The organism is Mesorhizobium sp. Primo-A, from assembly GCF_003997175.1.
In the GTDB taxonomy this organism is placed as follows: Bacteria; Pseudomonadota; Alphaproteobacteria; order Rhizobiales; family Rhizobiaceae; genus Mesorhizobium; species Mesorhizobium ciceri.
The window spans coordinates 24,332-80,269 of the sequence record NZ_RZTG01000017.1 but is presented as its reverse complement, the minus strand read 5'-3'; the positions used below and the strand labels follow the sequence as shown (position 1 = coordinate 80,269).

Below are 55,938 nucleotides of genomic sequence, written 5' to 3'. Positions count from 1 at the left end.
ATTGCCCGAGGATGCCGCAGGCATGAACCTGATGCTGCACGCGCTGGTCGATGGCGAGCTTGACGCCGCCGCGGCCATAGCCGTTGAGCGGCGCATAGCCGCCGACCCCAAGCTGGCGGCCGAACATGCCCGCGTCATGGCCTTGCAAGGGGCTGTGGCCGGACTTCCGAAGCCGCAAGTCAGCGACGCCTTCAGCGCGCGCATCGCAGCCATGGCTGCTGCCGGCAATGTCGAGGTACTGCGCCCCAAATCGCCGACGGCACCAGCGAAGGCAAATCGAACGGGGTGGTCGGCGCGCAACTTCGGCTCATTCGATTGGCGCGCCATGGCGGCGTCTATCATGCTCAGCGCGGTGCTGGCCAGCGGTGCAACGCAATGGGCGATCCAGCCTGGCGTAGCCGATGGCTTTGCCGCAGGGGTAGCCAGCGGCCACCAGCGCAGCCTGTTGGCGATGAGCCCGGTGGATATCGTCTCGTCGGACCGACACACGGTGAAGCCCTGGCTCGACGCAAGGCTCGGTCTTTCGCCGCCGGCGCCGGACATGGCCAAGGACGGATTTGCACTCATCGGTGGCAGGGTCGAGGTCATCGGCGGCCGGGCGGTGCCGGCACTGGTCTATCGCCACCGCGAGCATCTGATCACCCTTGTCGCCGAGCCTCAAAAAGCCGGAGCTGTGACCGACCCTGTCGATCTCTCTGAGGGCGGTTTTTCGCTGGTGCAGTGGAGCGACGGCGCCTTCTCCTACTGGGCGATTTCCGACATGGAGCGGCCGGAGCTGGACGATTTCGTAGCGCGCTTCCGCGCCGCCACCGTGACCGGCTGATAGCCGACCGCCCAAACCTTTTCAGCCAATATCAAGTGCGACGTCACCGCTGGCTCGGCTACTTCGCGGTCAGACAGACCCACGGCACCAGCATGGTGCCGACCTCGGACGTGCGCGTGCAGCGTCGGCTGGCCCAGTTCCCGACAGCCGCCGTCCCTGATTTTGGGACCTCCAAAAGAATTTCGCGCCACCCGGGAATAAAGGGATGTCTTGGCGAGTCTTGTTGTTAGCGGGGCCAATTTCCCGGCACGCAACCAAGAAACGAAACAAGGATCTACCAAAATGACCAAGCTCGCTCTCAGCGTGGCTGCCATGCTGCTTGCCTCAAGCGCTGCCTTTGCCGGCAGCGACCATGGCGCCACCAACTCCAACCAGCCGGCCACCAGCGTCGACACCAACGCTACTGCTTCCATTCCCTCCACGCCGCGTCAGGACAGCGTCGACTCCAAGGTGACGACCGGGCCGAGCCAGGGGTCGGTTCAGGACATCATCAACCGGCACAACAACGACGGACTCTGGGGCCGCTGAACGCGCCTCGACCTCCAAACAACAACTTCTCTCAATCCTCAAGATCAGGAACTGTTTCAATGAAAAAGATCGTCCTTACCGCTGCCGCCATCCTCGTTGCCAGTGGCACGGCCTTCGCCGGCAGCGACCACTACGGCTCGAACACTTCCCGCCAGCCGGTCGCCAGCCATTCGGCTTCAAAAATCGACACCTCGCACACCAGCTCGATCCGAGAGGTCAAGAAGATCCATGGTGGTGCCGATGCCAGCGTGCCGGCGCAGTACGGCCAAGGCATCTGGGGCAACTGAGTTTCATCCGGTCAGGACCGATAGGTTCGGCAATCAGGACGGAGGGCCACGCTTGGCTTTCCGCCACCCCCACCTCTTAACACAGGAGATCATCATGTTTAACATGACACGTCGCACGTTGCTTGGGTCCGCAACTGCCGCTGCCGCATTCGGCCTCGCCGGCAGGTTGGAATTCACCCGTCCTGCCTTCGCCGAAACAGCAGTCGAGCCGGCCGTTGGCTTCTACAAATACATGGTCGGCGATATCGAGATCACCGCCATCTATGACGGCATCTGGCGCAAGCCGCACGACCCAGCTTTCATCAAGGATGTCTCCGTCGAGGACACCAAGGCAGCCCTTGCCAAGGCCGGCCTGACGACAGACTTCATGCCTATCCCGCTCACCGTCGTCGTCCTCAAGATGAACGGCAAGGTGATTATGATGGATGCCGGTTCGGGCGTCGGCCAATGGCAAACCAATGCCACCCATCTGCCGGCCAACATGGCCGCCGCTGGCATCGACTACAAGACTATCGACACCATCATGATCTCGCATTTCCATCCCGACCACGTCTGGGGCCTGATGGAAAAGGGGACCAGCGCGCCTGTGTTCCCCAATGCCGAGCTCATCGTCAACGCCACGGAATACAAGTGGTGGACCGACCCCGGCCGACTGGCAAAGCTGCCCGAAGGGCGCAAGCCGGCGGGCAAGCGCATCGCCGAAAACTTCCCGAAATGGAAGAACTGGAAGCTGGTCGAGGACGGCGCCGAAGTGGCGCCTGGCATGCAGATCATCGCCGCGCCCGGTCATACGCCAGGCCATTCGGTCTACCTCGCAAACTCCGGCAAGGAGCAGATCATGATTTCGGCAGACACAATGTATGTGCCGGCACTACTGGCGCCGCATCCGGACTGGCAAGGCACCTACGACCAGGATGGGCCGACGGCCATTACCACGCGCCACAAACTGATCGATCGCGTGATTGCCGACAACATCCGCATCTCCGGTTCGCACTTCCCGTTCCCGGGCACCGGCACCTTCGTCAAGGACGGCAACGCCTACGGCTTCACCCCCGTGCAAATTTAAGCGCGGCAATCCCAAAGCGAGAAAGACAATGGAACCTTCCCTCTTCAACAGGCACAACCTGTTCGGGCTGCTCGGCGCCGTTGCCGTGCTGACTGCCGTTCCGGTCGCCGTCACCGGGCCGGCCTATGCCGTGGACAACATTGAAGGCGACGACGCGCCCGACCTCACCGCAGTAAAAGCCAAGATCGATGCCAAGGACTATAAGGGTGCATTGGCCGATCTTCGTGACCTGGCGCAGGACACGCAGCAGGCCGACGTCTACAATCTGCTCGGCTTCACGCTGCGCAAGACCGGCGATTACACGACGGCACTGACCTACTACACCAAGGCGCTCGAACTGAAGCCGGACCACAAGGCGGCGCGCGAATATCTCGGCGAACTCTATGTCGAGACCGGCGACATGGCCAAAGCTAGGGAGCAGCTGGCATCGCTGACCCAGCTCTGCCCGGCAGGCTGCGAGGAACGCGCAGACCTGCAGAAGGCCATCGACACCAAAGTGACCCAATGAAGCCAGGCGGGCGCCGTCGTGCGGCGCCTGCCCTCTTTCCTATCTGGAGCCAATCGTGACAACGACACAAATCGCCTTGAAACTACATCTCACCGACTTGACCCTGCTGACGGGTCGCCTGCTGCTCTCATTGCTCTTCGTGCATGAAGGCGTTGAGCTGGCGATCCATTTCGACGGTGCCGCAAAAGCCATGGCCGCCCTCGGCGTCAGCCTGCCGCTTCTGATGGCCACCATAGCGCTGCAGCTGGGAGCCGGTCTTTCGATCGGCCTGGGCCTGCTGACGCGTCTGGGCGCGGTCGCGCTCGGACTGTTCTGTTTGGCAACAGCAGCCCTGTTCCACACCAATTTCGCCAGCCAGAACGAATTGCTGCATTTGGAAAAGGATCTCGCCATAGCGGGCGGCATGTTCGTCCTCGCCATCGCCGGAGCCGGCGCGATATCTCTCGACAGGGTGCTGAACGGACTCATGAGGCGCCGGCAACAGGACAGAGAGACGGTTGCCGCGCTCATAGCGGCCGGTAGCCCTTTGTCGGTGGGCGATATCAAGCTCCCGTTCTAATTTCGACCAAGACGCTGGGTCTCATATCAACTCGGCACGCCACAAACGCCTCGGGTGACCAGATGGCGCAAGCCGTTCTTGGCGTGCCGTTCATCGACGTCCGCTTAACGGCACGGATAGGGCCGCCCTATCGGCCGATTTGAGGCGCAAAGCTGCCAATGGGTGTAAGATAAATGCGGTCAGCGAATGGCTGGCCTAGCTTCTTGAATTTGGGCGAACCGCCTCGTAACCAGTTGACAGATAAGATGTGCTAGTCGCTGAGGGTCAGCGTTCTCTGTACGGGTCGCCAAGCCGTTTCCTCGTACTGTATGGTCTGGCGGACCTACTTACGATGACTCCGAATAGATCCGTCCGACAGGGCCGGACCAGCGGTCGAGGTGACTGCTTCCCGGGTCGCAACGTTCTCCAGAAATGTCGTCGCCGGCACGAAGAACAATGTGCCGGTGACCGCGCGGCTGAAGTCCAGCAACCGATCGTAGTTGCCTGGCGGCCGGCCAATGCGCTGCCACGTTTCGAGCCCTAAAGCTGACATTCGCGTCTGTAGCTCAGTAAGGGTTGGAATAAGTCGAACGGTGCCACGGGTGCGCGGGTGGTAAACCCGAAAACCAGGAGGAAGGGGGGCGGCTCTGCTCCCATTTCGACGGCGGCGGCAACATTTTGAGACCAGACCCTCGAGGCCAAGCGCGCGCAAGGCGGCCTTTTCAAAGGTCAACAACGCCGAGTTAAACGTCGAGCAAAACCGTTCCTTGCGGGCGGCTGCAACATGCCAGGACATAGCCGGCCGATTTATCTTCAGCATTCAGCCCGCCTAGATCGTCCATGGCAACTTCGCCGGATAGTTTGGCTATTCGGCACGTTCCGCAAACGCCCTGCTGGCAGGCGGTTGGGATGTAGATGCCACAGTTCCGTGCCGCTTCAAGCAGGGTCTCTCCGGGCGCGCAGTGATGCTCCACGCCCGAGCGGGCGAAACGGACCGAAGACGAAATCGCTGAAGCCAATTCCGACCGCGAACCATTGCTGCCTCCGAAACTCTCCTCGTGATACTGCGCCGGCGGGAAGCCTATTGCGTGAAGGCAGGCCCGTGCCGTCTTCATGTACCCTTCGGGTCCACAGGCAAAAACGGTGCGCCTGTGGAGATTGGGAACGAGGGTCAGCAGCATCTGACTGTCTATTCGGCCAGTTGGCCCCCTCCAGGTGCGATCTTCCTGGCTGCAAACGCACGTTACCCGCACGTTGGGGAAGCGAGAGGCAAGTGCGTCCAATTCCCGTCGAAAGATTATATCACCTGGCGTTCTGGCACTATGAATGAAGGAGATATCCTGGTCGGTTGCGCGGTCGGTAAGCGCACGCAACATCGACATCACGGGCGTTATCCCGCTGCCGCCCGAAAGGAAGAGCGGCGTTTCATATGGCAGGTCATCGAGATTGAATGAGCCGAGCGGCCCTTCGATTTCGACCTCGTCGCCCGCCCCCAAATTGTCGTGGAGCCAATTCGAAACCAGGCCGCCCGGTGTTCGCTTCACCGTGATCTGCAGGTCGAGCGGTCGCGTCGGTGGTGAGGAAACAGAGTAGGAGCGCGTCACCGCGGCACCCTCGATCTTGAGGTGCACGAGCACATACTGGCCCGCGCTGAAGCAGAACATCCGATCCGTCGGGGATGTGAAAACGAAAGTTTTCACATCGGGCGTCTCCTCGATTACACGACGGCAGAGTACGAGCTGCGATGTGGTTTGTGCCCATTGCCGATGACGCATCATCGGGAGGAGGCCGGGGGTCCCAACGTGTGCGTTCATCATTCATCTCGGTTTAAAGTAGAGCCAAGATGCCATTTCCAGGCCCGCCATAACAGGAGCCTCCCTCCCGCGTTATGATCGATTATTTCGATTACATATCCAATGACATCACGGCAACGTGAAGGGCGCGGATTCCCTTGCGGATGATCGGTTCGTGCTTGCGGCGCGCCAGGATGGCCGTGTGTACCGGCTGATGCAGGGTCGGAGCACCTTCGACGATGAACGATGGGCGTTCGAGGGCGAACCTGCGCGCATCGTCACTTCGCATATAGCAGGTCCCGCCCGCGCGCCGTAGCATCATCTCCGCCAAGGTTTCTGATCCCATGGAAAGGCGACAGATCGCCAACTCGCCAAGCAATTCGGCATGGGCCTTCTCCAGCAGGACCGTATAGCCAGGACGAATATAGGTTTCAGGATCGACCTCGGAGAGGGTTCTGGCTACCGTGGAAACCATCACATATTCCTCAACCATCAAATGTTCATAGGAGATTTCGGGTAGGTATCGTGGGGCGTAAAGCACAGCGATGTCGAGATTTCCCATGCTTAGGTCGCTGACCATCTGGTTCGAATAATCCGACTCGACATGGATCGACGATTTGGGAAGAGCCTGACACAGCGTCTCCACCCAACCCGGCAAAACCGAGCGGGTCATCCCGACCTGCGCGGCGACGCGCAAGGTGCCTTCGAAACGATTGAACGCCCGGACATCGTGGCGAGCCTGCGACCATGTGGACAGCAGGGATCTTGCGTAAGCTTCGAACCGGCGTCCTGCGGCGGTCGGTTCCGCCCCAGCGCGTCCGCGCTGGAACAGTTCGGACCCGATTGCGCTCTCGAGGTTCTTGATGCGGGTGCTGATCGTCGACTGGGTCAATCCTAGCCGATCCGCGGTGCGATTGAAGTTTCTCGATTCGATGATGTCCAGAAAGGTCTCGATGTGATCAAGTTGCATGAAATCTCCAATCGAAAAACTCGATCATATTCCACGTATCATAAGCTTGATCAAACAATACTCAAGGCGGAAGCTGTAGCACATCAGCGGCCGGCAGCGCCGCCGGGACGAGATACGGATACGGAGCGGAAGAAGTGTTCATAGTCGACTGCGACTGTCATAATTACTGGTCAAGCGCTACTGTGTTGGAGCCCTATCTCTCCGGCTTGTGGAAAGACATGTTCATCGAGGGCGAGAAAACAGGGCCCGTTGGGGCCTTTCCGCATGGTCATCGGCCCTGGTTCCACCCGCAGGACTTTTCCCGCAAGGACATCCGTCCGAAAACGGAAGCCGACAACTATTTCATCATGAAAGAGAAGCACCTCGACAAATACAAAGTCGACGTGGCGATCCTGCCGGCGATGAGCCTATCGAGGCGTCGACCCTGGCTAACCCTTACTATGCCAGCGCTCTGGTCAGCGCTTACAACGATTATCAGATCGATCAGTGGTTGCCGAAAGACGATCGGTTCATGGGCTCGATCATCATCGCGCCACAGGATCCGAAGCTCGCTGCCGCCGAGATACGCCGTCTTGGCAGCCATCCGCGCATGGTCCAGGTTCTCGCCTCCCAGGGGTCCGTCAAGCCGTATGGCGACCCGTTTTACCATCCGATCTACGAAGCCTGCGCGGAAGTGGGGTTGCCATTCGCCATTCATCTGGGCGGGCATGGCGGCGTGAATTCAACTGCCATTGCTCCTGCTCCGACGACATTCTTCTGGGAAACGCATGCCATTCTGCACATGTCGGCGATGTCGCACGTGGCAAGCATGATCGCCCATGGCGTCTTCGAGAAATGGCCGGACCTCTACTTCGTGATCATCGAGTGCGGCGTCGCCTGGGTTCCGTCGGTCCTTTGGCGCCTGGACGCCGACTACAAAGCGCTGCGCAAGGAGACGCCATGGCTGAAGATGCTGCCGTCTGAATATTGCCGGCGCAACATCCGCTTTTCCACGCAGCCGCTGGAGCAGCCTGCAAACATCCAACATCTCTGGTCCACGCTCGAAGCGATGGACGGCGAAAACACGCTGATGTTTGCATCAGACTATCCGCACTGGGATTACGACGATGCCAACACGCTGCAAATCCCTCCTGCATGGAAGAGCAAGATCATGGGACTGAACGCGCTGGAAGTCTACAAACGCATCCCCCGCGCGCAAGCCGCGAATGCCGCCTGAGGAAGCATACGATGCCCGAGAAGACATATATCTGCCGCGTCGACGAGATCGAAACAGGGTCTCCGTTCATCGCCAAGATCCGCAGCCTTTCGGTCGGGATTTTCCGCATCGGAGATTCATTCCACGCGCTGCTGAATGTCTGTCCGCACCGCGGCGCTCCGCTTTGCGAGGGGCCGCAATGCGGCACAACCGCGCCCGTTGAACAGGCGCAATTCATCTATCATCGCGAAAACGAGATCGTTCGATGCGCCTGGCACGGGTGGGAGTTCGACATCAAGTCAGGCGCGGCCTTGGTCGATCCCTCCGTTCGCGCGCGCACATTTCCAGTCACCGTCGAAGCCGGCGGCATCTACGTGACGGCCTGATTGGCGCAAGCCGATTGGGATTGGAAAAATTCGAAGGAAAGGTGGCGGAGCCAATAAGCAGATTTGTTCGCCGGTGCTTGACGAGAAATAACGCGGGGAACTCCGCAATGGGAGAGTCAAATGTCAGAATCTGAATACAAGCTTGGTATCGCGCAAAGCCTGGTCGGAGGCGGCAAGGTTTCCCGCCGCGACTTCATTCATCTTGGGCTGGCCGCGGGCCTGACCGTTGCCGCCGCCGACCGGCTGTTCGTGAGCACGGCGCGGGCCGAACCGATGCAGGGCGGCTTCGCCAAGCTCGGCATGGCTCATGGCGCGACGACGGATTCGATCGATCCGGCCGGCTACCCCGACACGTTCACACAAACCGCATTTTCGGGCTCGCTGTCCAACAGCCTCACTGAGGTCGACGCCAAAGGCAATGTCCAACCGGACCTCGCCGAGAGCTTTGAAACTTCGGATGGAGCCAAAACCTGGGCTTTCAAGCTGCGCAAAGGCGCAACCTTTCACAACGGCAAGACCGTGAAGGCGGATGACGTCGTGACCTCCTTGCAATATCACATGGGCAAGGACACCAAATCGGCGGCGAAGTCGCTGTTGGACTCCGTCGCCGATGTCAAGTCGGACGGCCCGGAAACGGTGGTCTTCACGCTCAAGAGCGGCAACGCCGATTTCCCTTACATCATGAGTGACTACCATCTGGTCATCATGCCGGCCAAGGACGGCAAGGCGGATTGGGCTTCAGGCGTTCGCACCGGTGCTTTCGTCCTCGAGAATTTCCAGCCCGGCGTTTCGGCCAAGCTCAAGCGCAATCCAAACTACTTCAAGAATGGCAAGCCCTATCTCGACGAGGTGGAGTTCATCGCCATCACAGATCTCGCCGCTCGCATGGCGGCGCTATCCACGGGGGAGGTGGACTATATCGGCCGCGCCGACCTCAAGACCCTCGGCATGTTGAAACGCAATCCCAAGGTGGAAATCGTCGAGGTCACTGGCTACGGGCACTATACCTTGCCGATGAATGTCACGATGGCGCCGTTTGATAATCCGGACGTGCGAATGGCATTGAAATGGGCGATCAATCGCCAAGAAATCGTCGACAAGATCTTTCTTGGCCACGCCACTGTGGCCAACGACAACCCGATCGCGCCGGCCATCAAATTCGCCAAGGATCCGCAACCGCAACACAGCTTCGATCCGGAAAAAGCCAAGCACTACCTGAAAAAGGCCGGAATGGAGAACCTGAAGGTGGACCTCTCGGTGGCCGATGCCGCCTTTGCGGGGGCGGTGGATGCGGCTTCGCTCATTCGCGAAACGGCAGCCCAATGCGGCATCGACGTCAATGTCGTGCGTGAGGCCGAGGACGCTTATTGGGACAATGTCTGGCTGAAGAAACCCTGGTGCGCTTCCTATTGGAGCGGTCGGGCAACCGCCGACTGGATGTTCACGCAAGCCTTTGCCGCGGACTCCAGCTGGAACGAAACGTTCTGGAAAAATCCCCACTTCAACGAATTGCTTGTCCAGGCACGCGCCGAGACGGACGAAGCCAAACGAGCGGCGATGTATGCCGAGATGCAGCAACTAACCCACGATGACGGCGGCAGCATCGTGCTGGTCTTCAACAATTTCGTCAGCGCCCAATCCAAAAAGCTCGCACACGGTGATGTGGCGCCCAACTGGGAGAACGATGGACTGAAAATGGCCGAACGCTGGTGGATCGCCACGGCATGAGATGGCGGGCCGGAGCCGCGATGGTTTTGAGGCTCCGGTCAGCTGGCTCCGAGTGCAGGGTTGCCGCCCAGGAAACGCCACGCACATGAACCCCGTCGCAAGAACGGTCCTGCAGCGCCTTGGCCTCGGTCTGGTCACTTTGTTTATCGTGTCCATCATCATCTTCTCTGCGATCGCGATGCTCCCAGGCGACTTCGCCAAGGCCACGCTCGGGCAGTCGGCGACGCCCGAAACGGTCGCCGCGTTTCAGCGGGAGATCGGCATCGATCGTCCGCCTGTCGAGCGCTACTTCGCTTGGATCGCCCAGATGCTCCATGGCGATTTCGGCTCTTCGTTTGCGAGCCGCACCGGATATCGGCGTACCGTGGCCGAGATCATCGCCCCCCGCCTCTACAACACGATGTTCCTTGCAGCGGTGACGGCGCTGATAGCCGTTCCCCTGGCCTTGGGGCTTGGCATTCTGGCTGCGCTGTACCGCAACGGCTGGTTCGACCGGCTGGTGAATGTCGCGACACTGACAACCATTTCATTCCCGGAATTTTTCGTCGCTTATATGCTCGCCTACCTGGTGATCTCGCGCGACACGTTCATCGGATCCGATTTCGCTCAAACGCTGCCTCATTGGCTCACTGTCTCGCTGAACTGGGCGCTCAATGCGGTTCCCAAATTTCCGACATTGTCGAATGTGAACGATCAGACGCCATTTTGGGAGCATCTCTGGAAAGTCGCCCTGCCGGCAATCACCCTTGCGCTTGTAATCGTGGCCCACATGATGCGCATGACCCGAGCGGCCATCATCAACATGCTGTCAAGCCCCTACATCGATATGGCGCGCCTCAAGGGAATGTCCCCGATGGTGATCGTGCTGAGGCATGCCCTGCCCAATGCCTGGGCTCCGATCGTCACTGTGGTCGCGTTCAATCTGGCGTATCTCATCGTCGGAGTGGTCGTGGTCGAGGTCGTGTTCGTTTACCCCGGCATCGGCCAGCTGATGGTTGACGCGGTAAAATCCAGGGATGTTCCGGTTGTCCAGGCCTGCGCCCTGATTTTCGCCGCGACTTATATCCTTCTCAACCTGCTAGCCGACATTATTTCCATCGCCACCAATCCCAGGCTCTTGCACCCACGATGACCAGATCCGAATCTGTCGCGGAGCTTCAGAGGCTGAGGCGCTCGCGTGCCACCCGGGCGAAAACTGCGCTGAAGAAGGCACCGTTCAGCGCGTGGTTCGGCATCGTCGTGATCCTCGGCTACGTCTTTGTTGCGGTCTTCGCGCACTGGATAGCCCCATATGGCGAGACGCAGGTTTTCAGCGAAGCCTTCGCGCCGTGGAGCCAGGAGTTCAAACTGGGAACCGATCAGCTCGGCCGCGACATGCTCACCCGCTTGATCTACGGTGCGCGCAACACCATCGCTATCGCGGTCGCGACCACGTTGCTGTCCTTCGCGGTCGGCGTCTCGCTCGGCCTTCTTGCCGCATTGTACAGGGGGTGGCTCGACCAGATCTTGTCACGTGCGGTGGACGTGCTGATGTCAATCCCGAGTCTGATCTTCGCGCTGGTGCTGCTGACGATCTTCGGCTCTTCGATCACGAGCCTGATTGTCATCATTGCGCTTCTCGATTCCACCCGGGTCTTTCGGCTTTCTCGCGCCGTCGGGCTTAACGTGGCGGTGATGGAATATGTCGAGGTGGCACGATTACGCGGCGAGGGACCAAAATGGATCATCGCCAAGGAAATCCTTCCCAATGTCATGCCGCCACTGGTCGCCGAGTTCGGCTTGCGATTCTGCTTCGTGTTCCTGACAGTCGCGGCGCTGTCGTTTCTCGGCGTCGGTATTCAGCCGCCGACGGCCGATTGGGGATCAATGGTGCGCGAGAACGCGACCCTGATCACCTACGGCGACGTCACCCCGCTACTTCCGGCCGGCGCGATTGCTCTCCTTACCGTGTCCGTGAATTTCGTTGTGGACTGGTTCCTGCACGCAACAAGCGGGTTGCGGGATGAAAAGTAGCGGTCCAAGCTCACGCGAAAAAGGCACGGATCTACTTCAAATCCGCAATCTGCATGTGGAGGGGTTCTCGGACGAGCGCTGGCATCCGATTGTCCGCGGGATCGATCTGACGCTGAAGCGGGGCGAGGTTCTTGGCCTGATCGGCGAATCAGGCGCCGGCAAGTCCACCATTGGCCTTGCCGCAATGGGTTATGCCAAGCCGGGCTGCCGGATCATGCAAGGCTCGGTCCTGTTCGACGGGATTGATCTTCTGGCAGTCAATGAAAAAGGGCGCCGTCGCCTCAGGGGCTCCCGCATTGCCTATGTCGCACAAAGCGCGGCTGCCTCTTTCAATCCGGCACATCGGCTCTTGGAACAAACCGTCGAAACAGCGGTGGCGCATGGAATTGCCGGCCGGGAAGAGGCGAACCGGAGCGCCGTCGATCTTTATCGACGCCTTCAACTCCCAGAACCGGAGACCATAGGCTTTCGCTATCCTCATCAGGTCTCCGGCGGGCAGTTGCAACGGGCAATGACAGCGATGGCAATGGCTTGTCGTCCGGACCTCATAATATTCGACGAGCCAACAACCGCGCTCGACGTGACCACGCAGGTTGAAGTTCTAGCTTCCATTCGCAACATCGTGGAGGAATTCAGCACCGCTGCAATCTACGTGACGCATGACCTGGCGGTGGTGGCGCAAATGGCGGATCGTATCATGGTTCTGCGCCACGGACGCACCGTGGAGGAGGCTGATACACGCCAGATGCTGGCCTCGCCCAGCCAGGAATATACCAAAACGCTCTGGGCCGTACGCAAGCTCGCCAAGCCCGAAGTTCCAGCCGATGACTATCTGCTGACGATAGACAACGTTACCGCGGCCTATGCAGGAAAGGTCAAGGTGCTCCAGGATGTCTCCATCAAGGTTCCGCGCGGAAGAACCGTGGCCGTGGTCGGCGAATCCGGTTCGGGCAAATCGACGCTCGCGCGAGTCGTCACCGGTCTCTTGCCGCCAATTTCAGGTTCGATTTCTTTTGCCGGGCAGCCCCTTTCCACGAGCCTGAAGACGCGGCCGAAGGAGGTCCTGCGCCGCATGCAGATGATTTACCAAATGCCCGACAACGCCCTGAATCCGCGCCAGACGGTCGAAGAAATCATAGCTCGGCCGCTCGAATTCTACCTCGGCCTAAAGGGCGCGCAGAAGGATCGCCGGATCTGCGAACTTATGCACATGGTCGAGATGAGCGAGGATTTTCTGGAACGCCTGCCTGGCGAGCTATCGGGCGGCCAAAAGCAACGCGTCTGCATTGCCCGGGCGTTGGCAGCCGATCCAGAGCTTATCATCTGTGACGAGATCACGTCCGCGCTCGACCAGATCGTCCAAGAGGAAATCCTCAAGCTTCTCATGCGCCTGCAGCGTGAACTCGAAATGAGCTACATCTTCATTACCCACGACATTGCTACCGTAAGGGCGATAGCCGACCAAATCGTTGTCATGCACCAGGGCAAAGTCGTTGAACAGGGACTGAAGAGCCAAGTTCTCACACCTCCCCATGCCGCTTACACCGAACGGCTTTTGTCGTCCGTACCGGAAATGGATCCGGACTGGCTTACAAGGCTGCTGGCCAGCCGGAAGGTCTGACAGGGGGACCCCGTCCACCTAGGCCCCTGGCATCCTTCCACGTGCTTTGAAGGGCATGATCGTGCTCCGCTTCAATCGGGCTGGCCAGCCCGACAAACGGAGCCAACCATTTCACCGTTTCGTCGCTAAGAAAGCTGGCGACCCAGGAGATCTCGGTATTAGCTCACGAACGGCAGCTTCTGTTTGCTTAAAAGAAGCGCTCTGAGGCACATCGGAGCTACGACGCAGTCCCTGTGATGTCTGCTTTTTGGAAGCGGCTGCTAATCTCTCAATGACCAAGATTGGGCAGCAAAGCTGCCAAGGGGTGTAAGATAAATGCAGCCAGCGAATGGGTGGCCTAGCTTCTTGACTCAATTTGGGCGAACCGCCTCGTAACCAGTTAATAAATAACGTCGGGTTAGTCGCACTGTCTGCAATCCGGGTGGCGAACGAGGATCAAGGAAGGAACAAGGGGGCCGTGCCCAAGTTCGGGGCATGTACCACCGCCGCCGATGAACTCGAGCGGCTGCGCAGCAACAACCGAGGCACGGGATCATGACCGTTCAGATTCGACTTTCCGAGATCGACCACGCCAGGCGCGAAGATCATGGCGACGGTGCCTGGAGCATCGCACCGGACCTGGGTTATTTGCGGCTGGCAATCGTCAATGTCGTGTTCTTCGGCGCACCGCGCAGCGGAGATCGGAACTGGGTGCTAATAGATACGGGGTTGCCGACGTCGAGAAGCAGTATTCTTGCGGTCGCGGAAAAGCGGTTTGGCACCAACGCACGGCCTGCCGCGGTTATCCTGACACACGGCCATTTTGACCATGTGGGAACGGTTCTGGACCTCGCGAATAGGTGGGAGGTGCCCGTCTTCGCGCATCGACTCGAGCGGCCCTATTTGGACGGAACTGAATGTTATCCGGCACCGGATCCCTGGGTCGGGGGCGGACTGATGGCGCTGCTTTCGCCGCTCTTTCCACGCGGGCCGATCGATCTTGGCAACCGATTGGAACTCTTGCCCGCCGACGGATCGGTCCCCGGAATGCCCGGATGGCAATGGCTGCACACACCCGGGCACGCCCCTGGTCACATTTCGCTCTGGCGCGAGGAAGACCGCTCGCTGATCGTAGGGGACGCTTTCATCACCACCGGTCAGGAGTCGGTCTATGAGGTCGCCGTCCAGGATCTCGAGATGCACGGTCCGCCGCGCTACTTCACGCCGGACTGGGATGCGGCGGAAAGATCTGTGAAGCGTCTGGCTGCCCTGAACCCTCAGATGGTCATCACTGGACACGGTGCGGCTGCCGCTGGAGTGGGCATGCGTAAAGCTCTTGACAGTCTGGCTGAGCGCTTCACGGTGTTCGCCGTCCCGCCGAAATCAAAATTCGTACGCGAGCCAGCGATGGCTGCAAATAGCTGAGGTAACCGAGCCGCCGTCGTTGTGAATATGGTCACGTTGGACAACTCCATCTCTCGAGCAGGTAGAGTTCCCCCCTCGGGTCGCGCCCATGTCGCCCAAACACTGACAAGCGGAACAATCCCGGGAGGCGCCAGTTAGGCGGCGCACGCTTGGGCGACTTGCGGCCAGCCCCGAAAAATCCCGCGTCAGGAGCAGACGTCAGATGGAAAACGAGCACCCCGAAGGACGTGTCCTCTCCGCCGGCGCGGCGATCGGCAAGAAGTTCGGGCCCCACCGGTCGTCATTAGCCATGACTGGCGTCGATTCGCTCATGGGCCAAAACCGTGGAGCGGTTCTGGCTCCACCAGCTTGATGGGGTGATCGACTTAGCTGTGCTCCATCGCCGTGCCGCCGAATTGGAGTTTGTGCATGAGCCAGCGAGGAGGAACAAACCGGGGAAGCGCCAGTTAGGTCCTTCGTCCGGCGGAGGGCGGCACCCCGGCCACGCGCCTTGAAGTTGGTTCAGAGGAAGGCTTCAGATGAGAAGTGCCAAGAGCGCGTGCCCCAAGAACGCGTCCTCTCCAGGATTGGTGGCCGAGCAAGTGTTGTTGCCATCCAGCCCCAAGCCGGGGCGGCAACTGCTCTGGATCCCGGCAATCGCATTCTTGCCCGGTTGCGCGGGGGGTGTGCTCGACCCGCAAGGACCCATTGGCTCGGGCAACCGCACGATCCTCTTGAACTCACTGGCGGTGATGCTGGTGATCGTTGTTCCGACGCTTGTTGCGCTCTTGGCCTTCGCATGGAAATTCCGCGCCTCGAACAGCGACGCGCGCTATGACCCGGAGTTCACCTATTCGGGGCGCATCGAGTTGATCGTCTGGTCGATCCCGACGCTCACCATCCTTTTCCTTGGCGGGCTGATCTATTATGGATCGTACCAGCTCGATCCGCGCAAACCGATCCCTTCCGCGCAGCCGCCGCTCGACATCCAGGTGGTGGCGCTCGACTGGAAATGGCTGTTCCTCTATCCCGAGCAGGGCGTGGGCGCTGTCAATCAATTGGTTATCCCCGCCGGCGTTCCAGTTCATTTCAAGCTGACCTCGGCCAGCGTGATGAACACGTTCTTCGTGCCCCAGCTTGGCAGCATGGTCTACGTCATGAACGGCATGCAGACCGAGTTGCATCTGCAGGCCGACTATGAGGGCAGCTTTTTCGGCCAGTCGGCGCACTTCAGCGGCGACGGCTTCTCGGACATGAACTTCAGCGTGAGCGCGGTTTCAGCCGATGCCTTCACCCGCTGGACGTCGTCGCTGCGTGGCGGCGGCGGCGTGCTCAACGCGAATGCCTATCGCGAGCTCGCCCGGCAAAGCACCAACGTGCCGCCGTCCACGTTCGGCCATGTTCAGCCCGGGCTGTTCGATGCCGTCGCTCAGCAGATATTGCCCCCGGGTCCGGGGCCGGCCGAAAGTGCCGCCGGCGGCGAGCCACAGGTGAGCCCAAAGGCATTGCCCGCGGCGGCGCCGCCGACGGGGCATCATCCACAGGCAGAAGGGGCGGAATGACGATGCTGGGCAAGCTCGACTCGTCGGCCATTCCCTTCGATCAACCCATCCCGCTCGTCGCGGCTCTCGGCGTCTTTCTGGCAGCGGTCGCCGTGCTTGGATGGATAACGGTGAAGGGCTACTGGCCCTATCTGTGGAACGAGTGGATAAGCTCGGTCGACCACAAGCGCATCGGCGTGATGTACATTGTGCTGGCGATGCTCATGCTTCTGCGTGGCTTCATCGATGCCATCATGATGCGCACGCAACAGGTGCTGGCGATCCACGGGCCGGGCTACCTGCCGCCGGAGCATTACGACCAGATCTTCTCCGCGCACGGCACGATTATGATCTTCTTCGCGGCGATGCCTTTCATGATCGGCCTGATGAATTTCGCCGTACCGCTGCAGCTTGGCATACGCGATGTAGCCTTTCCGACACTCAATTCCGTCAGCTTCTGGCTGACGGCTTCCGGAGCCCTGCTGGTCAACATCTCGCTTGTCATCGGTGAGTTCGCGCGCACCGGCTGGCTGCCCTATGCCCCCTTGTCGGAGACCACCTACTCGCCGGGCGTCGGCGTCGATTACTATCTGTGGTCGATCCAGATCTCCGGCGTCGGCACGCTGCTTACCGGCGTCAACCTGGTGACGACCATCCTCAAGATGCGTGCGCCTGGTATGGGCTACCTGCGAATGCCGATGTTCTGCTGGACCTCGCTCGCGTCCAACCTGCTCATCGTCGCAGCCTTCCCGATCCTCACCGCCACGCTGGCGATGCTGACGCTGGACCGCTATCTCGGCTTCCATTTCTTCACCAACGAAGCCGGCGGAAATCAGATGATGTTCGTCAACCTGATCTGGGCCTGGGGCCATCCCGAGGTCTACATTCTGGTGCTTCCCGCCTTCGGCATCTTCTCCGAGGTCTTCTCGACATTCTCGTCAAAGCCGCTGTTCGGATACCGTTCGATGGTCGCGGCCACGATGTTCATCTGCATCGTCTCGTTCATGGTCTGGCTGCATCATTTCTTCACCATGGGCGCCGGAGCAGACGTCAACGCCGCCTTCGGCATCGCCACGTCGGTCATCGCCGTCGGCACCGGGGTGAAGATCTACAACTGGCTCTTCACCATGTATGGCGGGCGCATCCGCTTCGACACGCCGATGCTTTGGGCGCTGGGCTTCGTGACCACCTTCACCGTCGGCGGCATGACCGGCGTTCTGCTTGCCGTTCCACCGGCCGACTTCGTGCTGCACAACTCCCTTTTCCTCGTCGCGCATTTCCACAACGTCATCATTTCGGGCGTGCTGTTCGGCGCGTTCGCCGGCTTCACCTACTGGTTTCCCAAGGCGTTCGGATTCCGCTTGCACGAAGGCTGGGGCAAGGCCGCATTCTGGGTCACCTTGGCCGGCTACATGCTGGTCTTCGTGCCGCTCTATATCGTCGGTCTGCTCGGCATGACGCGGCGCCTGCAGCATATCGACATGGATCTTTGGGCGCCATGGCTGGTGGTGGCCGCGTTCGGCGTGCTGGTGATGATCGCCGGCGCCGCACTGCAGATCATGCAACTCGCCGTTTCGATCCGACATCGCGACAAGCTTCGCGATGAGACAGGCGACCCATGGGACGGGCGTTCACTGGAATGGTCGACGTCTTCCCCTCCCCCCGTTTTCAACTACGCGCGGCTGCCTTTCGTCGAGGATGAAGAGCCCTACTGGCGCATCAAGCAACGGGCAAGGGAGGAGAAGAGGCCCGGTGCGGAGGAAGGATACGAGCCTATCGAGATGCCGCGCAACAGCCCGACAGGCTTCGTCACCGCCTTCTTCAGCACGCTGATCGGGTTCGCGCTGATCTGGCATATATGGTGGCTGGCGATCGTCGGCTTCATCGGCGCCTACGCGACCTTCGTCGTCTTCGCCTGGCGCGATCATGGGGATTATGAGATTCCCGCCGAAAAGGTCGCGCGCATCGACGATGACCACAAGGCCGCACAGTCAGCCCGGCTGCGGCGCTGGGAGCGGCCGGCATGAGCGATCACGCGCTACCCGGCGACTTCGGCGCGGGCACCCAGGCCCGAGACCCCTATCGGCTTGGTCAGGGCGGCCGACATGGCGTGCGCTCCGCGACCGGCCACGGAGAAGGCGGCCCGGCCTCGAAATTCGTCACCGTGGCATATGGCTTCTGGATCTTTCTGCTGTCCGACATCATCATATTCTCGGCCTTCTTCGCGGCGTATGCCGTGCTTGCCAAGGCGACCGCCGGCGGACCGACCGGCAAGGATTTGTTCGAGCCCACCCGCGTTGCGGTGCAGACGGGCCTTCTGCTCACGTCGAGCTTCACCGGTGGCCTGGCGACACTCGCGACCCATCGCAGATCGATGGCTGCCACGCAGGCCTGGCTGCTCGTCACCGGATTGCTCGGGGCAGCCTTCCTGTTTCTGGAGGTACAGGAATTCGCGGCGATGATCGGCGAGCAGGCGGGGCCTTCGCGCAGCGCATTTCTATCAGCCTTCTTTGCGCTCGTTGGCTGCCACGGCACCCATGTCGGGCTGGGGCTGCTCTGGCTGGGCACAATGATGGCGCAGCTATGGGTCAAGGGTTTTCGGTCGGATATTTTGCGGCGGCTCCACTGCTTCGGGCTTTTCTGGCACGCACTCGACATCATCTGGGTCGCCATCTTCACCCTGGTCTATCTGTTGGGAGCATCGCCATGACCATCGAGAGCAGGCCCGGCGAGATGCAGGACCGCCGCGATTCCGCACCGGGCGAGGAACGTATAACCGAGCACGAAGTGGCTGGAGGGCTGTTGGGCTATGTGATCGGCTACGGCCTGGCCATCCTGCTCACGATCGCGTCATTCCTGGCGGCTCAAACCGATCTGATTTACCAGCCGGCGGTGATTTCGGCCCTGGTGGTGCTCGCTGTCGCGCAGATGGGCGTGCATCTTGTCTTCTTTCTGCACCTGACCACCGGGCCGGACAACACCAACAACATCCTGGCCCTGGCCTTCGGCGTGCTGATCGTTGCGCTGGTGGTCCTGGGCTCGGTTTGGATCATGGCCCACCTGAACGAGAACATGGCCGCCATGACGGCCCATCAAGCCGGAACGATGCCTTAAACCTCGCCCTGCTAGTCTTGGCTGAGGTGAATATGAAGCTGGTACATTGTACCGCCGCGGTGGAGATAAAAGGCTCGTCAGACCTCGTGCTTTGGCTGAACTGCACGTATGGCATCTAGCGCCAAGCGAACGGCATCGATGCCTGAGACGCGGGGCTCGATCCGCCTGAAAATCACGCGGCCGTTTCGGTACTCCAGGCCCAACACCTTCCTGTCCCGCCATCGTGACGCCAGAGGCTTGTTGCGCAAGGTGATCGCGACGGCTTCGGGCCCAACATCAACTTTGCCGACACCCAGTTCCGACGCTGCTATCCGCAACCTGGTAAGTTCCAGCAGAACGGTCACTTCGCCAGGCATGTCACCAAAGCGGTCCTCGAGCTCCTCGCTGAATGCATCAAGGTCCAAGTCAGAACGAATACGAGAGAGCCGCGCATAGAGGCCAACACGGACAGTAGGCTCGTTTACATAGCTTTCGGGAAAAGCCCGTTTTGCAGGCACGTTGATGTTGGCAAGTTGCCTGTTGGGGTCGGCCCCTTCTCCAGCCGCCGAGACCGCCCGCTCCAGCAAGTGCTCGTAGAGGCCCACTCCGATCAGTTTCATATGCCCAGCCTGATCTTCGCCGAACAGATCGCCGGCGCCGCGCAGGTCGAGGTCCCTTTGACTGATTGCCAGGCCGGAGCCAAGCCGATCGAGCGCAAGCATTGTCGAAAGCCGGGCCCTGGTGCCGTCGGCCAGCTCAACGCCAGGTTCCGTCAGAAGAAACGCAGCCGCTTGCATCGCTCCTCTACCGACCCGACCCCGTAGCTGGTGCAACTGCGCCAGACCGAACCGGTCCGGGCGCCAGACAATGATGGTGTTGGCTCGAGGCACATCGAGCCCACTCTCGATGATGTCGGTGCTCAACAAAATGTCGCCATCACCGTCAGCGAATCCGACCATGACTTCGTCCAGCTGCCTCCCTTTCATTTCACCGTGCGCCGTCATAACGCCGAGTTCCGGCACCAGCCTGTTCAGCTGGTCAGAGACCGGGCCAATGTCCTCGATGCGAGGAACCACGAAGAAACTCTGTCCACCCCTGTGAAATTCACGCAAGAGGGCCGCGCGCACCGATGCTGGATCGAACGCCGCCAGTATCGTGCGGACGGGACGTCTTTTGGCGGGCGGAGAGTTTAGAACGCTGACATCCTGGATGCCCGACAGCGCCGATTGCAGCGTCCGCGGTATCGGCGTGGCGCTCATGCTCAGCGTGTGAAGGCAGGGCGCCATCTTCCGCAGGGCCAGCTTCAACTTGACGCCGAACCGGTGCTCCTCGTCAATCACCAGCAGTCCAAGATTGGCGAATGTGACGCTCCTGGACGCCAAGGCCTGAGTACCCACGACGATCGCAACCTGGCCGCTCCGCAGGCCCTCCTTTGCCGCTTTTGCCTTTGCTGCCCCGACCATCCTTGACAGGTGGGCGACCTGCAGGCCCGTTCCTGCGAAACGGCGGCTGAACGTCTCATAGTGCTGTCGTGCCAACACGGTTGTCGGCGCTATGACCGCAACCTGTTTCCCGCAGAGGGCGGCGGCGGCGCAAGCACGCAAAGCCACCTCTGTCTTGCCGAAGCCAACATCACCGCAGACGAGCCGGTTCATTGTTCTCCCCGAGGAAAGGTCGTCGAGCACAGCGCGGATGGCGGCGGCCTGGTCAGGAGTCTCGGTATAGGGAAATTTCGCCGCAAAACGGGCCAAGTCCGCGCGGGAGGGCTTGATGATCTCGGCGGGCTGGCTGGACCTCATCTCGGCAAGGCCCACCAGGCGCTTGGCCAGCCTGTCGATCTCGCGCAACGCAGCCTCGCGTCGCTTGGGCCAGCCCTCGCCGTTGAGGCGATCGAGCGACACTGCCTCCGGTTCCGAGCCGTAGCGCCATATTTTCCCAAAGTCGTCGACCGGAACCAGCAAGGAAGCCCCGCCATGATATTCCAGCCTGACAACATCCTGGTGCTGACCAGCCAAGTCGACCTGTTCGACCGCCGCGAGCACGCCCAGGCCATGGTCTTCATGGACGACGACGTCGCCGATGCGCAACTCGGGTTCGAGTATGCTTGCGGCCATGCCGGCATCCGCCTTCAACGCAGGGCCAAACAGGTCGGCTGCGGCGACCATCGCGATACCGGATTGCGCGTCGACAAACCCTTCATCGAGGACGAAGCCAGCCTTGAGAAGAGAGCCTCTCGCGGCCGAAAGTATTTGCGGTGAGTCGACCGCTTCCTCAGCCCGCCGGCCTAGCTTTCTATTGAGCAGGCGATCTGCTCGCTGCAGTTCAGAGGCATCGCCGGTCAACACCACCCTGGCCCCGGCGCTTGTCTGCCTTGTCACGAATTCAGCGATTTCGTACCCGGGCCGGGCCAGGCGAAAGAATTTGGGAACTCGCTCGGCAGAAACGGCAAGTCTCGTGGAGCGGTTGCGCACGGAAGCATCCCACTCTTCACGCGACAGGTAAAATTGTTCCGGCAAAGGTTTCTCGCGCCCGGCAGCCTCCTGCCTGGCACGGCGTGCATCCTCGATCAGGTCCAGAATTTTGTCGAGCGGCTGCCCGTCGATACCTTCAAGGAAGGAGATCGAGGCGCTCGACGCAGTGTCGAAGACAGATGGCATCGCGCCATATAATGCGACCAGGCGCTCTTCCATCGACGTCGCGCGCATCGCTGTCAGCTCAGGATGATCACCAGCTTTAAACATCAGCTCGGATGCCGGTCCGACAGCAATCGAGTCTCGAACCTGGTCGCTGAGTTGACTGATCGGATCGTAGGTCTTGAGCTCTCGAATGCAGCTGTCTGGGCCAAGGACGACGCGAACGGGGTCCTCCGCGCCAGCGGGGAAGATGTCCATGAGATCGCCCCGAAAAGCTATTTCACCCGGTTCGTCGACCCTCTCGTCGACGACATAGCCAAAAGCTTCGGACCTTGTTCTGAAATCATCCCGGTCGAACTTTTGTCCCACCTCCAGAATTGCGAAACCGCCAGCAATGACCTGGGCGGGCGGCACCCGCTGCAGACTGGCTTCGATCGACATTACAGCGATGCGCGCACGATCGGGCTTCGTTGCCATGTGACACAACGCACGAAGCCTCCGCCCCATATTGGCGCGTGTGGGCCACACCCTGTCGTAAGGCAGGCAATCCCAGGACGGCAGCAAGATGATCTCCGCGTGCGGCAGGAACTGACGCAAAGCCCCGACGATCTCGTCGGCGCTGCGTTCCGAGGCAGTTATATGGATAATGTGCTTGTGCCGGCTGGCCTCCAGCCCACCGGCCAGCGCTGCCGCGATAGCTGAAGATGGCGGGACGCCGTGCTCTATCGTAAACCCGCTGTCATCCGTGTGATCGATTTGTTCGACATCCGTCCGCGAAATATGCCTGTTCACTGAAATCTCACCTTGTCCCCAGAAGAACGTCAGCACAGCGACCCCGTTCCTGGCGGCGCGCATTAAAGTGTTCCAGGACGGGGCAGCCGGTGCGGCGTTGATGCATTGCTTCCTAGCTGCCCTAAGAACTGGCGGCTGTGAATCACGCTCGACGCCGGCAGAACGCTCTGTGCGTCGGGCCATGCCGCGCGGTGGCCCGTCCGCCGGAGTTAGTATGTGCACATGCTGAATTGCCGAAATGTCGATAACCACGCGAGGGATTGTCGAGAAAGCTGTTCGAGTTCGTCCTCGTCCGTTATCCCAGCTTGGTAGTAAGCCAGGATGCGCGATGCACTCCGTTCTCTCTTGGTTTCGGTCTCGTTTTTTGGGGTTGCTGCGCGCCAAAACGCGGCTCAGGACGGCCAGCTCTGATGGGGTGAAGGCGTCTCTATGCTTGCATCAACTCCGCGCCGCCCGCCTCGGGTGGGGAGCCGAGGCGGGCTGAAGCTGTGGGGATCCAGCTTCCGATGCCGGGCAACAGGCGATTGTGCAAGAGGGATTGTCCGGCGCGGCCCAACGCAGGATGGACAGAATGTTCCGGGAGTTTTGGTGAGGCGAAAATAATTGGCCAAGAGCCAGAAGCACGGCGCAGGATACGGCATGTAAGACTTGCCGGCGTGCGATCCAGTCAGCAGCTCGGGCCAAGATCCGAATCCTGGATGTGAGTTTCTGGACCTTGCTGAGCATTTAAGAGTTGAGGTACGGCCGTTATGATCTGCGGCAGAAAGAAGGGCTTGGTGATCATATTATGCTGTTGGGAACACCTTCGGCTCCCCAGTGTACCTCGCTATCGCCGCTGATACGCTGCCGCGATCGATTGACGTCCTGAGGTCGCCTTGGACAACGCCAAGACGGGCTTGGTGCTTCGACAGCCAAGTGCCAGACGATGAGGACGATTGCAGGCCTACAGCAGCCGCGCGAATGGTTTCTCGCTGTAAGCTCGTGTTGGGTTGGTACGCTGCGGCGGCTTGCCGGCGCGGTCGCTTTGATCAAGCTTCCTGCTGATCTTCAGAAGCCTGCTGGATTTGGGTCATCACCTTTCGGGGATCGACATTCTCTGCCAGTTGCCGCAGCTCTTTGTCGGCCGGGGTGGAGACATTCAGACGCACCGCCAAGGCAGCCACCATCTCGATCAGCCGCGTGGTTTCATGTTCGTTAAGGAGGCTGATCTGCAAATCCAGTTCCGCTCGGCGCTCGCTGTGTTCGGCCATTCTGTTCTGATTGATCAGCACGAAGGTAGACAGGAAGATTGCCTCGACGGAAGCGACCATGGCCAGGATCACGAAAGTTGGGTCCCAAGCTGGGATGGCTGGTATCGCGCCTAGGTTTGCAAGGATCCAGGCGACGAGGATTGCGAGATGCAGATAGACGAAAGTCATGCTCCCCGCGAAGCGCGAAATAGCCCCGGCAATCCGCACCTGAACGCTTTGGTGCTCCTCCTGTTGTCGCCTGTGCTCGACCAGTGCCTCTATGTTCTGGTGGAGCACCGACTGCATGTTGGCTGGACGTTGGTCGCTCATTTGAAAAGCTCGTTTGAACGACGATCTCGTGCAAGCGGCGTCACTTGTCGCCCGCCTGGAACATTTGCGGAGCCGGACCTAGCTTGAACTCGTCGGCACGCAGCTTACGTCGCTGCCGACGGCCCGATTGGGAAAGGGCGTGCCGTGCTGAAATCGTGTGCACCATACCGACTACTGCCTGCGGGGCGCTCTGATGAACCATATGGCCAGCGCCCGGAATCACCTCGAGGAGAGACCCACCAACTTCGGCATGCAGGCGCCGTGCATGCCGTTCCGCATCGAACAACCGGTCTCCAGATCCCGCCAGGATGCCGGTCGGTACGGAAATGTCCTTATAGCTGGCCTTCTTCGACAGGGCCGCGGCCAGCATAGATGCTGACTCCGAACAAACCGCCCGCAGTTGGGAAGGGCGGCTGGCGGCATCCTTGGCGGATGCGGCGAAGTCGCTGGCGATCATAGCGGGTCGAAATATCTTTTCCATTGCCCAAGGCCAGGCAAGCCTCACAAGCAGCGGCAACAAGGTGTGGCGAAACCCCGTTCCGATCACCGGCAATGCCGGGAGTGCGGCCAGTGCAAGATCCAGCCGCGGTGGCGGATAGTAATAGCCTGAGACAAGCACAATGCCGGCGACCGATGAAGAATGCCTGCGCGCCAACTCGAGGGCGATCCAGGCTCCCCAGGAATGTCCAAGGACGAGATATTTCTTAATACCCAATCTGCCGGCGGCGGCATGTATGAGGTCGGCTTGGTCGCAAGCGGACCAGCGCCGGGTGCGCGAACGTGAGCTTCGCCCAAAGCCGGGACGGTCAAATGCGAGCACCCGGTAGGTCTTTGCCGCCTCATCGAAGACGCCGCTCGACTTGAAATCCTCCGCCATGGATCCATTGCCATGCAGGAGAAGCAGCGGCATGCCGGTTCCGGCTTCGATAAAATGCAGGCGCAGACCATCAATTGCCATCATACGTCCGCATGTCAGGCTGGCGATCGCACGTTTGGCGCGGATGGCGTTGTATCCCGCTAGTGCCGCTAATGCAGCGACGGACAATCCGGCCGCTAGTTTCGCCTCGTCTCTGTCCAACGCCATTCGCGTGCCTTAGAAGCTGTCTGCGTGACCCAACCTTCGAGGTCACAGCTTGTTCCGCCAGACCCTGTGCCTGGCGTGGAAGGCTTTTCAACGCCTGGCGATCGCCATGGCCGCGATCTTGCAATGATCCATGCTTGCGTCCCGAGGAGATGCTCCCGGGATAAACGATCGTTCCATCATCGCGCACACAGCGCCTGGCGTCAGGCTGGCCTCCTCGGCATGACCGGCCCCAAGAGTATGCATGACGCGTTCGCCTTCTCCGAGCAGGTAGTCGGAAATAATGCGGCGGTGGCACCGCCACCAGACGGCTTCCGCGCACATGATTGGGCAGCGATGCCGGCTGCTAAGCTCTTGCAGTTCCGCCAGGCCTTTGGCGAACGGCTCCGCCGAATCGGACCCAAAGCGGTCTTTGTTCGCCGTTCGTACACGCTTTCAGGCTCAATTGAACCGGTGAGCGCTGTCTGCCAACGTGGCTCTCTTTGGAAAAGTAAGCCCGCTGCCTGGGCGGGGGGCTTGGGGTTAGGCAGCGGGCTTCGTAGGCGATTAGGGGTTCAGAACCCACGCGAACGATGCTCTCAGAGTGTTAACGAAACCTTAACGAAGCTCGGAGCGTTTTACCAATCTTGGTGACCTGTGGATAACCCTCGCAGTTACGCGTTCAATGACAGAGCTGAGGTCCACGGCTTCGCGGTCGTGCTGTTCTTCGACAGGTTCCGCCTGCATATTCGGATCACCGTCTCATCCATTGATGCCCGCCCAGGTGAACCGTGATCCCTGCTGCCAATCCAACCAAGATAATTTTGCGGCGTTCCCCGATACACCCGTTGTTCAATTGAATTGCTGTGTATTATTCCGCTGTTGTCTTTAGGATGAGAGCCATGCCCCTATCATCCTTCGCCAAAGAACTGGAGAACGCCGCCGATAGCATCGCCGACATGTCGCGAGCGGATCTTCCGATCATGCTTCGGCGCGCTGCGTTGATGCTCCGGAACGTCGCCGGCCTCCCGCTAGAGCCAGCAACACAGGACGCACTGAACTCCATTGCCGCTGAAATGAAAATCGGCCGGTCGGAGCTCATTCAGATCGTCTTGCGTGAGTGGCTGGAAACGAATGCTTATCTGCCAGTCCGGATGATTGACGAGGAAAGCGAGACCGACGGGAGCGCTTAGCAACATGGCTCGCAAGGGAATGGTCCGCAGAAAAAGGCCCGTGCCTAAGGGACGGGCCAAATACGTTTCGGGAACAATGCCTAGAGCGGTTATTCTCAGCCGCCCATCTTCTTGGCCATGGCACAGAAATCAGCGTGCGACTTGTTGAGCGTGGTGTCGCCGCAGTCTTTCAGCACCGCCTTTTGTTCATCCGGTTTCATGGACATCCATGCGGTCTTGAAATCCGCTTCCGACCTCAAGGTTTTCATGCCGGCATCCGTGAAGAAAGGTGACATCTTTGCAGGATCATCGAGCGCGGAAGTGGTGCTGCTGCCAGCCAGCGCTGAGCCCGTCATCACTGCGAGCGCCATCGCGCCCATCGTAAGCATTTTGATGCTCATTTTTACCTCCGTTAGTTCTACACGCGCAAAATCGCGTGACCTGGGGAAAAAACGTCGGCGTCTGAACTCTGTTCCCGCATCTCGCCGATTCCGCATCGGCAGCCGTCTGACGCGCGCTGGTGTCGTGGAGAATGGCCGGTGCAGTGAGCAGTCCATCGTGCGGCGACGGACCACTGCGGCCAGCCTAAAGTGCGATCGGCGAACGCGGGCCCATTAACCACCTTCCTGGATAGATCGGACCCCAATGGGGATGCGGGGAGTTTACCTTGCATGGAAAATCACAAGCACAGATTCTATTGTCATATTGAGCGCGACGGATTGTGGGGAGTTTGGGATTGCGTCGCCAACAGGCCGGCAAGGTTGGGCGGTGGCGACGTTCGCGGTTGCACTGCCCAACGGGCTGAAGCTGCGGAACACGTCCTCACGAGAATTTACGACGGCGGACTTGATGCCGTCGCTATCCGCATCGCTGGCATTGTCAGTTCTGCGGGTTCGGCCTGATCGATCCCCGGCAGCCAGGCGCTTACCCAGCCTTAGGGGGGCAGCACCGGTCCAGTGGTGTTCCACCGGATGAACTCGACCTCTTTCCCGGTGACGTCCCGCACGGCCTTCAATAGCACCTCGTGCAGGACGCGCGTCTGCCTGTAGTGGTCGCAATGTGGTGATATGAACGGCTTGATGATGCTTAGGTGCAGCGCTTCCGCTGCCACCAGGAAGCGCTCGATTTCAGCCTGTTATAACTGCTTTGAGGGTTTTGACCTAGCCATTGCGACACCTTTTGAGAGTCGCCCCACCTGAGGACAATATTCCTACCGCGACCGTTCAGTGTAAAGGCTCAAACGTTGAAAAGGTCGTTTGGTCCCACGCCAATTTCGTCAATGATGTCCGGCGTGTTGTTTCGCGGGCTTCCGACCTTCCTGTCAATCGGCCACATCTTCATCAGCTCCGAAGGATATGGCTTCATGAGGTCGCGTGGATCCAGTTCCGGTCCGAGCCAGCGCATGTAATCGGCAGGCGCCAGAATAACCGGCATCCGATCATGGATCGTCGCCATCAACGTATTGGGCTCGCAGGTGACGACAGCGAAGGTCCGGATCAACTCGCCGGTCGCCTTGTCGGCATATTCTTCCCATACTCCAGCCATGGCAAAAGGCTCGTCCTCCGTCATCGCGATAGCGTAAGGCTGCTTTTTCGTGCCCGAACCATCGAGCTTTTGCCATTCGAAATAGCCGTCGACGGGCACCAGGCAACGGCGCGCGGCGTATGCTTTTCGGAACATGCCGTTGCTGGCAATCGTCTCGCACCGCGCATTGACAGGCGGTGGCCGCCCGCCGCCATCGCGCGCCCAGCCGGGAACCAGCCCCCACTTCGCAGAAAGGAAACCGGCCATGCTCGTGGAAAGCTCTTCACGTACAATGATTGGATAGGTCAGGCTGGGCGCGCCATTCCAGACCGGGAACCCGTTGCCCAAACGCTCAACGTCGCCAGGGTGCGCGAACTCGAAGCGCCGCACCATGTCCGGGATGGTCGATTTTACAAAAACGCGTCCACACATTCAGGTCGTCTCATTGACAAGGATCGAGGCCCGCCCAAGATGGGAACGGAGTGAGAACGTATCAAGGTTGTGGTGATGCCGAAGAAGCCAAAGGACGTAATGCTGCCAGCGGTCTCGGGCGTCACAATCGAAATCGATGACCGCGATAATCCCGAGGTCTGCCTTGTCGGGCTATTGACTGCCGAGGGGAAGCGATCCTTCACCCTGAGCGAAAACGGCGCTCGGATGATGGTCAAGGCGTTGCACTCATTTCTCGATCTCCTCGACGGATCTACGTCCGAGACAAAGCCCAAAGGCCCCGCCAACTGAGAATCAGATATGGTCAATCCGCCCAAGCGACAGGACGATTATCAGGACCGAGCCATCGACTGCCAGGAGGCCATGGAGCCAGGCTTTCAGGTGATTGTCGATTGCATGCTGGAGGCGGGATGGACGCGAGGCGAGACATTGCGGGCGCTGAAACGGCTCATAGCGGCCGACAATATGGCTCAGAAAGAGAACGCCAGGCTGGAAACGCAACTCGCAATTGCGCGGGCCATGTTGCGCGCTGGAAAGCCGATTTAAGGTCTGTTGACCTGTTGGGCGTCCCTTGGCCAATGCGTCGATTGCCAGCGGGGGCATAAACTCTTGCACCGACCTGGGAGGAACATGCGTCCGCAGTCGAAGTTCGGAATGCGCTTGGTAAGGAAATCTCCTTGAAACAGCCAAGCAAGGCCCGCCACTGGCTCCGAGACCCGGTGGCGGGCCACCCGCGATTAATCTTTTTCGTAGGGCTGGAACCTGTTTCTGAGATCGAAGTTGGAAATGTGCTTGGTTGAGATTCCCCTCCTCAAATCCAAGCTCTGGTGCAAGTGCAAGGCCCGCCGCTGTAATTGTGTCCTCAGCGGCGGGCTTACTTCGTCAGGCGCTCCACGGTCTCAATGATCGCCTTGGCCAATGCCTCGCCTTCATAGATCGGTTCTGGGCCATAGTAGCCCGTCACCCATTCCTCGCTAGGCAGCACGCCGGCAGGGCATACCTGCTCGATGGCCATTCGGACGAGCTTCAAGGCTGCACGCTGATCGACTGCCACAGGGGAGTTGGGTTCGACGTTCACATGGTGGAGCGGCCGGGGCGTCATGCCTTAGCCTCGCGGATCGCCCGCAAAGTCGCATGGCGTAGCTTGTCCTCGCGCTTAAGGGTCTTCACTCGTCCGACAAGGCCAGGTTTGATCCATTCGGCGTCTGGCTTGTCGGCTCCCTTCGGTGGCGTGCCTTTCCCCTCCTGCACCTTGGCCCACAGGCGTTCTCGCATGGCTTTGGTCAGCGCGATGTGAGCCGATCCGACATAGCGGCGTTCCGCATCGCGGGTTGCCATCAAAGCGAGTGGTGCCGATCCCGGTTTTAGCTGCACGCCTGCCACTTCAAAGTCGACTTCCTCGTAGCATTTGGTTTTCAGCCACGCTTCGGTGTCGCCTGACCGATAAACGCTATCAGGCCGCTTCGACACCATGCCCTCCAGGCCCATTCGATCAACCGCGGCGTAGAAGTCGGCCCCGCCGCCATGCACATGGTGACTGTACTGGATCACGCCTTTGGCAGTCCCGACTAGTTCGAGCAGCTTTTCCCGACGTTCCAGCAGAGGTGCTGGGCGCAGGTTGACCCCGTCCAGGTGCAGTAGATCGAAGGCGACGAAGATAATCCGATCCGGCGCCCATCGCATCGCGGACCGCAGCGAATGGAAATCCGACACGCCCTTCCCGTTGAGGACGATTGCCTCGCCGTCGATGATTGCCGACTTGGGGGAAAGGGTTGCCGCCACCTCGACTATCGTCTTGTACGTCGATGACCAGTCGTAGCCCCTTCGGGTGATCGCTCGGGCCGTGCCGTCCTCGATTATGATTTGCGTCCGATAGCCATCGTACTTGATTTCGTGAATCCAGTTGTCCCCTGTCGGCGGCACCTCGACAAGCGTGGGGAACATTGGCCGGATGAACTTCAACATACGCGAACTCGGACTGACCGAGTTTAAATTAGATTAAGCTAAAATGGTTGCAAAGGGATGACACGCGCAGAACCCGCCGCGTTGGCCAAGCACGACGAGTTCGCAATTAGGGCGGCTACATCCTGAGAATCGACCGCCACTGTGCCAACCTGGGATTCAAAGGATAGTTCCTACTTTTCGAAGATCGTACTGCGCGAACTAGTCCATGAGGTCTAATTGTTGCGCTGTCGTTTTGCGAGTAGTGTAAAAGTTTGGGCACTAGGCCCACCCTCGTGCCCAGATTGGTCGGCACGGTTCTGTCACCGTCGCTTGGTATCCGACCGTGTCGACCACCATGTGACGTGCCAACCCCGCCCGCCAGGCCGGCGTCCATCTCCGAAGCACCCCGCCAAAGGGCGCCGGCCACTTTGAGATATCGTTGATCGCCGCTCCCGTTCCTGCTATGTTCACGCCATGGGATGGACGTTTGGTTCATTGATCGAAAGCGGCATGACGGCGCATTGCGCCCGCTGCAATCATTCCGCACGCTCGACCTGGAGGCGCAGCGCGAGCGGTACGGCGCTGATGCGCCAGCGATGGCCGCTGATCTCGCGCCTAGATGCGCTGCTCGAATTGCGAACAGCAAGCGTCGGTTTCAGCTATTGCCCGACCCGACGAAGCATTCCGGCATGGGGCAGGCGAATGCTTATGCCAAGGCCAACGAAGGGCGGTAGGCCAATCCGGCTTGTCAGTAACGGCAAACCCGAACGCGTTCCAGCACCCGGTGGTGATGGTGCCAGTGCTTGACCCACTTCACGCGGCAATGGTGACGATGCCGGAAATAGTAGCGATGCGGGTAGCGGACCACGTAGCCAGGATAGCGGGGGCCGTAGTAGCGGCCGCCATAGTCGTAAAACGGACCTCCGCCGTAGAAGGGGCCACCGCCGTAGAAGGGGCCACCGCCGAACGGACCAAAGCCGCCGAACGGACCAAAAAAGCCGATGCCAGAACCGAAGTGTGCATCCGCAGGCGCGACCGTGGCTGCGGCGCAGGCGATGGCGATCACGGAAGCAAGGAACAGTTTTCTCATAGCAACCTCCCTGAGGTCCCTTCAGCCGAGAAACTTCCGCAGGAGCCGTATGTTCCCGATTGCTAATATTCTGTTGCGCGCCGACCTACAGATGTTTTTGCCGATTCCGCAGCCTCAGTTCCCGTCATACCTTCGACTTTCGCCAGCCAGCCCACCAAGCATCCCATTGAGAGCAAAACCAGCGCTCCCCCTTGGCCGGGTTAACGACCGTTTCGTCATAGTAGCGCTGACCTGGCATGTGATAGATACGGTCGCCTGTTTCGCTGATATTGCCCTTAATGTTGCATCCACTTGGCGAGCTAGGGCTACCCAGACGATGCACTGTGGGAAGGGGATGCTGTTCGGCTTGCGGCGGTATGAGATAGCTTGCCCCGGCAACACCGCAAAGCAAAACCGGGATCAGCGCCCGCTGCTCTAACAGCGAACGCCTATGCCGCCTTACAGGCTTCTGTTTTTGGAGGCCCATAACCCTCTCCCCATCGAAGAATGCGACTCTTGCTTGTTGGAGTCCAGATGGCGCTACCCAGCCGTAGGGGAATGGCGGGCGGGCGCTCCGGGGATAAGTAAAGCTCCTGTATTAGGAATCGCTATAGTTGTGTATCTTACGTGACTCGAATCAAGGGTTGCGGCCAAGCAATCAACGGGTTAATGGCAAGTTCACCTCGACTTCCGGCCACCTATAAACAGCTTCCTCTCGACCTCGGAATCGAGGTTGAAAAAGACGTCAACGGCATCGAAATGGGCGTGCTTGAAAATGGCATGGCCTATCTCACGCAAAGCGGCCTTTCCGCCATCTGTGGCGCGGCACGGTCTACCATCCAAGAGATCACCAAGGAGTGGGAAGACAACTTCGGCCTCGATCTCCAGCGCGGGCGGTCGCTCTATTTTTCCGACTACCTTAGGCAGGCAGGGTACGACGAGCCGACGCTCTTTATGGAGATATAGCGCAATGGTTCTACCCATTACGCTTATCCCGAACTCGTTTGCATGGCCTTCATTGAGTTCTTCGCCTTCGAAGCCCAGAGGGCGAATGACACAGCCCTTCTGAACTTCCGCAAGCTGCCAGGTACGGCCTCAATCAGTTCATCTATGACGCCCTTGGGTATTCACCGCTCAAGCACACGAGCGGCGGCGGCCCTCGCTTCGTCTAACCGGCCAAGCTTGGCGAGCGCAGCGGTCAGTGCGACCGCGCCATGGGTGGTTGGTCTCGACAATAAAGCTTTGGCATCGAAGCGTCGCAACCGGAGCGTGGCAGCAAAAGAAACCAGCGGGGACCTGCCTCGGAACAAATCATCGACGATCCTGTTGGGGCAGGAAACCGGAATGTGAAGGCAGTACAACAGACGAAGGGAAACCGAAGATGTCGAAGTCTTCCGACCGCACCGTTCCCGGCGAAGGCAAGATCGAAACCGGCCCGAAAACATCTCCGCAACAGGATCCGGTGGAGGGATCTCGCGAGACAATCGATCGCGAACTCGAGCAGACAGATGACGAATATAGTTCCGACGAGGCGGAACGCTCGCGCCGAGACGTGCAAAAAGAGGTGGCGGAAGAGACCGAGCTGCCGGAACGCGGCTCGGCATAAGGATTGCCGGCACGTGCCAGGCAGAGACATGGAAGATTCCATCCGAGGCCGGTCCTGAGAGGCATCCCGATCCAGGAGAAGGAATTCCAGGCCAATCATGACCTTGTCCGTGATGGCGATCGGCCCTCGCATTCGTTTGTCCTTATCGACGGCTTGGTCGGCTCTACCAAACACACCGGCGAGGGTAAGCGGCAGATCACATCATTCTTCGTGACCGGCGACATTCCGAATCTGCACGGACTACATCTTTCGGTGATGGACTGCACCTTCCGACCCTGACGCCATCGCGTGTCGGCTTCATGCGCCACGACACACTGCGCGCCATCTGTGAACAGCACCCTAGCTTTGCCGCCGCGTTCTGGCGCTCGACGCTGATCGACGCGGCGATCTACGGGGATGGGCCACCAATGTCGAGCGCCGCGAGGCCTTCACCCGCATGGCGCACATCCTATGCAGGCTGATCTACCGGCTGCGCGCGGTCGAACGCATCGAGGACCACATCGCCGACATTTGGCACCGGCCGTCGAATCCCAGTAGAACCGGCGACAGACCATCGCTACTTGGGCGTCAGTGATCTGACGCAGGTCGGAATTGGTAGCATCGGCTTTCACAAAGCGGCGGAAGTTGGTGAGCGTGACGCCTTTCATGGTGGCGCCGCCATCCGCCGGATTGTCCCGACCAGAGGCCTTCAGATTTCAGAACGAGCGCAAGCGCCCGCGCAAAGTTGCGGTCCATGGCTAGTACCTTTCCGCCCTGATGGGCAGTTGTTGAATTGGCAATGGAGGTGGACGGCTGAAATCAGCCGGTTAAGCAAATCAGCGGTCTAGCCGCTGGCACTCATCAAGTAGGCCACCAAGCTCCAGGCAGAGATCGACGCGGCCGAGGCTGTTGGCCTTGTCGTCAATCCCGATGCGACGGTTGTAGGCCGTGACGGCGTCTTTTAGTTGAGAAACACGACCGGCCTTGTGACCGCTGGAGTAGGCGAAACCAGCGATGCAAATACTAGCAGCGATTGCAAGCGCGGCAGTCTTGGGGTTCATTGGCATTTTCGCCCCTCGATCAACTTGGGAAGAATTCGTCCATGGAAGACAGTTTGACTGAATTGGCAGCGCGGCTCCAGATGCAATGGAGAGCGTGGGCTCCCGCGATTGGCCTTGGTGTTGCCTCCGCCATCGGCATGATTTGGACCGTCTATCTACCGATTGTCGGATTGCGTCACCTGCTCGGATACAACTAAACCTCTAGAATCCGCACGACGGCATTCCACGCGTAGGATTTGCTGCAACGCCGGTAACAGTGACCTCCAGGCCGAGCCTACCGAGCGCGACCGAGCAATCCAGGGATGCCGCGTCAGTCGCATTTTCGCCTATGACCGTCTTCGTGATCGACCCTTCGGTTGCCAGCGTTCCAGAAGTGTGCGCACCACGCCGGTCACAGGACTTCTCCTTCGCTTTGTACATTTCGAACGTTGAAGCGCTTTGGGCGCTATGATTTGTTGGTGCCTTCGTCGTGTGTGGGAGTGCGGGCCGTGGACGATGACCAAAGGGCTGGTGTTCGTATCGAACACATCGACGGCCAGTGGGCGGTAGAACTCGTCGAGAATGGCGAAATCACCCAGCATCTTTTCGAGACCGAGGAATTCGCGAGGAACTTCGCCGCCGGTCAGTGGCTAAGGCTAAACCCGAAGCCTATTCCCCCAATGCGCCGGCGACGCCGTTAGAGCGCTAAGCTTAAAAATGCTCTTTCGCGGATGCTGCACCGGGGCCGGAACTTTGATGCAATAGCGAAGTTCGAGGAGGGAGATGCTTTCGCAACAGGCGCCACTTCACGAGAGGCCGGAGCAATGGTGGACAATCTATCTCGCAGGGAAGAACAACGCGGCACGCGAAGACTCATGGCCTGGGGCGTGGCGGTTATTGCCGTCATTTTCCTAGGCCTAATGGCATTCTTTGTACTCACGCCTTTATCGAACGGCTCTTGGCAGACGGCACCGTTCAAGCGTGCTCCTGTGCAAAACCACGGCGGTAATGCGCCAGTGGATACGTCACCCAGCCCGGGCGTGAAAAAAGACCCTCAGGAAAATACTGAAATGCCGGAGCAGCAGTAGTAGGTTCCGACCCGCTGGCAAACTTTTGCCGGGGCCGGGCGGCGATCTTGTCGAACACGTCCTCTTCCTCTGCGTCGCGAATGGCCTTGGTGTCGCCTCCAAGGATCGGGACCGGCCTTCCCTCGATTGCTGAGCTTACAAAATTGCCCAATTCGGAGGCCTGATGCTACACGTGTGTCGGCACAAGCAAATCTGCACAGCAGCTATGCACGATCCACGATTGCAGAAATCGCTGGGCAGCGGGTAGATTTTGATTGTCGGCCATCTACTCCTCCCAGATGCGATGCCGGCGCTGAATGAGGCGCACCTCCTCCCGCGCCACATTCGAAAATCGAGCCCGCTGCCACCTCCTCCCGGCAGCGGGCTTTTTTTTGTCTTCGCCAGCAGACACAGTGGCAAGCATCCGCGATGGCCTGCGAAACCATCCGTAAACCATGCCAAGACGGTAAATATTTTATCTCGAACCGATCGGGTTGCAGGAGGTTGTGGGCGGGTCTGCAACAAAGAGGCCCAGCCGATCCATGCACCGCTTACCCATCTTGCCCGCCCTGTTGATCTCCTTCGGGATTGCCTACGGAATTTGCGTCTGGGCGACGTCGGATAAGCCGGTCAGCTTTTTCGAAGCCCAAGCGGCGTCGCAAATGCGTGGAACTGTCGATCGCTCTGAATAGCTGTAACGCCACGGAAGGTGGGGCGGTCCGGTCCTATTATTCACATGGCCACCTTCGTGCACGAGCGCGCGGGCAAGCGCCTCACGGCAATGGCGTAGGTCGATCTTTGCCATCGCCGTGGCCACAGCTTCTCGCACGGTTGGACCTAATGGCTCGGCCAAGCGCCGAGCGGCGTCATCTTTCCTGTTCAAGGTAAGAAGGATGGGTAGCGGACTTCGCCAGCATGAAAAACGCGATTATGCACAACGCGCAGAAGCACGCGATCACGGCAAGTGAGCAGGCAATTACGACCTCAGCCATTTGGATTGTCCTCTAAATGTCGGGTGCTAGTCGGCGAATGATGTCCGCTATAGGACGGGGCGAGGTGAGCATAGTGCTTCTCCACCGTTCGGGTGTCGCTGCGACCAAGGGCCTGTGCCACGATGATCAACGGAGCGCCATTTCGAACCATCGTGCTGGCGTAGGTATGCCGCAGCTCATGTAGCGTCACATCCGACAGGCCGGCCTGTTTCAAAAGCGCTTTCCAGGGCCGATGGTAAATAGCCTTGGCCCAAACGACGCCGCTGTCTTGGGTAAGCAGGGGTTCACTGCCTTATCGATGGTGGGCTCTTGGTTCAGCAGAGTCCAGACAAAGAGCTCCTCCGCCACAACAATTCAGCGCATCAACCCCGCCGCGCGCAGAGCATTTTCGATGACCTTGGAAATCCCACTTGCCGGACCGCGCGCATTGGCTCGCTCCGGCGTGGGATCGATTCGGGCTGCCCGCGGTTTTTCCGTGGGTGCAAAGGACTGCAATGCGGCGCCTGAAGCGACCTCGGCTTTGGCTTTGCGTCGCACGTCCGGCTTCGTCAATTCCCAGAAGCGGGCGATATGGCGTGTCGAGGAAATCCCAACATCCAGCATGAAAGGCCCTGCGTTGCCGAGACCACCGCCGCCAGTTTGCAGTGGCGTTCCATGGCCCATGCCGGCAATGGTGAACGTCTCGACTACCTCGCGCCCGTTGCTGTCGCTCCAGACCTTCCGCGTCTGGCCGTCGACCTTCTCTATGCGTGTTGGCTTTTCGCCGAGATTGTGCACGCTTTGCCACTGCGCCAGGACTGCATCCGCGTTGGCAGGCACAACAGTCGTGTCGGCCGAGCCCTGCCATATCGAAATACGCGGCCACGGACCCTTGTGCGGCGAGGCCGCCCGCAACAGCCGCTGGAGGTCGGCTTGGGACGGACCGCCATGGCCGCGCATGCGGTCGAAGGCTGCGGAGATCGTCGAGGCACTTCCATAGGCGAGCCCGGCAATGATCGCGCCGCCGGCAAACAGTTCGGGATAGTCCGCCAGCATCACCGCCGCCATAGCGCCGCCGGCGGACAGACCGGTGAGAAAGATCCTCTTGCGATCGAGGCCATGCGTAACCACTGCCGCCTCGATCATCTGGCGAATGGACAGTGCCTCGCCGCTGTCGCGCCTGATATCGCCTGGTACAAACCAGTTGAAGCAAAGATTGGGGTTGTTGGCGCGCTGCTGCTCGGGGAACAGCACCGCAAAACCATGCTCGGCGGCGAGCTCGCTCCAGCCGGAGCCATGATCATAGCTGGCCGCTTTCTGGGTGCAGCCATGCAGCACGACGACCAGCGCCGCCTGCCGGGCCAGGTTCTTCGGAAGATAAAGCCTCGCGCGCAAGGCTCCGGGATTGGACCCGAACCCTGTAATTTCGGACAAGTGAGCGTCGTTCCGTTCTCCGGATCCAGCTGCTGGCCGCGCGTGCATCGCGCTCAGGCGAGCGATCGTATCGGATATATTTCGCAAGTCGGTGTCCTTGTGCGCCGGAATGGCACGGTCCTGCACAACGCACATGCAGCAATATCGTTGCTGCGATGCACAAGAACAAGCCGTTGCGTCCGTGAACCTATAGATTGAATTGCGCGCTCGGTGAGGCGAACTCAGAGGCCCAGCGCTAGTCTAAGTTTGCGGAGGAAACAAACCGGGTTTGCGGAGGAAACAAACCGGGAAACGTCCTCGCCGTTTGCAAGCCGCCTCTCGAGTAGCCCGAGCGACGACACAATGACTGAGAGCATGTTATTAAAATCATGGGCGACGCCGGCGGTCAGTTGGCCAACCGCCTCCATTTTGTGCGCCTGGTGAAGTGCCCGCTCGCTCTTCAGGCGACCTCGGCCGCCTCGGCCACGCGACGTTCGAGTGTATGGGAGTTTAAGCAGTTCGGCGTTGGCCCGCTCTGCAGTGCGGCGCGCTTCCAGAAGCTCTCGTTCATAGCGGCGGCGGTCGGACGCATTGAAGACGGTGATGCGGATGAACCGCAGATTGCCCGATTCACCTCGCCGCTCCGCGGCGTTGACGAGGACAGGAAGGGTCGATCCATCCGGCAGACCAGGTCCAGCGCGACCTCGCTGAAAAATGCTTGCATCCGCATCAGCGGAGCAAGTGGGTTTCGTAGTAGATTTTGCCCGCGATGTTCAGGTAATCCTGAAACCACCTGAGGAACGATAGCTAGCGTTGCCAGATCGCCTGCCGGTTTAGCGGTCGCCTAATACGGCTCATGTCTTGCCTGGTCGGTGCCTTGGGTTCAGCCAAGGATCAGTTGAGCAAGTACCATAGTGAGAGCCATCGATACCGGAACGGCTATAAGGCAACACGTCTCAATGATCCTGTTTTCTCGCTTATCCATCTTCGTCACCTCCCGATTTTCGTTCTCATTTTGACGTCTACAGCCAGCCGTGAGAAGCGGTTCCAGGCGGTGGCCGTCAGAGATGCCGCCGCTGCTGCATATTAGCAACACCTTGTCGAACCCTCGGCTGCCGAGCATTAGTCCTCCTCGCAGCGGCTAAGCGTGGCGCCCCGCAACCCTGCATGATGTCTTCGAAGATCGGGCCGATCTCTTCATCGATCTCTTGGCCCGGAATGCCCTGGCTCGCGCTGCCCGTTTTGCGTCCACAGCCATATCGATCACCATCCGATATCCAATGGGAGAGAAAATCGCTTCCCCGCTTGCCCATTCTTCCCGAAAGTCCTGCAGCCATGCATGGCAAGAGTCTGCCTCGCCACGCACATGCTTCACGCTTCATGCCTTTTGGCGCCGATCTGGCGTGGCTTTGATGCCAGCCCCTCCAGACCGGCTTCATCGATCAGGTGATGGATTGGCCTCGCCGGGCAGCGCCTGGCTGAATTGGATGCGGATTTTGGCGGGGATCACGCTTTCAAGGATCTCACGCCGTTCCTCCAGTGCCATGTCGCGCAGGTCATGACCATTGAGGTGCAGCAGGTCGAAGGCGACAAAGTAGAGGTCGTGCTGCCGTCGTGTGATCGCCTTGCGCAGCTCGGCGAAGTCAGACAGGCCGGCATCGTTCAACACAGCCGCACTTTCGCGACGCCAAGTGACTCCACTTGGCTGCAAATGCGCGCTGGTCGCCGAAGGTGCGTAAGCGCACCCCTTGATAGGGGATCGGAATTCCGCATGTCAGGGTCTGCTCCAATCGGAGACCGCACGGCTCAACCATTCGCCGGAAAGGACTGTTTCTCGCCGATACGAGCTCGTAAACATGGCTCGCTCCGAGTTCACGTCGGACAAGCGGAAGCTCTCGGCGCTGAAGTTGCAGGCTGCCGCGGCGATAGCGGCGTTTCTGACAAAGATTCGCCAGATCAGAATCGAGTTCACCTTCCGTCATCCACTCTTTGGATGATATGGAAAAGGTGCTCGGGAGACGAGAATGTCGGTTAAGGAGGCGAACTGACATTCGCCGAAGATCGGAGGATGCATGTCGAAGACCGATGCAGTCGACGCATGCGGTGAAGTCGCCAAATGATAGGCGGTTGTTTCAGGCCGGGGATGGGCGGTTGGCTTGGCATTGCGCTCCTGGCCCTCTTGCCTTCCGGTCCGGCCTTCGCTTTTGAAAGCCCGGATGAAGTTAGCGCAGCGAATCCCCTGAAATGCGGAGCACCTGACGATTATTCCGGGTCGAGCGAATGGGTCAGCAACTTCAGCATCAGCGACAAGCGTCAACCCGTCGGTCCGGTCTTTCAGCAAACACGAAGCAACGTTCTTGATCGTAGGGTTGCGCTTCTACAGAGCGTACTCACGGACAAATCTGTTTACGCCTCAGCGATTGATGGAGTGTTTGGTTCGCAGACAGCAAGCGCTGTGAAGTCCTTCCAGAGCACATATGGAATGCCCGTTGACGGCACAGTGGGGATGCAGACCGGTAGTGCACTCGGGCTGCCGTTTTGGCAAGCGAACAAGGCGCGCAGTCTAGCCCCGCCATTTCGCGACGATGCGAAATATCCTGAAGCTACTGAATTCAACTTCAGAAGTCTGGTCGGGATCGGCAATTTCTTTAGCAGCCTGCCGGACGCTGACTATAGTTCCTCAAATGCGCTTACTCGGAGGGCCCTTCGAACAAACAATCCCGGCGCCATAAACATCTCGAAATGGCAGCGAGACAGCATGAGAGGATATGTGGGTTGCACTCTGCCAGACCGGTACGGCAACCAAACTGCCATTTATGAAACCCCAGAGTATGGGGTAGCTGCTTGGGGTTTTCTCCTCCGCAAGATCTATTTCCACGGAAACAAGTCTAAGGTCACCGTCGGCGACATTGTGGATAAGTATAGAGGCGACAATTCCCGCGATCCTTACATTGATGGATATAAGAAATATTCCGATGGCAAATTGGTCGAAGATTATGAAGTCGACCTGTATAGCAATCGTGAACTCGCGATGCTGGCCATTGCCGCCTACTCGCACGAACTCGGCTCCTGGTATCCTCTCACGGACAAACAGCTTCTGGCAGGCTTTTCAATTACCGATGATTATATTGACTTGGGCGTCAATGACGAAGTCATCGTGTCTTCTGAAGAGATGAATCCGGATCTCTATGTAAAACATCCTGATAGCGAAGGCCCGGCACGCTCGACCGGCTTAACCGCGGCTCAGTTGAGCACAGCCGATGCAAAGGTCCAGGCCGGACTACAGGAGCTCCTCGATGCAGAGGATGGACCTCCCGGCGCGATCGCCACGCTCTACCGCGACGGTCGCATGACCGTACTCACAGCGGGGCGCGCCGATGTCATATCGGGTGAGGCGCTGGGGGTCGACCAATACATGCGCATCGCCAGCATCTCAAAAGCATTCAACGGCGCCATTGCCCTGCACCTCGTCCAGAAGGGCCGGCTCGGCCTCGACGACACCATCGGCCAGCACCTGCCTGATCTGCCGGCGGCATGGTCGGCCGTCACGGTCCGCCAGATGCTGAATCACACCAGCGGCCTGCCCGACTACTTGCAGTCCAAGGGCTTGGCCGAGCAGGTCGCGACAAATCCTCAAGGTTACGTGCAGCCCATTGAGATCATCGGCTGGGTCCGCAACGACCCGCTCGAGTTTACGCCCGGCACCCAGTATACCTACTCCAACACGGACAACGTCGTCGTCGGGCTGATCGCCGAGGCGGTCACAGGAATGCCCTACGGGACGCTGCTGAAGAACATCGCGTTTGGTCCTGCCGCCCTCGCCCGGACGAGTTTCCCCACGCGCGACATCGCGCTGCCTGCGCCCGCCATCCACGGCTATGTCGTCGCGCCCGGATCCGAGCCGAAAGATGTCACGACCTTCGTCAGCCCGAGCGGTGCGTGGGCGTCGGGCGCGATCGTGTCGACGCCTGATGATTTGTCGATGTTCATACGGGCAGATCTCGGACTGAAGTTCTTCGGCGCTGCCGAGCAGATTGAACAGATGAAGTTCGTGGCCGGCAATTCCAGTCCGCCCGGACCCGGGACGAACGAGGCCGGTCTCGGACTGTTCCGCTACACCACGCCGTGCGGTGTCGTTTATGGCCACACCGGCAGTTTCCCGGGCTACACGCAGTGGGCGGCGTCAACCGCCGACGGGACGCGCTCGGTCACCACCACGCTGAACATCGCTGAGCCGGCTGGCGCGTTGCTCGACCGCTTGCGGGAGGTTCAGGCTCAGGCGGTCTGCGCTTTGTTGGGGCACTGACGGGTGTGCATCGCGGGATGACGGACCCCAACATATTTGCTAATTTGCTAAACCAAGTTTCGAATAACCGTTGATTATCCCTGCCACGACATGTCAGCGAGTTTGATTGATGCCTCTTCGCAAGGCGCTGTCCCACTGGTTCGACGCAGTACGTCGCGTGTCCATCAGTCTTGCAACCAGTGCCTTCATGGTCGGACCGAGCCTTAGCCAGACGATCCCCGAGCGGATCGATTCGGTGGTTTCGGATCAGAACGAGATCATCCGACGCTATTCCGCTCCGAGGAAGCCCGGCACGATTGACCTGTCAGTTCCGGATGCACGCAAGGCAACGAGCTCGGAACAAGCCGAAAAAACAATGTTTACCTTGAGGTCGATAACCGTTCGAGGCGCGGTGACGGTGCCCAGCGCTACGCTGGAGCAAGCGTGGGCCGCGCAGCGGAACAAAAAGATAAGCGCCGCCGACCTTTACGCCATCGCCGAGCGGATCGACGAGATCTACCAGAAGGCCGGATATTTCTCGTGGGCCGTCGTTCCCGAGCAGGACTTTTCATCCGGCAACGTCGTCATCGTTCTCTACGAATCCTATGTGCGCCGGGTCACCATCAACAGCGCCATCCCTGATATTGACCGGCGTTTGAAACCTTACATCGATCGCATCGTCGCCATGCGGCCAATCCGGATCAAGGAGGCCGAGCGCGTGCTGTTGCTGATGAGCGATCTTGGCGGCCTGACCATCGAAGGCACTTTCATTCGGCCCGAAACGCCCTCCGCCGGCGGTGATCTGAAACTCGACATTGGCTTCAAGCGGGCCGGCGCAAACGCAATAGTCGACAATCTCGGCAGCAAAGCCGTCGGCCCATTTCAGCTGACCGGCACCGGCACCTTCAACGATGCGCTTAGGCTGTTCGATGTGGCGAACATCGCCCTGGTGACCATTCCGGACAGTCCCGAGGAGTTGAAGTTCGTGCTGGCTTCGCACGATGTCCCGATCGGGTATGACGGACTGCATGTAGGATACAGCATCGGTTATGTCTCTTCCCAGCCGGGCGCCGACCTCAAGCCTCTCGAGCTCGACATAGCCTCTAGGTTCGGCAGCGCGTATGTCAACTACCCACTGCTGCGGACAATTGACCACAGCCTGTTTAGCCGCCTTGAATTGAACTTCAAGGACAACTCGCTGGCGTTGGGCGGCGAAACGCAGACGGATGAGGACCTCCGATGGCTGGCGGCCTCCCTTAAGTATACCGGTGAGTTGGAAAACGGCGCCATCACGCTGACAGGTACTTTCGGCCAAGGCCTCGACGGCTTTGGCGCGAGCAGCAGCACCGATCCGCTTGCACCGCGTCCAGGCGTTCCTGATGACTACAGGTATTTTCGGGGCGACCTCGACCTTACCAAGGAGATCGCTTCGCTGGCCGTCGCCCACCTCAGAGTGGCTGCGCAATATGCGCCGACGGCGGTGCCATCGTCGGTCCAGTTGGTGCTCGGCGGCGATCCCTATGGCCTGGCTTTCGATGGCTCGGCCGCTTCAGGCGATAGCGGGATAGCGGCCTCGCTGGAATTGGGACGCAACATCGAACTCCCGGAGGCTTTGCCGATCCCAAATCTGAACGTGTTTGCTTATGTCGATTACGGTGCGGTCTGGAACCACGATACGGGCGTGGATTACATTGAGGCGGAACTCGGCTCGGCCGGAATAGGTGCAAAGGCTGCATTTGGGCAACACCTCAATGCAAGGGCGCTTGTTGCGGTACCGTTCAGAGATAACCGAGGTCTGACTGATACCGGCACGCGTTTTTTGTTCCAGCTAATCAGCTCGTATTAGGTGGCGTAGCTCCCGCCTGAACTGCCCTTATCTTGGCGCAAGTTGCGCGACGAGATCATTCGTTGCTGCGACCATCGCCTTGAACCCACCGACACTGAACTGATTGATCGAGGCGAAGACACCGACACCGCGCGTTGGCGCCAACACCACATAACTGAACTGCCCCTGCAATCCGCCGGTCTTGTTGAGCATCATGGGCTTGTCCTTGTCGGCCAGAACTCCGACCCAGCCAAGCGTCATCATTCCCATTGACCCCGCATCGTCGATGCCGATTACCGGCGAGAGACCGTCGCGCCAGAGCCAGCCCGCATGGTCGACGGTACGCTCCGCATCGCCGGCCGCATCCTTGCGAAGGTGCCAGGCCATGAACTTCATCATGTCGGCGGCGGAGGTGTAGAGCCCGCCCGCGCATCCGATCGTTTCCGGCGAAGGAACGAGGGGCAACGGTGTGCCGTCGAAGAAATGGCCCTGCATGGTCCGCGCCGCATCGCCTTCCGCCAGGTTGAGCTTGGTGTCGGTCAGTTGGCGGGGCGTGAGCACCCGCTCGGCCAGCAGATCGCCATAGGACTTGCCACCGGCATTGGCCAGCGCGAGGCCGAGCAGATCGTAACCCCAGTTCGAGTAAAAGGCACCCGTGCCGGGAGGGAAAAGATAGGGTTCTGGCTTCGCAAGCTCAGCGCGGCTGAGGTCGAAGGTATTGCCGGCGAACGGGTCGTCCGGCGTGCCGCCTGTCTGGTTCGGTACCTCGCGCGGCAGGCCGGATGCCTGCGTCACCAGATCGATGAGCCTCGGCGTTCGTCCTTCGAGCCCAGGCACGGTCCAGTCCTTCCCGAGGTGTTTGGCAAGGGGATCGGTCGCGCCGATGACGCCATCCACAATCATCGAGCCCATCAGATCGCCGCAGAAGGTCTTGGAGATCGAGGCTATCCGCATCAGCGTATGTTCGTCGGGCACCTGCCCCGAGCCCTTGCGGATTTCGCCGAAGCCAGCGAAGGCCGTCTCGCCGTTGCGAACCGCGGCGATCACGAGGCCAGGAGCGCCCGAGCCCAGGAAGGCGATGCCGCCGGCAAATCCCACGGCTTCCTCAAGCAGACGATCTTTGGCGGCGGCGACGTGAGGAGCCGCAAGGACGCAGGCTGCCGTGAAGCAGAGGATGAGCAAGCGCCTGTGGCCTGAACCGGTCATTGGAATGTCCTCGACGAGAAATCTGATTGTGAGACGAGAGCGCAGTCAGCGGGGCGCGAGCTGATAGATCAGTTCGTTTACTGCGTGCACCATTGCTTCAAAGCCCCCGGCGTTGAACTGGTTGATCGCCGCGAAGACGCCGACGCCGCGCGTCGGCGCGATGGCAACATATGTAAACATGCCTTGTCGCCCTCCGGATTTGTGAAGCACCAGCGGACGGTTGCCGTCGGCCTCTACCACAACCCAACCGAGTGCCATCGCATCCATCGGCGCGCCACCGTCGTCGAGGCCCAGCGCCGGAGAGAGCCCATCCCTCCGGACTAGGCTGGCGTGGTCGATAATGCGGCGTGCATCGTCCTCGGAGCCGCCTTGAGCCAAGTGCCAGGCTATCCACTTCAGCATATCGTTGGGCGTCGTATAAAGCCCCGAGGCGCATTCCATCGTCATCGGTGTCGGCACGAAGGGAAGCGGCGTGCCGTCGAAATTGTGGCCCTGCATCAGCCGGCCCTCGTCACCAGGTCGCGGATTGAAGACCGTGTCCACCATGCCGCGTGGCCGCAACACACGCTCCTCCAAGACGGTAGCGTACGGCTTGCCAGCCGCTCCGCTGATCGCCAGTCCCAGGAGGTCGAAGCCCAGGTTCGAATAGAGCGCGCCAGTTCCGGGAGGAAACAGAAACGGCTCCCCGTGCATGGCTGCGATCATCGCTTCCTTTGTGTGGCCGGCGTAGGGATCGTTGGGTGTTCCACCTGCCTGGGCCATCTCGCGCGGCAGGCCGGATGTCTGTGTCGCGAGGTCGATGATCCTTAGGGTCCGCCCATCCTTCTCAGGCACCACGAAACCGTCAGGCAGGTGCGTCTGAACAGGGTCAGTCAGGCCGATCTCTCCTTTTACCAACAAACTGGCGAGAGCGTCTCCGCAAAATGCCTTCGAAATGGATGCCACTCGCATCATTGTGTCGGCATTCGGCTCTATGCCGGATCCGCGGACCGTTTCGCCGAAACCGGCAAACGCCGTCTCGCCGTTGCGAACGCCGGCGATCACCAGGCCCGGCGCGCCTGAACTCACAAAAGCGAATGTACCGGTGAATTCGACCGATTCGTCCAGCAGCCGATCGGCGTTTGCAGGACTTGCGCAGGTAAGGACGGCAGCGGCAAGGAAAAGACGTAAGGGTATTGTGCGGGTGGCGGTCATCGGCTTCGAGCTCACCATTTCGGAAATCAGGGCGGACTGTCCACTGCCTTTTACAGGGCGATCACTGTGGCCAGTCAACAACAGAGAGGTCAAGCGGCAGCACGTCTTCCAGTTTCTGGGGCGGGACGCGCGGCGTAAGCGTCATCGGCGATCCGGTCGCTTCCGCCTTGTCAAAATCCTCGGTGGTCTCGCCGACCGCGGTGATGGTAAAGCTGTCGAACACATAGGGGAGGCCGTCCGAGGCCAACGGAGAAGCGCTGTCCATCACATGCAGGTGCAAATGCGGCGCTTGACTGTTCCCGGTATTGCCGACTTCGCCAATCTGATCGCCGCGCTGCACCTTGTCTCCGAGCTTCACCTTAACGCTCCCCGGCCGCATGTGGGCGTAGTTGACGAACAAGCCCGAGCCGAGGTCGAGCACGACGAAGTTTCCGTCGGCCTCGTCAATCGGCAAGTTGGCGGGCAGCGCACCGGGCACTTGGTCCTGCAAGTCGTCGCGCGTCCCGACCACGGTGCCGTCGGCAACGGCAAGGATAGGCTTGCCATAGATGTGGTAGTTCGCAGGAACCTTAAGGTCGCCCACGACCAGCGTGTTGTTGTCGTCGATTTGCTCCCAGTCGATAGCGAAACGCTGGGCAAGGTAGAACTTGCCGTCGAGCGACAGCAGGGCGCGGACATGGCGGATGGAATCGCAGCAGCCGTCAGCCGCGACATAACCCTTGCCGCGCAAAGGCGGCCCAAGAGCCACCGGTGCCTTCGCAACGACGGCACCCTCGCCAATCGTCACCGTCATGTCGGCGCCGATGACCGCGAAAAACGCCGTGATCTCGTGGGTAATGCGAGCCGGAACCGCCGCGCCGTCCGCAAGCACGACATGCAGAAAGATGACGGCGAACTGATAGGCGGCCAACTCGCGGTTTTCGTTGCCGCGGCTTGCGCCCGGCGTGACGCGCGTGCGCAATTCATCCGGGCCGAGTTCTGCAAGCGGTGCTCCGCTGTCGGCATCGACGACCTTGAGCTTCTCGAAACGGACATCGCCGCCAGTGATATTCGTCACTGCCAGTTCGTAGACGATGTGACGCCTGCCGTCCGAGCCTGGAATCACATGCGGGGGAGCGATGATCTCCGCAACGAGTGGCGTGAGCTTCGGATTGTCGCTGGCAGCGTGCACCCCGGATGGAAATGTTGCCAACAACAGCACAAAGGTCGAAAGGAGCCAAATTGGAACCCGCATTCGAACGCGCCTCCTCTGCACACGCTGACTTTGCGACGCGAGGGTACGACAATGAAGGCCGGGAGCCAAGGTGGCGTGCGGCACATGGAAGATTCGCCGACCCTGGCGCAACAGCGGCCTCAAGTGTTGTCGTTGGCATGTCTGGTTTACGGGAATAAAGCTGCCTGGGCCTCCGCAACAAAGATGTCGGCACCAGTCGCAATGTGGCTCTAGGGTTGTTGCCGGTGGCGCGGCGCGACCCTTGGCCGTCCTGACCGATCATCCCACCGGGCTCATCCGCATCATTCCCTACCGGCTGCACCTTTGGGTCGATCGCGCCGTAGGCGTGGTGTTTGTCAGCGTTAGGCATCTATTCGAAAAACGAGGGTTTGACCTATTCATCGACATAAGATCGGTTCCGCCCGCCGTCGATTTTCAAGCCGAACTTTGGCGTGGTTTGACCCACACTGCATAGTCGTCGGGCAGAATGTCTTCCAGCTGTATGAGATTGTGCTTTTCCGGGGAGAGGACCAAGCTATCGGGAAAGGGCGTGGTCGGCTATCGAATCAGTGCTCAAACTGCGATGGAAATCCCGCAACTTCAGATGCCGATGATCAGACCTCTGAAACGTCCTACGCAATCCCAACAAGTGCTGGTTACGGGAGGTTCCGGCTTCCTCGGTATGTGCTGTATCTTGCAGCTGCTCGATCTTGGATACCGGGTTAGATGCACCGTACGCTCGCTGACACGCGTCCTCGGGCAAAGTTTCTCTTGTCAGCTCACGACTCCATCCCCCGTCGTTCGCGAGCGAACGGCACTATTCTGATACCCGCCGTTCATCAGGCGGACGACGAACTGGCCTCGAAGTCGGCCTGGAACCTGTGCTGCGGTTAAGGCATCCGACGTGATGATCGCGGTCGACAACTAGGTCGGCGAATTGGAAACGACCGCCACTCCAGCAAATCTGCATTAGATCAAAATTGCACGCTGGCTTACAGGCTGTGCGCAGCAGAGCCAATTCTCTTGCGATGCCGCCCCGCCTACGACAGGATCGCCGCAACTGGAGGTTAGCCTATGACGCCAGACCCCTTGCGGCCCGACCACCCGCCACTCGACACTCCAGTTGCCGTTCGTCGTATGCAAGGCGCGCACCTCGGGAAGACCGCGCAGTTTGCGGTTCACCTGTGTCGTCGATTTGCCGACGAGCTCAATCATCATGACGGCATGGACTGCGTTGTCGTCGTAGTCCTCCCGCACGCGGACCGTGAAGCCCGTGAGGGTTCCCGTTGCCAGAAGCCGGTCGAGCCTGTTCTGGATCGTGCCTCTCGCGACGCCGACGGCTTCGGCAAGTTTTGCCAGCGAGGCGCGTCCGTCTACCCTCAGATGGGCGATGATTGCCCGGTCGAGCGCATCGGGGGCATATTTTGCGATGTCGCTGCCGATCATCGAATATTGACCGATTTGACAATTTCATTGGGCATATTTGCTATCCTTGCGCAATTTGCAGGGCGATGTTGAGATTTTGATCAGTATGGCTTGGCCGTACGCTGGCTGCAAACGTCCAGATAGCCCGCAGGAGACCGAGCATGCCGAGCCCCCTTCCGTCCGCAAAGGCCATGGTGCCCTTCGTCAGCGTCGACAACATGATGCGCCTCATCCACACATCGGGATCGAGACGATGCTGTTCGAGCTGACCGACGCCATTGAGAGGGATTTTCGCCGCTGGGAGGTCTTCGACAAGACACCGCGCGTGGCAAGCCATTCCCATGACGGGGTGATCGATATTTGGTGGGAACCTATTTGACGGCGACTCCGAACAGGTCAACCCGACGGGCCCAGACCAGCGGTCGACATGGCTTCCCCCGTCGCAACCTTTTCCAGGAATGTCGCCGACGGTACGAAGAACAAATTGCCGGTGACTGCACGGCTGAAGTCCAGCAACCGATCGTAGTTGCCTGGCGGGCGGCCAATGAACATGTTCTCGAGCATCTGCTCGATTCTGCGCGGCGAACGGGCGTAGCCGATGAAATAAGTGCCGAACTCGCCCTTGCCCACGTCGCCGAATGGCATGTTGTCGCGGACGATCTCCAACTGCTCTCCGTTCTCGATGATTGTGGTCAGCGCATTGTGGGCGGAGGTCGGCTTTACGGCATCGTCCAGCTCGACATCGGTGAGTTTTTTCCTGCCAACAATTCCCTCTTGCTCCTCGATTGGGAGCCCGTTCCATGCTTTCAGATCATGCAGGTACTTTTGCACTATCACATAGCTGCCTCCGGCAAATATGGGGTCCTCCTCGCCGATGATTGCGGCCTTGACCGCGCGCTCAGCCACCGGGTTTTCCGTGCCGTCGACGAAGCCGATCAGGTCGCGGTCATCGAAATAGTTGAAGCCGTGCACCTCATCTGCTGTGGAGACTGCGCCATCGAGCCGCGACATGATCTGCGTCGCCAGTTCGAAACAAAGATCCATGCGCGGCGCACGAATGTGAAAGAGGATGTCGCCTGGCGTCGAGACGGCGTGATGCAGGCCTTGTATCTCGCGAAATGGATGCAGGTCCTTCGGTCTGGAGGCTCCAAACAAACGGTCCCAGGCATTTGAACCAAACGCCATGACACACGACAGCCGGCCGTCCAGGTCGCGGGACCCGACTGCGCGCACGAGGGTGGAAAGATCGGCACATAAGGCCCGCACCGTCGCCTCGTGTTTTGGTCCAGAATTTATCGTCACCACGAGAAATATCGCGGCCCGCGTCAGCTGCGCGACGACTGGTTGCGAAACAGCGGATGGCAAGGTCGAATCCACAATAGGTCCCTTTATCTTGTTCGTAACGCCACTGGTCGACCGGCACAGGCGGCGGAAGGGCGGAGTTGCAAGCACCGACGCGAGATGACCCCAGCATCATCTCCGCCTCAGTTGGTCAGGATTTTGCCCGATCAGTATTCGCCGACGTCGATGACTGCCTGGGCGACAGCCCGTGGGGCTTCCTGCGGCAAGTTGTGGCCAATTCCGCCGGTGATGATCCGATGCGCGTATCCGCCTGAAAATTTCTTGGCGTAGGAACTGCTGTCGGGGTGGGGTGCGCCATTGGCATCCCCCTCAAGGGTGATGGTGGGCACCGTGATCACCGGGCTTTCGGCCAGCCGTTTTTCCAGGCCGTCATATTCCGGCTCGCCTCGGACCAGGCCGAGCCTCCAACGGTAATTGTGGATGACGATGCTGACGTGATCCGGGTTGTCGAGACACGCAGCGCTGCGATCGAACGTGGCGTCGTCAAAGTCCCACTTCGGCGAGGCGATCCGCCAGATAAGGTTTGCGAAATCGCGCCGGTACTGTTGATACCCGGCCCGGCCGCGTTCCGTCGCGAAATAGTACTGATACCACCATTGGAGCTCGGCCTTCGGCGGCAGCGGCATTCTGTTTGCCGCGAGACTGCCGATCAGATAACCGCTGACCGAAACGAGCGCATTGCAGCGCTCCGGCCAGAGCGCCGCGATGATGCAGGCTGTGCGTGCGCCCCAGTCATACCCGGCGACGATCGCGTCGCCGATCTTCAGCGCATCCATCAATTTGATGACATCGACAGCCAGCACGGACTGCTGGCCGTTGCGGACCGTCTGACTGGAGAGAAAGTGCGTCGTGCCATGACCGCGCGAGTACGGAACGATCACGCGATAGCCCGCCATCGCCAACAAGGGAGCGACATCGACAAAGCTGTGGATGTCGTAAGGCCAGCCGTGAAGGAGGATAACGACGGGACCGTTGGATGGACCAGCTTCAGCGTAGCCAACGTTCAGCAAGCCGGCGTCGATTTGCCTGAGCGCAGCGAACGAGGCAGCCGTCGATCGTTCTGTCGTTGCTCCGCCCAGCTCTGAAACGCATTGTGCTTTAGCAGTGCGAACTGTCGTGAACTGGGTAGCAACCAGACCCATTGCGGCAACGCCGACAAAGGCCCTGCGATAGCGATCAATTTCTCCCGGCGGTCTTGTATTTTCCATTCTTGCAACCTCGTTCGCGGCACCATCGGATGCCACCTGTTTTTGACACAGCACTGGCATCACCTTCATTCATCAGCTTGGCGTTCCCGGCCTGCATGCCTTGGCAGCCTCTTTGGACAGTCGAGGCGTCGGTGGCTCCACCGACTGAAATTCAGAAATACATTGAGCTGGAATGACGCGATTGCCGGGCAGTGTAGAAAGTTGCGTTTGAACACGCGGGAAGGTCACGCTTTGTGCCGCCTCGCTTTGCATCCTTAGAAATTCGGGGCGTAACCCGTCGCCGCGCTTGGCAGCGATCAGGTGGAGTATCTGCAGCAACGGAAGCATGGACAAACTCCTTCGTAATGTGTCGTGGCTCAAGGGTGACACGACACGCGGCCGGTCTCGCACTTAGACAAGGCCCTCACGAGTCATTGCGACGCGAACGGCCGGACGGGCCGCAATTCGGGCGCGCAGCGCTTCCAAAGGAGCCGGAACAGGGACTTGGAAGCGGGCTGCCCAAAGCAGCATCACGAAAAGGTAGAAGTCCGCGACGCTGGGTTCCTCGCCGAACAGATAATCAGTCTTGAGACCGTTCGCGAAGAGATCAAGTTGCGACGTAATCGTGCTGCGCGCCTTGGCCTTTTCAGCATCGCTGCCATGGTGCCACATGGGTTTGAAGCTTCGGTGTATTTCAGTTGAGACATAGGTCAGCGCTTCGAGAACGCGGGTACGGCCCAGTGGCCCTTCCACGCCCAGTGCCGGGTATTGCGCCGCAATCCAATCGAGGACGGCGATATTCTCTGTCAGAACTTCCCCGTTATCCAGCACGAGGGCTGGCACATACCCCTTGCGCGTGACCGTGGTGAAATCATCGCCCGAGCCCGTTCGTTTGGTTTTGAGATTGACCGTTTCGCGCTCGAAGGCGGCACCGGCCTCCTCCAGCGCGATGTGGTCGGCCAGGCTGCAGGCGAGCGGGCTATAATAGAGTTTCACGGCTTTTCCCTTGTCTGAATCGGGACGCAGTTCGCAAATTGGTCGGGCGGAAGCCCGCCTTGCGCCGCGCACCGATTATCGCTGCGCGCGGCGTCCATGAGGTTCCAGAAATTCTCACTTGCCGGAAAGGAAGGCTACGACACCGACAGGTAGGCGTGCCTATGCCGAGGTATGATCAAGCTAAGCAATCGTTCTGCGATTGCCGCGTCCGAGGCCGAAATCCTGCTCAAGCGGGGAAAGACAACAGCAAGGCTTCAGAACCACCACACCTGGCGTCCTCGACAGGCCGGTAGTCCTTCGCTCAGGAACCATAAACGAAAGTATTGGACGCACGTGCCCTTGGCACGATGGCCCACATCCCGCCACGGCCGGCATAGTTCAACGCGAAATGAGCAAACGCGAAAGGCGAGAGGCCGCAGCCGGGTTTCCCGACTGCACGCCGACGCACTGAAGCAGCTTTCCCAATCAGAGGAGTCGTCATCATCATGACCGAGCTTTCCCCAACTGAAACAGGCACCACCGCATTGCCCGCCGAGGCACTGGCCACGGTCGAAGTCGACGTCTCCTCGCTGATGCCGGGAATGTCGCTGGTCGTGCAATGGCGCGGCAAACCCGTCGTCGTTCGCAACCGCACCGAGAAGGAAATTGAGGACGGCAAAGCTGTAAGCTTGGCCGAGCTCAAGGACCCGATCGCCCGTAACGCCAATCTGCCGGCCGATGCGCCGGCAATCGACACCAACCGCACGGCGCCGGGCAAGGAAGCCTGGATCGTGATGGTCCAGGTCTGCACGCATAGCGGCTGCATCCCCGTTGGTCAGCAAGGCGAGTTCGGGGGCTGGCTCTGCCCGTGCCACGGCTCGCAATACGATACTGCCGGCCGCATCCGCAAAGGCCCAGCGCCCGAGAACATGGCGATACCCGTGTTCCAGTTCATTGCCGACACCAGAATCCGTATCAGCTGAGAGGGGGGCGTTTCGATGAGCGACAAACATTCGACCTATACGCCCAAGACCGGTATCGAACGCTGGTTCGACGCCCGCCTGCCCCTTCCGAGGTTGGTGCACGATAGCTTCATCGTCTATCCCGTCCCGCGCAATTTGAACTACGCCTACACGTTCGGCGGCATTCTCACGGTCATGCTGGCTTCGCAGATCCTCACCGGGATCGTGCTGGCCATGCATTACGCTCCGGATACCGGGCTGGCCTTCAATTCAGTCGAGAAGATCATGCGGGACGTGAATTCGGGATGGCTGCTGCGCTCTCTCCATGCGAACGGCGCCTCCTTCTTCTTCATTGCCGCCTATATCCATATCTGCCGCGGGCTCTACTACGGCTCTTACAAGGCGCCGCGTGAGCTGCTGTGGGTGCTCGGTTGCACCAACCTCTTGCTGATGATGGGGATCGCCTTCATGGGCTATGTGCTGCCTTGGGGACAGATGTCGTTCTGGGGAGCCACCGTCATTACCAACTTTTTCACGGCCATCCCATTGGTCGGTGGCTGGTTCCAGCAGCTTCTGCTCGGCGGGTTCGCGGTCGGCAATGCGACGCTGAACCGCTTCTTTGCGCTGCATTACCTTTTGCCATTTGTGCTTGCAGGTGTGGTGACGTTGCATGTCTGGGCGCTTCACGTCGTCGGGCAGAACAATCCAGCCGGCATTGCTGTGAAATCAAAAACCGATGTCGTGGACTTCACACCCTATGCCACCGTCAAGGACGCGTTCGGCATCGTCGTGTTCCTGTTCTTCTTCGCCTATTTCGTCTTCTACCTGCCGAACTATCTCGGCCATCCTGACAACAACACAATCGCCAATCCGCTCAAGACGCCTGCTCACATCGTGCCGGAATGGTACTTCCTGCCCTTCTATGCGATCCTGCGCGCCATCACCTTCAATGTCGGCCCGATCGATTCAAAACTTGGTGGTGTGCTCGCCATGTTCGGCTCGATCGTGGTGCTTTTCGTCGTGCCCTGGCTCGACAGGTCCAAGGTTCGCTCGGCCGTTTACAGGCCCTGGTACAGAGTGTTCTTTTGGCTCTTCGTCACCAACGGCCTGTTTCTCGGCTGGCTTGGTTCGCGGCCGGCCGAAGGGAACTACGTCGTCATGTCTCAGTTGGCGACGCTTTACTACTTCGCCTTCTTCCTGATCGCACTGCCGGTGCTGGGCTTGATCGAGAAGCCACGGCGGCTGCCCAACTCGATCACCGAAGCGGTGCTCGAGAAGAACAAGGGGGTCGGCGGCAAAGGCGCGAGCGCGGCGGCCGGAGACCAGACGTTGATGAGAAGAGGCGATGATCGTGTCTCGCCAGCCGGCCTCGAAAGTCGCCGATAGCAACACGTTTTGGGTCGAGCCGTTGCGTCTAGGTGACGAGACAACTTCATGTCGCGCGCTAGGAACCACGCTGCTAGCTGAAAAACAGGGATTGCGATCATGGTCGATCTGGGTCCGGCGATGAATTTGTGGAACTCACCGCTAATCTACATCGTGTCGCTCGGCCTCGCCGGAATTGTCGTTTGGAACCTCGTTCCGGCACGCTTCGCCAATGCGAGGCTGATCGTCCAACTGGTCTTTTTCCTTGCAATGTCGATCATGGTTCTTGAACTGCGGGTCGTCCCGTACGAGCCCGCACGAGGCGATGAGACAACCAGCGGAGCGATCCTCATCGGATTGGTCAAGCTGCTGTGGTGGGTACATCTTGCTTGGGCGCTAATCGGGTTTGTCCGCATCTATGTCGTGTTCGAGCGAAAGCCGCACGAGGCACGCCTCCTGCAGGATGTCGTGGTCGGCGTCGTTTACACGGGAATGCTCCTTTCGATCCTCGCATTCGTCTTTGCCGTGCCGGTCGGAACGCTCATCGCCACGTCGGGCGTCTTTGCCGTCATGCTGGGTCTGGCGCTCCAGAATACGCTTGGTGATGTATTTTCGGGAATCGCGCTTAACCTCGGCCGCCCTTATGTGCTTGGAAACTGGATCATTCTGAACGACGGAACCGAGGGCCGCGTCGTCGAGACCAATTGGCGCTCGACCCAACTCCTCACCCCGGCCCACAACGTCATCGCACTTCCGAACAGCCTTGTCGCCAAAATCGGGGTAACAAACCTTAGCGGCCCAGACGAGAGCCATGGACTTGCCGTGACGGTAAAGATGTCTCTGACGAAGACGCCGGCTATCATCGTAGACACGATGCGCATGGTCCTGCTGAGCTGCACCTCGATCCTCCAGGACCCCTCGCCCGTGGTAGCCATCACAAGCCTGGATGCGGCGGCAATCGAGATCGAGCTGTCATTTCGCGTCGCCAGCCTTGATCAGCGGATTGCAGCTCGGAACGAAATTTTCGATCTCGTCTATCGCCACTCAAGGTCGGTTGGGGTGCTGCTGGCAGCGCCACTTTCAGCTTCGATTGCCGTGACCTCCCCGCCAATCGACGGGACGGCGACCTACCAAGGCTTCGCCGCGATCGACTTGATCAAGGCCATACCGATCTTCTCGGCCCTAAC

At 59.7% G+C, this 55,938-nt stretch carries 58 protein-coding genes and 4 pseudogenes (1 of these 62 running past the window's edge); 34 read left to right on the top strand and 28 right to left on the bottom strand.

Annotated features, from left to right (window positions below; all coding sequences use genetic code 11):
* From EOC83_RS27720 to EOC83_RS27695, 6 genes are all read left to right on the top strand, one after another.
* Positions 1-823, top strand: partial view of an anti-sigma factor gene (locus EOC83_RS27720; protein ID WP_063170608.1) — the 3' portion only. Its footprint begins 20 nt before the window's first position; only the last 823 of its 843 coding nucleotides appear in the window; the start codon falls outside the window, past its left edge; it ends in the stop codon at positions 821-823.
* A 282-nt stretch (positions 824-1,105) separates the two neighbouring features.
* Positions 1,106-1,351 carry a DUF680 domain-containing protein gene (locus tag EOC83_RS27715; RefSeq protein WP_063170609.1) on the top strand — a complete coding sequence of 82 codons (246 nt, stop codon included), beginning with the start codon at positions 1,106-1,108 and terminating at the stop codon, positions 1,349-1,351.
* 59 nt (positions 1,352-1,410) lie between these two features.
* Positions 1,411-1,638 (top strand): DUF680 domain-containing protein, encoded by a 228-nt coding sequence (locus tag EOC83_RS27710; protein ID WP_063170610.1) that lies wholly within the window; start codon positions 1,411-1,413, stop codon positions 1,636-1,638.
* Positions 1,639-1,732: 94 nt separating this feature from the next.
* Positions 1,733-2,704, top strand: coding sequence for an MBL fold metallo-hydrolase (locus EOC83_RS27705; protein WP_027162032.1), 972 nt, complete (start codon positions 1,733-1,735; stop codon positions 2,702-2,704).
* A 28-nt stretch (positions 2,705-2,732) separates the two neighbouring features.
* On the top strand, positions 2,733-3,212 hold the full coding sequence (locus EOC83_RS27700; RefSeq protein WP_063170611.1) for a tetratricopeptide repeat protein: 480 nt from the start codon (positions 2,733-2,735) through the stop codon (positions 3,210-3,212).
* A 97-nt stretch (positions 3,213-3,309) separates the two neighbouring features.
* Positions 3,310-3,771: a DoxX family protein gene (locus tag EOC83_RS27695; RefSeq protein WP_338039906.1), complete on the top strand. Its 462-nt coding sequence runs from the start codon at positions 3,310-3,312 to the stop codon at positions 3,769-3,771.
* A gap of 322 nt (positions 3,772-4,093) precedes the next feature.
* On the opposite strand, the pseudogene EOC83_RS33370 reads toward EOC83_RS27695, so the two are convergent.
* From EOC83_RS33370 to EOC83_RS27680, 3 genes and pseudogenes are all read right to left on the bottom strand, one after another.
* A pseudogene (locus EOC83_RS33370) lies at positions 4,094-4,270 on the bottom strand (peroxidase); the annotation flags it as partial.
* Between the two features lie 223 nt (positions 4,271-4,493).
* Positions 4,494-5,450 carry a hybrid-cluster NAD(P)-dependent oxidoreductase gene (locus EOC83_RS27685; protein WP_158515817.1) on the bottom strand — a complete coding sequence of 319 codons (957 nt, stop codon included), beginning with the start codon at positions 5,448-5,450 and terminating at the stop codon, positions 4,494-4,496.
* A gap of 205 nt (positions 5,451-5,655) precedes the next feature.
* Entirely contained in the window at positions 5,656-6,513 is an 858-nt protein-coding gene (locus EOC83_RS27680; protein WP_027162028.1) for a LysR family transcriptional regulator, read from the bottom strand.
* Positions 6,514-6,647: 134 nt separating this feature from the next.
* Between EOC83_RS27680 and EOC83_RS27675 the strand changes: the two are divergent.
* The 11 genes and pseudogenes from EOC83_RS27675 (at position 6,648) to cyoD (ending at position 19,494) form a co-directional block, all read left to right on the top strand.
* Positions 6,648-7,729: pseudogene (locus tag EOC83_RS27675) on the top strand (amidohydrolase family protein).
* 11 nt (positions 7,730-7,740) lie between these two features.
* Positions 7,741-8,094: a Rieske (2Fe-2S) protein gene (locus EOC83_RS27670; protein ID WP_023809364.1), complete on the top strand. Its 354-nt coding sequence runs from the start codon at positions 7,741-7,743 to the stop codon at positions 8,092-8,094.
* Positions 8,095-8,214: 120 nt separating this feature from the next.
* A complete protein-coding gene (locus EOC83_RS27665; RefSeq protein ID WP_063170614.1) occupies positions 8,215-9,822 on the top strand; it encodes an ABC transporter substrate-binding protein in 1,608 nt (535 codons plus the stop codon).
* An 85-nt stretch (positions 9,823-9,907) separates the two neighbouring features.
* On the top strand, positions 9,908-10,954 hold the full coding sequence (locus EOC83_RS27660; protein ID WP_063170615.1) for an ABC transporter permease: 1,047 nt from the start codon (positions 9,908-9,910) through the stop codon (positions 10,952-10,954).
* Positions 10,955-11,061: 107 nt separating this feature from the next.
* A complete protein-coding gene (locus tag EOC83_RS27655; RefSeq protein WP_318014155.1) occupies positions 11,062-11,835 on the top strand; it encodes an ABC transporter permease in 774 nt (257 codons plus the stop codon).
* Complete coding sequence (locus tag EOC83_RS27650; RefSeq protein WP_063170616.1) at positions 11,825-13,456, top strand: ABC transporter ATP-binding protein; 1,632 nt, start codon at positions 11,825-11,827, stop codon at positions 13,454-13,456. Before EOC83_RS27655 ends, EOC83_RS27650 begins: the two co-directional genes overlap by 11 nt.
* Positions 13,457-13,990: 534 nt before the next feature.
* Positions 13,991-14,860 carry an MBL fold metallo-hydrolase gene (locus tag EOC83_RS27645; protein WP_027162022.1) on the top strand — a complete coding sequence of 290 codons (870 nt, stop codon included), beginning with the start codon at positions 13,991-13,993 and terminating at the stop codon, positions 14,858-14,860.
* A 569-nt stretch (positions 14,861-15,429) separates the two neighbouring features.
* Positions 15,430-16,401: a ubiquinol oxidase subunit II gene (cyoA, locus tag EOC83_RS27635; RefSeq protein ID WP_244507018.1), complete on the top strand. Its 972-nt coding sequence runs from the start codon at positions 15,430-15,432 to the stop codon at positions 16,399-16,401.
* 2 nt (positions 16,402-16,403) lie between these two features.
* Complete coding sequence (cyoB, locus tag EOC83_RS27630) at positions 16,404-18,407, top strand: cytochrome o ubiquinol oxidase subunit I (RefSeq protein ID WP_063170872.1); 2,004 nt, start codon at positions 16,404-16,406, stop codon at positions 18,405-18,407.
* Positions 18,404-19,090: a cytochrome (ubi)quinol oxidase subunit III gene (locus EOC83_RS27625; protein WP_082826763.1), complete on the top strand. Its 687-nt coding sequence runs from the start codon at positions 18,404-18,406 to the stop codon at positions 19,088-19,090. Before cyoB ends, EOC83_RS27625 begins: the two co-directional genes overlap by 4 nt.
* Positions 19,087-19,494 carry a cytochrome o ubiquinol oxidase subunit IV gene (gene cyoD, locus EOC83_RS27620; protein ID WP_063170618.1) on the top strand — a complete coding sequence of 136 codons (408 nt, stop codon included), beginning with the start codon at positions 19,087-19,089 and terminating at the stop codon, positions 19,492-19,494. Before EOC83_RS27625 ends, cyoD begins: the two co-directional genes overlap by 4 nt.
* A 77-nt stretch (positions 19,495-19,571) precedes the next feature.
* Here cyoD and EOC83_RS27615 read toward each other — a convergent pair whose 3' ends face one another.
* From EOC83_RS27615 to EOC83_RS27595, 4 genes are all read right to left on the bottom strand, one after another.
* Positions 19,572-22,961: a DEAD/DEAH box helicase gene (locus EOC83_RS27615; protein ID WP_063170619.1), complete on the bottom strand. Its 3,390-nt coding sequence runs from the start codon at positions 22,959-22,961 to the stop codon at positions 19,572-19,574.
* Positions 22,962-23,926: 965 nt separating this feature from the next.
* Complete coding sequence (locus EOC83_RS27605; protein WP_063170620.1) at positions 23,927-24,457, bottom strand: DUF1003 domain-containing protein; 531 nt, start codon at positions 24,455-24,457, stop codon at positions 23,927-23,929.
* A 40-nt stretch (positions 24,458-24,497) separates the two neighbouring features.
* The gene (locus EOC83_RS27600) at positions 24,498-25,541 is read right to left on the bottom strand and encodes an alpha/beta hydrolase (protein ID WP_063170621.1); all 1,044 of its coding nucleotides are present in this window, start codon (positions 25,539-25,541) and stop codon (positions 24,498-24,500) included.
* Positions 25,542-25,628: 87 nt separating this feature from the next.
* Entirely contained in the window at positions 25,629-25,898 is a 270-nt protein-coding gene (locus EOC83_RS27595; protein WP_245441372.1) for a DUF488 domain-containing protein, read from the bottom strand.
* Between the two features lie 521 nt (positions 25,899-26,419).
* Between EOC83_RS27595 and EOC83_RS27585 the strand changes: the two genes are divergently transcribed.
* The gene (locus EOC83_RS27585) at positions 26,420-26,710 is read left to right on the top strand and encodes a hypothetical protein (RefSeq protein ID WP_063170623.1); all 291 of its coding nucleotides are present in this window, start codon (positions 26,420-26,422) and stop codon (positions 26,708-26,710) included.
* 95 nt (positions 26,711-26,805) lie between these two features.
* Here the strand turns inward: EOC83_RS27585 and EOC83_RS27580 are convergent, their stop codons facing one another.
* The 3 genes from EOC83_RS27580 to EOC83_RS27570 form a co-directional block, all read right to left on the bottom strand.
* Positions 26,806-27,090, bottom strand: coding sequence for a hypothetical protein (locus tag EOC83_RS27580; RefSeq protein WP_013525246.1), 285 nt, complete (start codon positions 27,088-27,090; stop codon positions 26,806-26,808).
* Between the two features lie 533 nt (positions 27,091-27,623).
* Positions 27,624-27,815, bottom strand: a complete 192-nt coding sequence (locus EOC83_RS33365; protein ID WP_244507026.1) for a hypothetical protein — start codon at positions 27,813-27,815, stop codon at positions 27,624-27,626.
* A gap of 110 nt (positions 27,816-27,925) precedes the next feature.
* Complete coding sequence (locus EOC83_RS27570; protein WP_063170624.1) at positions 27,926-28,645, bottom strand: SOS response-associated peptidase; 720 nt, start codon at positions 28,643-28,645, stop codon at positions 27,926-27,928.
* A 75-nt stretch (positions 28,646-28,720) separates the two neighbouring features.
* Between EOC83_RS27570 and EOC83_RS27565 the strand changes: the two genes are divergently transcribed.
* Together EOC83_RS27565 and EOC83_RS33675 are read left to right on the top strand one after the other, a co-directional pair.
* The gene (locus tag EOC83_RS27565; RefSeq protein ID WP_013525244.1) at positions 28,721-28,954 is read left to right on the top strand and encodes a hypothetical protein; all 234 of its coding nucleotides are present in this window, start codon (positions 28,721-28,723) and stop codon (positions 28,952-28,954) included.
* A gap of 9 nt (positions 28,955-28,963) precedes the next feature.
* A complete protein-coding gene (locus tag EOC83_RS33675) occupies positions 28,964-29,209 on the top strand; it encodes a hypothetical protein (RefSeq protein WP_013525243.1) in 246 nt (81 codons plus the stop codon).
* Between the two features lie 328 nt (positions 29,210-29,537).
* Here the strand turns inward: EOC83_RS33675 and EOC83_RS33360 are convergent, their stop codons facing one another.
* Complete coding sequence (locus tag EOC83_RS33360) at positions 29,538-29,678, bottom strand: hypothetical protein (RefSeq protein ID WP_244507019.1); 141 nt, start codon at positions 29,676-29,678, stop codon at positions 29,538-29,540.
* 83 nt (positions 29,679-29,761) lie between these two features.
* Positions 29,762-30,628: an RNA ligase family protein gene (locus EOC83_RS27550; protein WP_063170625.1), complete on the bottom strand. Its 867-nt coding sequence runs from the start codon at positions 30,626-30,628 to the stop codon at positions 29,762-29,764.
* A gap of 458 nt (positions 30,629-31,086) precedes the next feature.
* Here EOC83_RS27550 and EOC83_RS27545 point away from each other — a divergent pair, with 458 nt between their 5' ends.
* On the top strand, positions 31,087-31,341 hold the full coding sequence (locus EOC83_RS27545) for a hypothetical protein (protein WP_063170626.1): 255 nt from the start codon (positions 31,087-31,089) through the stop codon (positions 31,339-31,341).
* Positions 31,342-31,355: 14 nt separating this feature from the next.
* Here EOC83_RS27545 and EOC83_RS27540 read toward each other — a convergent pair whose 3' ends face one another.
* Together EOC83_RS27540 and EOC83_RS33355 are read right to left on the bottom strand one after the other, a co-directional pair.
* Positions 31,356-31,697 carry a hypothetical protein gene (locus tag EOC83_RS27540; protein ID WP_063170627.1) on the bottom strand — a complete coding sequence of 114 codons (342 nt, stop codon included), beginning with the start codon at positions 31,695-31,697 and terminating at the stop codon, positions 31,356-31,358.
* 124 nt (positions 31,698-31,821) lie between these two features.
* Positions 31,822-32,163, bottom strand: coding sequence for a hypothetical protein (locus EOC83_RS33355; protein WP_082826765.1), 342 nt, complete (start codon positions 32,161-32,163; stop codon positions 31,822-31,824).
* A gap of 140 nt (positions 32,164-32,303) precedes the next feature.
* On the opposite strand from EOC83_RS33355, the gene EOC83_RS27530 reads away from it, so the two are divergent.
* The 3 genes from EOC83_RS27530 to EOC83_RS33670 all read left to right on the top strand — a co-directional run bounded on the left by EOC83_RS27530 (position 32,304) and on the right by EOC83_RS33670 (position 33,561).
* Entirely contained in the window at positions 32,304-32,642 is a 339-nt protein-coding gene (locus EOC83_RS27530) for a hypothetical protein (protein ID WP_127224562.1), read from the top strand.
* A gap of 415 nt (positions 32,643-33,057) precedes the next feature.
* Positions 33,058-33,282 carry a hypothetical protein gene (locus EOC83_RS27525; RefSeq protein ID WP_063170630.1) on the top strand — a complete coding sequence of 75 codons (225 nt, stop codon included), beginning with the start codon at positions 33,058-33,060 and terminating at the stop codon, positions 33,280-33,282.
* A gap of 3 nt (positions 33,283-33,285) precedes the next feature.
* On the top strand, positions 33,286-33,561 hold the full coding sequence (locus tag EOC83_RS33670; RefSeq protein WP_338039908.1) for a cyclic nucleotide-binding domain-containing protein: 276 nt from the start codon (positions 33,286-33,288) through the stop codon (positions 33,559-33,561).
* Between the two features lie 149 nt (positions 33,562-33,710).
* Here the strand turns inward: EOC83_RS33670 and EOC83_RS33350 are convergent, their stop codons facing one another.
* Both EOC83_RS33350 and EOC83_RS27510 read right to left on the bottom strand, forming a co-directional pair.
* The gene (locus tag EOC83_RS33350) at positions 33,711-33,929 is read right to left on the bottom strand and encodes a glycosyl hydrolase 108 family protein (RefSeq protein ID WP_244507020.1); all 219 of its coding nucleotides are present in this window, start codon (positions 33,927-33,929) and stop codon (positions 33,711-33,713) included.
* Positions 33,930-34,097: 168 nt separating this feature from the next.
* Complete coding sequence (locus tag EOC83_RS27510; protein WP_027162007.1) at positions 34,098-34,322, bottom strand: hypothetical protein; 225 nt, start codon at positions 34,320-34,322, stop codon at positions 34,098-34,100.
* A 488-nt stretch (positions 34,323-34,810) separates the two neighbouring features.
* On the opposite strand from EOC83_RS27510, the gene EOC83_RS27505 reads away from it, so the two are divergent.
* Positions 34,811-35,002 (top strand): hypothetical protein, encoded by a 192-nt coding sequence (locus tag EOC83_RS27505; RefSeq protein WP_063170631.1) that lies wholly within the window; start codon positions 34,811-34,813, stop codon positions 35,000-35,002.
* 123 nt (positions 35,003-35,125) lie between these two features.
* Positions 35,126-35,389 carry a hypothetical protein gene (locus tag EOC83_RS27500; RefSeq protein ID WP_063170873.1) on the top strand — a complete coding sequence of 88 codons (264 nt, stop codon included), beginning with the start codon at positions 35,126-35,128 and terminating at the stop codon, positions 35,387-35,389.
* Positions 35,390-36,352: 963 nt separating this feature from the next.
* Here EOC83_RS27500 and EOC83_RS27490 read toward each other — a convergent pair.
* A complete protein-coding gene (locus EOC83_RS27490; protein WP_244514468.1) occupies positions 36,353-36,550 on the bottom strand; it encodes a tyrosine-type recombinase/integrase in 198 nt (65 codons plus the stop codon).
* 164 nt (positions 36,551-36,714) lie between these two features.
* Entirely contained in the window at positions 36,715-37,860 is a 1,146-nt protein-coding gene (locus tag EOC83_RS27485) for a PHB depolymerase family esterase (protein ID WP_063170874.1), read from the bottom strand.
* A 281-nt stretch (positions 37,861-38,141) separates the two neighbouring features.
* Here EOC83_RS27485 and EOC83_RS27480 point away from each other — a divergent pair, with 281 nt between their 5' ends.
* Positions 38,142-38,549 (top strand): hypothetical protein, encoded by a 408-nt coding sequence (locus tag EOC83_RS27480; RefSeq protein WP_063170632.1) that lies wholly within the window; start codon positions 38,142-38,144, stop codon positions 38,547-38,549.
* A 604-nt stretch (positions 38,550-39,153) separates the two neighbouring features.
* On the opposite strand, the pseudogene EOC83_RS27470 reads toward EOC83_RS27480, so the two are convergent.
* Positions 39,154-39,421 (bottom strand): annotated as a pseudogene (locus tag EOC83_RS27470) (ATP-dependent DNA ligase); the annotation flags it as partial.
* Between the two features lie 474 nt (positions 39,422-39,895).
* Between EOC83_RS27470 and EOC83_RS27460 the strand changes: the two are divergent.
* Together EOC83_RS27460 and EOC83_RS27455 are read left to right on the top strand one after the other, a co-directional pair.
* Positions 39,896-42,058: a serine hydrolase gene (locus EOC83_RS27460; RefSeq protein ID WP_082826802.1), complete on the top strand. Its 2,163-nt coding sequence runs from the start codon at positions 39,896-39,898 to the stop codon at positions 42,056-42,058.
* Between the two features lie 109 nt (positions 42,059-42,167).
* The gene (locus EOC83_RS27455; protein ID WP_082826769.1) at positions 42,168-43,883 is read left to right on the top strand and encodes a ShlB/FhaC/HecB family hemolysin secretion/activation protein; all 1,716 of its coding nucleotides are present in this window, start codon (positions 42,168-42,170) and stop codon (positions 43,881-43,883) included.
* 27 nt (positions 43,884-43,910) lie between these two features.
* On the opposite strand, the gene ampH (EOC83_RS27450) is transcribed toward EOC83_RS27455, so the two are convergent.
* From ampH (EOC83_RS27450) to EOC83_RS27440, 3 genes are all read right to left on the bottom strand, one after another.
* Positions 43,911-45,068 carry a D-alanyl-D-alanine-carboxypeptidase/endopeptidase AmpH gene (gene ampH, locus EOC83_RS27450; protein WP_063170636.1) on the bottom strand — a complete coding sequence of 386 codons (1,158 nt, stop codon included), beginning with the start codon at positions 45,066-45,068 and terminating at the stop codon, positions 43,911-43,913.
* Positions 45,069-45,113: 45 nt separating this feature from the next.
* Positions 45,114-46,262 carry a D-alanyl-D-alanine-carboxypeptidase/endopeptidase AmpH gene (gene ampH / locus EOC83_RS27445; protein ID WP_063170875.1) on the bottom strand — a complete coding sequence of 383 codons (1,149 nt, stop codon included), beginning with the start codon at positions 46,260-46,262 and terminating at the stop codon, positions 45,114-45,116.
* Between the two features lie 61 nt (positions 46,263-46,323).
* Positions 46,324-47,463, bottom strand: coding sequence for a M23 family metallopeptidase (locus tag EOC83_RS27440; protein ID WP_244514466.1), 1,140 nt, complete (start codon positions 47,461-47,463; stop codon positions 46,324-46,326).
* A gap of 274 nt (positions 47,464-47,737) precedes the next feature.
* Here EOC83_RS27440 and EOC83_RS33040 point away from each other — a divergent pair, with 274 nt between their 5' ends.
* Positions 47,738-47,950, top strand: coding sequence for a hypothetical protein (locus tag EOC83_RS33040; protein WP_164753728.1), 213 nt, complete (start codon positions 47,738-47,740; stop codon positions 47,948-47,950).
* A 494-nt stretch (positions 47,951-48,444) separates the two neighbouring features.
* On the opposite strand, the gene EOC83_RS27430 is transcribed toward EOC83_RS33040, so the two are convergent.
* Together EOC83_RS27430 and EOC83_RS32905 are read right to left on the bottom strand one after the other, a co-directional pair.
* Positions 48,445-48,921, bottom strand: coding sequence for an Lrp/AsnC family transcriptional regulator (locus EOC83_RS27430; RefSeq protein ID WP_082826771.1), 477 nt, complete (start codon positions 48,919-48,921; stop codon positions 48,445-48,447).
* A gap of 40 nt (positions 48,922-48,961) precedes the next feature.
* A complete protein-coding gene (locus EOC83_RS32905) occupies positions 48,962-49,120 on the bottom strand; it encodes a hypothetical protein (RefSeq protein WP_164752021.1) in 159 nt (52 codons plus the stop codon).
* Between EOC83_RS32905 and EOC83_RS27425 the strand changes: the two are divergent.
* Positions 49,062-49,261, top strand: a pseudogene (locus EOC83_RS27425) (ornithine cyclodeaminase); the annotation flags it as partial. The gene EOC83_RS32905 and the pseudogene EOC83_RS27425 sit on opposite strands and share 59 nt — an antisense overlap.
* Positions 49,262-49,296: 35 nt before the next feature.
* On the opposite strand, the gene EOC83_RS27420 reads toward EOC83_RS27425, so the two are convergent.
* From EOC83_RS27420 to EOC83_RS27405, 4 genes are all read right to left on the bottom strand, one after another.
* Positions 49,297-50,277: a Dyp-type peroxidase gene (locus EOC83_RS27420; protein ID WP_206516555.1), complete on the bottom strand. Its 981-nt coding sequence runs from the start codon at positions 50,275-50,277 to the stop codon at positions 49,297-49,299.
* 131 nt (positions 50,278-50,408) lie between these two features.
* Positions 50,409-51,470, bottom strand: a complete 1,062-nt coding sequence (locus EOC83_RS27415) for an alpha/beta hydrolase (RefSeq protein WP_063170877.1) — start codon at positions 51,468-51,470, stop codon at positions 50,409-50,411.
* Between the two features lie 72 nt (positions 51,471-51,542).
* A complete protein-coding gene (locus tag EOC83_RS27410; RefSeq protein WP_127224467.1) occupies positions 51,543-51,797 on the bottom strand; it encodes a hypothetical protein in 255 nt (84 codons plus the stop codon).
* 63 nt (positions 51,798-51,860) lie between these two features.
* Positions 51,861-52,445, bottom strand: a complete 585-nt coding sequence (locus EOC83_RS27405) for a glutathione binding-like protein (protein WP_063170639.1) — start codon at positions 52,443-52,445, stop codon at positions 51,861-51,863.
* Positions 52,446-52,930: 485 nt separating this feature from the next.
* Here EOC83_RS27405 and petA point away from each other — a divergent pair, with 485 nt between their 5' ends.
* The 3 genes from petA to EOC83_RS27390 form a co-directional block, all read left to right on the top strand.
* Complete coding sequence (gene petA / locus EOC83_RS27400) at positions 52,931-53,407, top strand: ubiquinol-cytochrome c reductase iron-sulfur subunit (protein WP_063170640.1); 477 nt, start codon at positions 52,931-52,933, stop codon at positions 53,405-53,407.
* Between the two features lie 15 nt (positions 53,408-53,422).
* The gene (locus tag EOC83_RS27395) at positions 53,423-54,772 is read left to right on the top strand and encodes a cytochrome b N-terminal domain-containing protein (protein ID WP_063170641.1); all 1,350 of its coding nucleotides are present in this window, start codon (positions 53,423-53,425) and stop codon (positions 54,770-54,772) included.
* A 99-nt stretch (positions 54,773-54,871) separates the two neighbouring features.
* On the top strand, positions 54,872-55,938 hold a 1,067-nt coding region (locus EOC83_RS27390), incomplete at its 3' end, for a mechanosensitive ion channel family protein (protein WP_245441847.1).

Coding starts and splice junctions, on each gene's coding strand:
- EOC83_RS27600 (WP_063170621.1), bottom strand. CDS start 25,541: ATGGCGTTGGACAGAGACGAGGCGAAACTAGCGGCCGGATTGTCCGTC.
- EOC83_RS27580 (WP_013525246.1), bottom strand. CDS start 27,090: ATGAGCATCAAAATGCTTACGATGGGCGCGATGGCGCTCGCAGTGATG.
- EOC83_RS27660 (WP_063170615.1), top strand. CDS start 9,908: ATGAACCCCGTCGCAAGAACGGTCCTGCAGCGCCTTGGCCTCGGTCTG.
- EOC83_RS27650 (WP_063170616.1), top strand. CDS start 11,825: ATGAAAAGTAGCGGTCCAAGCTCACGCGAAAAAGGCACGGATCTACTT.
- EOC83_RS27460 (WP_082826802.1), top strand. CDS start 39,896: ATGGGCGGTTGGCTTGGCATTGCGCTCCTGGCCCTCTTGCCTTCCGGT.
- EOC83_RS27550 (WP_063170625.1), bottom strand. CDS start 30,628: ATGTTGAAGTTCATCCGGCCAATGTTCCCCACGCTTGTCGAGGTGCCG.
- EOC83_RS27665 (WP_063170614.1), top strand. CDS start 8,215: ATGTCAGAATCTGAATACAAGCTTGGTATCGCGCAAAGCCTGGTCGGA.
- EOC83_RS27480 (WP_063170632.1), top strand. CDS start 38,142: ATGGGCGACGCCGGCGGTCAGTTGGCCAACCGCCTCCATTTTGTGCGC.
- EOC83_RS27680 (WP_027162028.1), bottom strand. CDS start 6,513: ATGCAACTTGATCACATCGAGACCTTTCTGGACATCATCGAATCGAGA.
- EOC83_RS27545 (WP_063170626.1), top strand. CDS start 31,087: ATGGACGTTTGGTTCATTGATCGAAAGCGGCATGACGGCGCATTGCGC.
- EOC83_RS27705 (WP_027162032.1), top strand. CDS start 1,733: ATGTTTAACATGACACGTCGCACGTTGCTTGGGTCCGCAACTGCCGCT.
- EOC83_RS33675 (WP_013525243.1), top strand. CDS start 28,964: ATGGTCAATCCGCCCAAGCGACAGGACGATTATCAGGACCGAGCCATC.
- EOC83_RS32905 (WP_164752021.1), bottom strand. CDS start 49,120: ATGTTGTCGACGCTGACGAAGGGCACCATGGCCTTTGCGGACGGAAGG.
- EOC83_RS27430 (WP_082826771.1), bottom strand. CDS start 48,921: ATGATCGGCAGCGACATCGCAAAATATGCCCCCGATGCGCTCGACCGG.
- EOC83_RS27585 (WP_063170623.1), top strand. CDS start 26,420: ATGCCCCTATCATCCTTCGCCAAAGAACTGGAGAACGCCGCCGATAGC.
- ampH (WP_063170636.1), bottom strand. CDS start 45,068: ATGACCGGTTCAGGCCACAGGCGCTTGCTCATCCTCTGCTTCACGGCA.
- EOC83_RS27625 (WP_082826763.1), top strand. CDS start 18,404: ATGAGCGATCACGCGCTACCCGGCGACTTCGGCGCGGGCACCCAGGCC.
- cyoB (WP_063170872.1), top strand. CDS start 16,404: ATGCTGGGCAAGCTCGACTCGTCGGCCATTCCCTTCGATCAACCCATC.
- EOC83_RS27605 (WP_063170620.1), bottom strand. CDS start 24,457: ATGAGCGACCAACGTCCAGCCAACATGCAGTCGGTGCTCCACCAGAAC.
- EOC83_RS33350 (WP_244507020.1), bottom strand. CDS start 33,929: ATGAAAGGCGTCACGCTCACCAACTTCCGCCGCTTTGTGAAAGCCGAT.
- EOC83_RS27415 (WP_063170877.1), bottom strand. CDS start 51,470: ATGGAAAATACAAGACCGCCGGGAGAAATTGATCGCTATCGCAGGGCC.
- EOC83_RS27615 (WP_063170619.1), bottom strand. CDS start 22,961: ATGCGCGCCGCCAGGAACGGGGTCGCTGTGCTGACGTTCTTCTGGGGA.
- EOC83_RS27710 (WP_063170610.1), top strand. CDS start 1,411: ATGAAAAAGATCGTCCTTACCGCTGCCGCCATCCTCGTTGCCAGTGGC.
- EOC83_RS27565 (WP_013525244.1), top strand. CDS start 28,721: ATGCCGAAGAAGCCAAAGGACGTAATGCTGCCAGCGGTCTCGGGCGTC.
- EOC83_RS27570 (WP_063170624.1), bottom strand. CDS start 28,645: ATGTGTGGACGCGTTTTTGTAAAATCGACCATCCCGGACATGGTGCGG.
- EOC83_RS33355 (WP_082826765.1), bottom strand. CDS start 32,163: ATGGGCCTCCAAAAACAGAAGCCTGTAAGGCGGCATAGGCGTTCGCTG.
- EOC83_RS27700 (WP_063170611.1), top strand. CDS start 2,733: ATGGAACCTTCCCTCTTCAACAGGCACAACCTGTTCGGGCTGCTCGGC.
- petA (WP_063170640.1), top strand. CDS start 52,931: ATGACCGAGCTTTCCCCAACTGAAACAGGCACCACCGCATTGCCCGCC.
- EOC83_RS27500 (WP_063170873.1), top strand. CDS start 35,126: ATGGTGGACAATCTATCTCGCAGGGAAGAACAACGCGGCACGCGAAGA.
- EOC83_RS27645 (WP_027162022.1), top strand. CDS start 13,991: ATGACCGTTCAGATTCGACTTTCCGAGATCGACCACGCCAGGCGCGAA.
- ampH (WP_063170875.1), bottom strand. CDS start 46,262: ATGACCGCCACCCGCACAATACCCTTACGTCTTTTCCTTGCCGCTGCC.
- EOC83_RS27510 (WP_027162007.1), bottom strand. CDS start 34,322: ATGAACCCCAAGACTGCCGCGCTTGCAATCGCTGCTAGTATTTGCATC.
- EOC83_RS27715 (WP_063170609.1), top strand. CDS start 1,106: ATGACCAAGCTCGCTCTCAGCGTGGCTGCCATGCTGCTTGCCTCAAGC.
- EOC83_RS27455 (WP_082826769.1), top strand. CDS start 42,168: ATGCCTCTTCGCAAGGCGCTGTCCCACTGGTTCGACGCAGTACGTCGC.
- EOC83_RS27540 (WP_063170627.1), bottom strand. CDS start 31,697: ATGAGAAAACTGTTCCTTGCTTCCGTGATCGCCATCGCCTGCGCCGCA.
- EOC83_RS27525 (WP_063170630.1), top strand. CDS start 33,058: ATGTCGAAGTCTTCCGACCGCACCGTTCCCGGCGAAGGCAAGATCGAA.
- EOC83_RS27395 (WP_063170641.1), top strand. CDS start 53,423: ATGAGCGACAAACATTCGACCTATACGCCCAAGACCGGTATCGAACGC.
- cyoD (WP_063170618.1), top strand. CDS start 19,087: ATGACCATCGAGAGCAGGCCCGGCGAGATGCAGGACCGCCGCGATTCC.
- EOC83_RS27410 (WP_127224467.1), bottom strand. CDS start 51,797: ATGCTTCCGTTGCTGCAGATACTCCACCTGATCGCTGCCAAGCGCGGC.
- EOC83_RS33360 (WP_244507019.1), bottom strand. CDS start 29,678: ATGGCCATCGAGCAGGTATGCCCTGCCGGCGTGCTGCCTAGCGAGGAA.
- EOC83_RS27670 (WP_023809364.1), top strand. CDS start 7,741: ATGCCCGAGAAGACATATATCTGCCGCGTCGACGAGATCGAAACAGGG.